Here is a 57,671-nt window from a genome sequence, read left to right as displayed (position 1 = left end):
AAGGCTGTTCCGAGGTTAAGAATCAACCATGGAAGCCGGCTTTTTACCGCCTCTTTCCAGTTTCCCGAAAGTTCCTCATCTTCAGAAACCCCCGAAATCTTTAACATATCCTCGGTATTCTCCTCCTGCAGCACGTCCATCACGTCGTCGAAAGTGATACGGCCTAAAAGATGCATTTCGTCATCCACAACCGGAATACTGGTAAGATTATATTGCGACAGAAGTTTAGCAACCTCCTCCTGGTCGGTATTAGCTTTCACAAATACAAAATCATCTTTTACGAGTTCCCTGATATGAACGGAATGCTTTGATTTTAGGATATCTTTTAACGAAACGATCCCGACAAGGTGATTATAGTTGTCGACTACGTTGATGGTATAAAACTCTTCAATTTCTTCAGAAAGGCGAATAATCTCTTCGAGGGCTTCCTTTTTTGTCAATCCGCTGTTTACCTTAAGCACCTGCGAGTTCATCAAACCACCCGCTGTGTCCTCGTCATAGGTTAACAGGTTCCGGATGGTGGAGGCATCTTCAGCATCAAGTTCTTCGAGAATCTCATCCTGACGTTCTTCAGAAAGGAGGCTGATGATATCTGCTGCATCATCATAATCCATTTCCTCTACAATCTCCGTACGTTTGTCTGGCGTCAGATTATTGAGAATTTTCTCGGGATGAATTTCAACATTCATCTCAGAAATTACTTCTGAGGCAATTTCTAAAGGCAGGATATTGATTATCCGTTCACGCGCTTCCTGAGAAAGGGTTTCGAAGAGAATTGCAATTTCTGAGGCATGATACTCCGACAGCAAAGCTATTAAAGCTTCATCATCCGCTTCAAGTGCCTGTTTGACACGCTGAATATCACTTTTATTAAGCTCAAAGGATTGCATCGCTCGCTAAAGTACAAAAATGAGACCTCTTAGCAAGGTTTTTGAAGCAATAAACGTGAATAACACAGGATAAAAATGAATTCGACCTGTGTAAAACCAAGTGTATGCAGCTATAAAAACTCTCCGCTTCGGGGACCCTGATTAAACAGTAAATCCACTATACTCAAATTAGGCATAAAGCCATTCCTATCTTCGAACACCTGAAAATATGGTGGGGTTTTAAAGTTGGAAGGTATTTTTGGGTGGATGTTATTCCTGAAGTCGGCAAGTTCAACATATTCAGACCGGTAAGATTCTGTAAATGAAAGAGAAACATCCATCTTCAAGAGCTTTAACAATACCGACAACAACTCTGAGTTATAATCAAATAAATACTCGAACCGGGTTTCATAAAACCTTGCAAACTCATCTTCATAAAACTCAAAAAAAGCAGAACTCCTGTACGATGTTTGCAGGCTAAGCCAATGAAGCCGCTGCCAGTCGAAGTCGTAACTAATCCTCACATCTTTAATTTGAGTGTGAACGTTAGCACCTTTTAGAACAGGGATGATCAGGTCCAGCTTACCATTGGCCGAATGAACTGAGGCGCGATTACGGTAAGTTTGTTTCGGAAAATGCTCATACCTTTCTATTAAAACATTTTGTGAGTTTTTTACCTGGTGGAAGTACTCTATTGGAGGAAGGTAAAATAAGGGAATTATTGCGCCTTTGTTCATTCTATGTACTATGTTTGTATCCGGTCCGCCGAAATTAAATAAAAACTAATTACAGAGGCGGCTTAAAAAACAAGCTTTCTTTTAATGCATAGCCAACCTAAAGTCTCGGTAGTAATTCTAAACTGGAACGGAAAACACTACCTTGAAAAATTTCTTCCTTCGGTGCTCCGGTCCGGCTACCAAAATCTTGAAATAATTGTTGGTGATAATGCCTCGACAGACAATTCTGTCAAATTCCTTAACGATAACTATTCTTCAGTACGAATTATAGCAAACAAAGAAAATCTGGGTTTTGCCGGCGGGTATAACGCTATCCTCTCTCAAGTCGAATCTGATTATTTTGTTCTTCTAAATTCTGATGTCGAAGTGACCAGCGGATGGATTGAGCCCATTATTCAATTGATGGAACAGGATCAAAGCATTGCAGTTACCCAGCCCAAACTAAAGGATTTTAACAACAAAAACTGCTTTGAATATGCAGGTGCTGCCGGTGGCTATATCGACAAGTTTGGCTATCCCTTTTGCAGGGGAAGAATATTTGATACGCTTGAGGATGATACCGGCCAGTATGAAACGTCGTCTGAAATATTTTGGGCAAGCGGCGCTGCTTTATTTATCAGAAAAAAATGCTGGGATGAAACATCAGGCTTCGATGCTGATTTCTTCGCACACATGGAAGAGATTGACCTTTGCTGGCGACTCAAAAACCGTGGTTATAAAATCATGTATTGCCCGCAATCGGTGGTCTATCATGTAGGTGGCGGTACACTCAATGCTGAAAGCCCTTATAAAACGTATCTGAACTTTAGGAACAACTTAGCGATGCTTCTCAAGAATTTGCCTTCCGGGAAAGTTTTTGGGGTTATTTTCATAAGGTTCTGGCTTGATTTTATCGCTTTATTAAAGTTTATGCTCAACGGAAAGCTTAAACACGCCTTAGCGATAAGCAAGGCACATACCGCATTTTTTAAAGACTTTTCAGAAAACAGGAAGAAACGGCAAGCAACGCTACTAAAATCAAATAAAGCTGGCTATTATAATGGAAGTATTGTTTGGGCATATTTCGTAAACAAGAAGAAATACTTTAAAGAGCTAGATGTATGAGGCCTGTAGTAAGAGCAAAACTACCTTCAAATTCACTCTTAAATAGCTCGCAATACCATTACTCAGACAGTTACCTAACCACGTTAAAAGACATTTATACCGGCATTACGCCCACTCAAATGGGAAAAGCTTTTTTCCGTTCAGCACCCCAATGGACGGAATCTTTATTCATGCTCAGGAACAGGATGGTGTCATTCATGGGGCTTAAAGCTTCAACTAAACCACAAAATCATTTAGAACTGCTGGCAAAATTCAAATGCGAGCCAGGCGAAGTTTTAGGACTTTTCAAAGTATTTTCAAAAACAGACAGAGAGGTGATCTTAGGAGAAGATGACAAACACTTAAATTTCAGAGTATCTTTGTTTTGCGAACCAAATCCTGAAGGGGCGGGCGAAAAGCGCTTAATAATCTCAACCACTGTAAAATTTAACAACTGGTTTGGACGGCTTTATTTTCTTCCCGTAAGGCCGATACACAGGCTAATAGTTCCTGCGATGTTAAAAGGAATGGTGAAGCAACTGGAAAATATTCATAAAGAGCAGCTTTAGGTGGCAATTCCGGCGACTTCTCCAATAATAATAATTGCCGGATGGGTAAGTTTCGCCGCTTCGGCCATTGTGGGCAGATCCTTAACTTTTCCGCGGGCAGATTTCTGTTTTGCCAGCGTTGCATGCTGAATGATGGCAGCCGGTGTTTGGCCCATACCTTCGGATATATATGTTTGAGCAATTTCCTGAATCTTTTTCATTCCCATATAAATTACCACAGTGGCGTTACTTTGCATAGCCAGGCGTAAATCAGAGGATAAACCTCCATCTTTCTTAGTTCCGGTAAGCACCCAAATCCCTTCGCTTATGTTGCGATGAGTAAGTGGTATGTTATCAAAACCGGCGGCCTGCATGCTTGTAATTCCGGGGATATAATAGGTGGAGATGCCATGTTCACGGGCAAAAAGAACCTCTTCGTATCCGCGTCCGAAAATGAATGGGTCTCCTCCTTTCAAACGCACCACCATCCCCTTCGCTAAGGCTTTTTCCTTGATCATTTCATGAATAGTCTCTTGTGGAGTGTATTCCCCATAAGGATGTTTTCCCACATAGATCTTTTCACAATCAGCAGACGTAAAATTCAGCAACTCGATATTGGCTAGATTATCGTACAGTAACACCTTACATTTTTGTAAAACTTTAAGCGCCTTTAAAGTAATCAGTTCCGGGTCACCTGGCCCCGCTCCAACCACATATAATTCGGGAACGATAGTCTCTTCTTGCATTTATTTTAGATAAGGCCCGAAAAATACGACAGATTTCTGATTTTTTAAGCTATAATGCAGGGATATCAGCTTAAAACTTTAATATTCGCGAACAAAATACTCACCCATGAACATTTTAATTGCTCCGGATAAGTTTAAATACTCACTGAGCAGTGCAGAGGCTTCTGATGCTATTAAAAAAGGCTTGTTAAAAGCGTCGAAAGATTTTAAAATCCAAATTCTCCCCATGGCCGACGGCGGCGAGGGATTATCGGACGTAATAAAAAGCTGTATCTCAGCAGTTGAACATCCTGTTACAGTTTCCGACCCCTTGTTCAGGTCAATAAAAAGTTCTTTCCTGATCTCTAAAGATGGAAAAACCGCTTTTATAGAAATGGCTAAAGCTTCAGGGTTACTCTTACTAAAACCGGAAGAACGTAATTGCATGCTTACCTCCACTCTTGGTACCGGCGAACTTATCAGGGCGGCGATTAATCCTGGAGTAGAAAAAATCATCCTGGGGATAGGTGGCAGTGCGACAAACGAAGCTGGAATAGGAATGGCCACTGCATTGGGTTACCGATTCTTAGATGCTTCGGGTAAGGAACTCAGGCCAATCGGACAAAACCTTGCAAAAATTGCGACCATTGACGATTCGAAATCTATAGATGTGAAGCACATAGATTTTAAGGTGGCCTGCGATGTTGATAATCCCTTATACGGAAAAAATGGCGCTTCATTAGTATACTCCAAACAAAAAGGAGCTTCCAAAGAAGAAACAGATCTTTTGGAAAAAGGCATGATCCACTTTGCGGGTATTTTGGAGAAACACTTTGGTCGGGATATGCAGCAAATCAAGGGATCGGGAGCTGCGGGCGGCCTGGGCGCCGCGTGTGTAGCATTTTTGGGCGCCGATCTGCTGAGCGGAATCGAGCTTGTTCTGAAAATAAACAAGGCAGAGGAATACATCAGGCAAGCAGATTTGGTCGTTACAGGTGAAGGTAAAATTGATGAACAAAGTTTAAACGGCAAAGCCATTTCCGGCTTGGCTAAGCTCTGCAAAAAACATCAAAAGCCATTAATAGCGTTTTGCGGAGCTTTGAGTTTATCGGATCAGGAATTGCAAAGCATAGGAGTACAAAAGGTTTATGTCATCACCCCTCCATCAATTAGTCGGGCAGATCCATATACAAACGCTGCTAAATTTCTGGCTGATGCGGCGTTTGCATCAGGTAAACAACTTTTACACGATAAAATCAAATAAGCCAAATACTATTCAATCTTCACTTTAACCTTTGCCGACAATTGGTGCGCCAGGCCGGTTACATAGTTCCTGAAATATTGTGGGTTAATAAAACCAGGATCGGCAAGTTCCCAACCGCCTACTGCATAGTAAGTAACCGGCTTATTTTCGGATATTTTAAGCTTTGCCAGATAGCTGGACGACAAATTTCCCGTCGTGGGGGCAGTAATACTCCCTTGATAGGCCTTTTTCGGGACGAGTAACGCCAGTCCCAGCCAAAACTCTTTATTATAGCTTTGTTTATCATGAGTATAAAGAAGTGTCCAGTCGCCAATATTTACTTCGGTCAACGGTCCGTCGTTCGAAACATCGGGCAAACCGACTAATAATGACTCATCGCCTTTCAAGCCGGAGACTCTTACGGTATTCTGATAGGCGTGCATCCCCGGCCAGATCATCGGCGTTTCATTTACCTGATAGACTCTGCCCTGTGTACTCCAATCCATGTAATGAAAATTAATTACTGACCTTACAGGTCCTTCAGAGTAGATATGAAAAGAAGTACTTTTTATATTGTTCCGGGTATCATTTACGGTAACTCCTAATCTCGCCAGAGAATCTTTTACGAGCAAAGCTACACCTCCAAGGCCTATGGAATTACCCACGGGCAATACATCTCTTCCCCAGTCTTTTAAGACATGATAATTATCCTCTACTGCGCCCTGTGCTGTCAAACCAACAGTTTCCGGCGACATCCAGGTCACTCTTTTACCGAATAAATCCTTGGCATTCCGTCCATCAAAATAGTGCCGGAAGCCTACCTTATCGTTTTCCCAGGATGGACCATCGGTTTGATAAGGTTGGTAGCCTATCTTTTTAGGCATTTCATCAATATAGGCGGTATCCGCGACTTTGGGTTGCACGGGCAATGTCGCTGAACTACGTTTACCGAACCTTACGCTGGTACGCATTGTAAATTCGGGCACAAAGTTTACCCAGTTTAGCGATAGCTTGAGTTTTTGTTTCGGTGCCAGATCTAGCACAAAGAATAGTTCGTCCCATTTTCTGTCACCGTTTATATCATCCAGTTGTGATGGGATAGTATCGCCCGAGGCGGTTAAAATAAGCGGGAACTTTCCCTCTTCTGCACCTGGAAGCCCTGCCCTTGTTACAGCTATTGCTTTATCTTTCAAAACGAGTGAAGACTTGTTTGAAACCGAAATCGACCGGGTTTGAGAGAACGCCTGAAGGCTACCACCGAGTACAAAAATCAGAACCGCTGTTTTGGTAAATAATGAAGACATAAATTAAGTTTATGGATGATGAGTACAAATTATCATTTTTTAACAAGACCAGAAAATCTGCTCTAAACATCGGCTACCTTGAAGGGCTTAATATCAACCTTCTCCCAAACCTTCAAAAGCAAATAAGGTTCTTCCGCCAGCCAGGCACTTAATTGCCGATCTGTTTCAAATTGAACAATCAATGAAGAGCCAATCATCTGCTTCCGGTCGTTTAAAATGGCGCCGCCTATGATGAAATTACCAGATGCTTTTAACTTTCTTACAGTTTCGAAGTGCATTGGCCTGGCATGCAAGCGTCTCTGGAGAGCATTTTCATCGGTAAAATCTAGTGCTGAAATAAGATATTGGTTCATTTTATTCGTTCCTGATTTTTCGGCCGGCACGGATCATCTGCCCATAATCCCAACGGTTAGCCATCGCATTAACGGTCTGAACCATACGATTTGTACGGGTCGTTTCCGTTTTTGCACTATCAATCCACTTGATAAAGTAATCACGATGAGATTTGGGCAAGCTAAAGTAATATTCCAGCGATCCGGGATCTTCGTTCAAACATTCCATCAGCTCGGGAGGTGGTTCTACAGTATAATCATGGTCGACCTCAAGCTGTACATGAAGCATTGCACCTTCCGATTTGCGAATGCCTTTTCGGATATCAGCGTTAAGTGCCATAATAAAATTACCTTCGCCCATCGGGAGAAGGGCGATGCCCGAAAACTTAAAGCTGTCGAGAACTCCCTTTACCCTAAATGATTTCTTGTTACCCGGCTGTAGCTGTTGGGCAACATCTGCAGGAACGTCAATGTAAGTCCAACCGGTTTTTTCTCCCTGCTCCGCAAATTTCAATATGACAGTAGTATAATCAACCATTTACAGACTACTCTTTCCAGACGATTACGTCAGCGGGCTTCAAGGTTTTGGTACCGATTAATATGTTCGCTTTTTCGGGAACGGGTACTTCGTACGCTTTTTCGCCGTAATTTACGCCCACCCAAAATCCGTCGCGCCACTCGAGCATTACGCCATTAGGTAAATCTCTGATGGCGATTCCAGCCTCCTGGTAAACACGTTTTAACATGGCCTTTTCCAGAGCGCCGTCGTCTGTATCCGGGCCGACATAAGTCACAGTACCTTTTCCCATCTTTTTATGAATTACAGCGGGTCTTCCCGAATAATATTGATTAGTATAAGTTGCCCAGATATCAATATTGGGATAAGGCTCCAGAACGTCGGCCCAATTGTTCCAGGTAAACGTTTCTGTACCTGCTTTTATAGTTCCGGTTCTGTTCTCGGGTAAATGATCATAGAATGAAACGAATCCACTCATCAATCCCTGTATCGGGCTCGCCCAGATGGTTTCCCAGATCTTACCTTCACGATCTTTATGACCTGTACGGGTTGTGAGCACTAAATGTCCACCCTGTTCTACATATTGCCTCCAGCGTTCAACAAGTTTAGCGTCTAATAACTGATAGGCGGGCGCGATTAAAACCGGATACTTCGTAAAATCTTTATCTTCGGTAATCACATCAACAGGGGCTCCGAACTGCTTTAAAGCGCTATAATACTTCATTACGTGCTTCAGGTAATCCCACTGAAAGGTTTGGGGCTGATTATCCTGTTCCCAGCGGTTATCCAGACTGTAAAGCACTGCGGCCTGACGGGCCTTATGCTCGGCTGGCATTTGTGCATTCGGATCGAAATTTCTTCGTAAAAACTTCATCTCCTCATTAACTTTGATATACTCCTGACCTCCCGTACTTGGGGTTATCCCATCCGGACCAATAACGCCATAATGATATTGCTCCCCTCCTGTTAAAGGCTGTCTGAATCTGTAATTACAAACAAACTTGTTTCCTCCTGCGAAAGCATGCCAAACCCACATTCTTACCGTTCCGGGCATGGTCTGAGAATTGAATCTTCCCCAGTTCACCTGTCCTGGTTGAAGTTCCATAACTCCGGTTACACCATTAATTGGCCTGAATAAATCATTTGAGAAAGCGATGCTGGTTGGAGATCCCATCCTAAAGCCCTGATCACCGATGCCCATATCGTAGCCGGCCACCAGATATTTAGTATAGGTAACAAAATCAAGTTTAGGCATGCGTGTGGGGTCAACCGGAGTATGTTCGGGCATAAGGTTGGTAGTTATCCATTGCCCGGCCGGGATATGTTGACGCAGAATAGCCGCTTGAAAATGCATAAAATCAGCTACTTCATCTGCAGAAAAGCGTCTGAAGTCGAGCACTGCGTGAGGGTTAGGCTGCGCGATCAGCTCCTTACCATTAGGAGTTCTGATCTGCTCGAAATTATCGTACTTAAGGCTCCAGAATGCGGTCCCCCAGGTTTTATTTAAAGAATCTATATGTTTATACTTATTCTTAAGCCATTTTTGAAAGCTTACTCGTGCTGCAGGACTATGATCCACCTGTCCGTAGTGCGAAGGTTCGTTATCCAATTGCCATCCCCAGATTCTTTTGTCGTTCGCATAATGTTTTGCAAGCGCTTCCACCATTCTGATTACGTATCTTCGATACACCGGGCTCGACCAGGAAATATGCTGTCTTGAACCATGCTGCATGGTTCTGCCATCTTCGTTTACCATCAAAATTTCAGGATGTTTTTGAGCAAGCCAGGCTGGTGGTGTTGGAGACGAAGTACACATGATCACTTTAACCCCGTTTTTATGAGCGATTTCGACCGCTTCATCTAACCATTTAAAATCAAATACCCCATCTTTAGGTTCTACAAATGCCCAGGCAAACTCCCCAAAATGAGTGAATTCAAAACCGGTTTCGGCAAGTCTTTTCAGATCACGCTCCCATTGAGATCTTGGCCACTGTTCCGGATAGTAGTAAGATCCCAATGGCATTAAATCGTTTCTCTTAAAAAAGCGCTCCGGGCTCTGAGCGTTTACAGGATTAAGTTGCAGCAATATAAATGCTGAAACGATCCCTAATGATACTTTCTTTAGCATAAGTTTAAAATTGGATATTAGATCCTTAAGAATATTCTCTTCGAAAATCATGATTTTTAAACTAAGTTTGGGCATTCTTTGCAGAAATATTTCAATTAATGAATAAATTTTTAGCATACCTTAGAACAGAGACCTTCAGAAGAAATTTGATTATCGCAATTATATCTGTGGTCTTATTCATCCTGCTTATTTTCTTTAGTCTGCGTTATTACACCCGACACGGGGAGGGAGTACCTGTTCCGAAATTACAGGGTTTACCTGTTGAGAAGGCAATAGAATTGCTGGAAGCACAGGGACTGGGATATCAGATCGATTCGGTTTATCAAATTGATAAAGCTCCGGGAATGGTAGTAGAACAAGATCCTGACCCAAATACAAACGTTAAACTAAACCGGACGATCTACCTGACAATTATTACCCGTACGGCGCCCGATGTAGGTTTCCCCGATATTTTTGAGAAGACTTTTTTAGAAGCAAGGGCGATACTGGGCAATTACGGAATTAAGATCGGCGATACTTCATATATATCTGATATTGCGCGCGACAGGGTTTTAAAAGTTCAATTTGGAGGAAAGCAAGTTAGCACTGGAGATATGATACCCAAAGGTTCGACTATTAGTCTTGTTTTGGGAGATGGAAGAGGCGCAAGTGAAGTGGATCTGCCTCCTGTGACCGGATTGACACTTAGTGAGGCTATCATGGCTTTAAGGGGGTCTCAACTTAACCTAGGCGTGGTTACTTATGAAAATGTAACGGACACAGCCTCCGCAACAGTGATTAAACAATTTCCTGCTCTGAGCGACTCGTTAACTAAAGTGAGTATTGGTACAAGCGTTGATTTGATTCTATCTAATGGAGAACCAGTCCAATAACGATATTTCGGCCGAAGAATTAAAAGAAAAATTATCAAAAGGCAAGTCACCTCACCTGATCGACGTCAGGGAAGAGCTGGAATACCACACCTTTAATATCGGTGGGCAAAACATCCCCCTCGGCACCTTATCCGCGGCTTTCGATGAGCTCGATTATCAAAAAGATGCTGAGATTGTAGTTATCTGCCAGCGAGGCATAAGAAGTGAAACCGCACGGCGTTTATTAGTATCTGCCGGATATAAAAATGTTAAAAACCTTACGGGGGGCTTACTTGCTTACAGGAGAGTAAGTTTATAATTTAAAGTAAATGACTGCTAAACATTCGACAAAGCTAAGTTTGAAAGCAAGGGTAATTATCGTCTTAGCAATAATTGCTGTTATTGCACTTGGAATAACTGCCTTTTCATACTATTTAAAATATTTTGGCCCCAATGTATCTAACAAGGAGGAATACCTCTACATTAAGACCGGGTCAGATTTCGAAACAGTGTATAGAACCATCAGGGACAAAGAAATTGTGAACGATTCTGTTGCCTTTCGCCAGACAGCTGAAACGATGAACTATCCTCAGATGGTAAAGCCCGGTAAATACCGCCTTAAAGGTGGAATGAGCAACAGAAAATTCATTGCCATGCTCCGGAGCGGCGACCAGGAGCCGGTACAACTGAAATTCAAGAACCACAGGTTGAAAGAGAATATGGCGGCCTATATTGCCACGCAAATAGAAGCCGACTCGAGCTCGATCGTAAGCCTGCTCGACTCAACGGAGTTTGTTGAAAAATATGGATTTAACACCGACAATGTGTATAGTGTGTTTATTCCGAACTCGTACGAGATCTATTGGAATACATCCGCAAAGCAATTCTTCGACCGGATGTACAAAGAATATCAAAAGTTCTGGACGCCTTCGCGCATAGCCAAAGCAGAGAAGATTGGTTTATCGAAAACCGAGGTAAGCACCCTGGCAGCTATTGTGGATGCCGAAGCTTTGAATGACAGCGAGATGCCCACCATTGCTGGCTTGTACATGAACCGGTACAAAGCCGGTATAAAACTTCAGGCCGACCCTACGGTTATTTTTGCCAATAAAGATTTCACTATCAGACGTGTATTAAACCGCCATCTAACCAAAGATTCTCCTTATAATACCTATGTTTACAAAGGACTGCCTCCGGGGCCTATCATGATGCCAAGCATTAACGCCATCGATGCCGTACTAAATCATGAAAAACATAAATACATATTCATGTGCGCTAAAGAGGATTTTTCCGGATATCACAATTTTGCTGTTACCCAGGCAGAACATCAGGCAAATGCCAGAAGATTTCAGCGGGCGCTTAATGAAAGAAACATAAAAAAATAATGTATACCCATCAAACAAAGGTACGAGTACGATACGGTGAAACGGATCAGATGGGCTATATGTATTATGGCAATTATGCCGAGCTTTATGAAGTTGGCAGGGTAGAAATGCTCAGAAGTATGGGCATGACTTACAAGTGGATGGAGCAAGAAGGCGTGATGATGCCTGTTCTGGAAATGCGTTGTAAATATATCAAACCTGCGCTTTACGATGAAGAACTGACCATAAATGTGATTCTTGAGAAAAAGCCGGGTGTCAAAATTCATTTTAAGTACGAATTTTATAACGAGGCAAATAATTTAATTCATGAAGGAGAAACGACACTTGCCTTTATCAACATGAAGAACAACCGGCCATGCCTGCCGCCTGAAGAATTTCAGAACCGCATTAAAGAATATTTCTACTAAATATGCTCTGGCTCCATAAGATTCTTTTAAAAACCAGGTTATATAACATGTTCATTGACTGGACAAAGGTGGTAGTGATACCTGGATTCAGTCCGCTGCCGCTTTATACAGTCGGCACGTTTTTTTTTCAGGAGATCAACAAAGACTCCCTGCTTAACAAAGCATCTTCACTTGCATATAACTTCATGCTGGCAATATTTCCGGGGATAATTTTTGTGTTTACACTGATTCCATACATCCCTATTGAGGGCTTTCAGGATCAACTTATCGGACTGCTGGCCCTCGTACTTCCTTACAACGCCTTTGAAGCTGTTAAAGGCACGCTGGAAGAGATTATCAAGCAACAAAACGGAGGCTTGTTGTCATTCGGTTTTTTCGCAGCTCTTTTTTTCGCTACCAATGGCGTCATTAATCTAATGCAGGCGTTCAACAAATCATCCTTAATTATTGAAACAAGGGGCTGGTTGAAACAGAGACTGGTAGCTATCACCCTCACTTTCGTGATGTTCCTGGCGTTAACGATCGGCTTAACGATCATGACGGTTGGAACTTTCGCTGTTAAATTTGCCGAGAGTCAGTTAGAGTTCAGAGATTCGTTTTGGTTGTATTTTGCCGATATGCTAAGATGGTTCATCTTAGTCTCCGTATATTTTATTACTCTTTCGATTTTATATCGTTACGGTCCAACACACACCAAAAAATGGAAGTTATTTAGTCCGGGTGCCTGGCTCGCCACAGTTTTAGCCATCCTTACATTTTGGGGGTTTGGTTTTTACATAAACAACTTTGGCAACTATAATGAAGTTTACGGATCTATCGGAACCTTGATCGTGATTATGATCTGGTTATATCTAAATTCTCTGATCATCCTGATTGGCTTCGAATTAAACGCCAGTATCGACCTTTCAAAGCGAAGTATTAAAATCGTTAAGCCAAAATTTAACACCTTCAAGGACGAACCCGTGCAAGAAAAGCTTAGCAAAAACGGATAAAAACGATTTTATTGCTCTGTAATTCAAAGCTCTATCCATTATCAGCAAAAAAAACATCTTTCACCCTTGTAGATTACGGCGGAGTTTGTACTTTTGCCCCCGGAGAGCTGGCAGAGTGGTCGATTGCGGCAGTCTTGAAAACTGTTGAACTGTAACAGGTTCCTGGGGTTCGAATCCCTAGCTCTCCGCAGAAATAAAAAGCCTTTTTACGTGATGTAAGAAGGCTTTTTTTATTGGATGATATTTCCTGCTCAAATTTCGGCGTATCTCTAACATCCACACCTGCCGAAAATAGATATTCAGATTATTTAGGAGTCCGGAATACGTTAAGATTTAAAAAGTCTGAGAAGAGACGATTTACAATTCACCGGAAATCTAATTAGCAATATGTTGTGCGATTCGGACGAGGTGAGTACCTCGCTTATTGAGACTATACGATGCCTGGCGTATCGTTTAAATTGCTTTTTTTGTCGCGAAATCTTTTGATGGTATAAAACGCAGCTGCACCAATCAGGAGCCCTACACCGCTATCGATTGGGGCATCGGGTCCTTCTTCACAAAGAGGATCAGGACTGAACGCACAGTCTTCCTCCTGCGCAAACAGGCTATGATTACCGAATAGCAGACCAAGAAGTAAGCAAGCAAAAAACTTTCTCATTTATTCTTTGATGAACTTCTCAGTTCCAACTTCTTTATTTTGACCATCAATAGCTTTCAATATGTATACTCCTGTAGGCAAGTCGCTCACATTATATTGCGACTGATCAGCGTTCAGAACGGAAAAGCTTTTAATTTTTTGCCCCCCCAAACTGTAAATCGCGAGTTGACCTTGTTTCACATCGTCTTTATAGATTACATTCAACGCATCATTCACCGGATTAGGAAATATCTTAAAATACGGCTCGCTTGAATCCGGTGCATAATCCAGAGACACTACATTGGTGTAAGAGTATTTTACCGTGTCTTGCAATTTGAGTCTGTAATAGTTTAACCCATTTTCGGGTTTCTTGTCAATAAACCTGTAGGTACCGATGTCGTCTTTACTTATGGCTCCGATTGTCTGAAATACATTTCCATCGGTGGAGCGTTCAATCACAAACAATTCATTATTATATTTTGAAGCTCCCGACCAAGTTATTTCAGAGCCACCGTATACTTTCTTTGCCGAAAAATTCGCGAGGTTAAGTTGTGGATGAAAGACAAGCTTGAATCTATTTCCTCCAAAGCTTTGGGGAATTTTTCTGTCGATGCTGAATTCGTATATTGAATTTGTAACTACTGGCTCAGTCTTTTTCAGGAACGAGTCCTCTAAAAAGACCTGAGTAGCCCCTAACTGCGATAGGTCGGTAAAATTTAGTTGATGTTTTCCAGAAATGGAGGTTGAAACATAAAGGTCAACTTCAGTTGGTTCTGTAGGTTCGGGAAGAGAGTTTATAGATAGATTCTTATTATCCTTCGATTTGCTTAATAAAACTACAGGATTTCCCGAAAAATAAAGTCCGTCTTCATTATTGTCATAATTGACCGTGGCATTGTCTCTAAAAATCAACAGAGCTTCTTCCTGGGCATCCATGTTTTTTACATTAAATCTCAGAACCTTTAAGCCCATACGATGAGGTGGTGCCACAAGGGTGCTGGTCGCCATAGTTAACCCCATTAACTCCTTACGGGGCGCCGACAAAAAACGCATAACTGTACCCGATACAGGATAAGGGTCCTTGCTGCCCTCTGCGAATGTCAGTTTCTGAGATGCCGCATTTGCTTTCACGTAAAACGCTTGTCCGGGCATAATATAGCGGGTACCCTCGTTTGCTCCTATCCCCGTTCCCAGCCCGGCGTCGGTGATGGTATACTCGGCAAAAGAGCCATCCTGCTTCACCACATAAATAACTGGCGAAATATCAGCACCAGCACTCACACTTGCGTTGTAAACAGCGTGCCAGTCTATAACCGACGGGTACGGGTTACCTACCAGATTTGTCCCGATAAATATGTCAGAGTCGTTGTTGTTTGTATATGATAGATTAACTTCAATCGGACCTTGATTTATGGGGCCGGTATAATCAACAAGAACACTTTCCGGAGTAGCAAAAGGAGCGACAACTTTAGAGCCCGTAGCTGAGCTACCGGAAGCATCGTAATTATCAGTGCGATTGCCTCTGTAGTATAGGAAAAACCCTAAGCCTTGAATTACGGGATCTGTAATGTTTGGAAGTACAGTAAATTGCGAAGTGCCTAATGCAGCTTGCTCATTATACGTCTTAATGGTTGCACCGTACGGTGAAGCCGAATTTCCTTTGTCGAAACCATTGGTTGTACCAAGGTTACCGGTTATAATCAATTTCGATTGTAATTGCTTATAAGTTTTGTTACCTAGAATCAGCCCATCGTTGATAGGCGACGATAGCCCCTTCCATACTCGATATCCATCGCTTCCGCCAGTAAGATATGATTGGACAATAACATTATTTGAAACCGAGGCGCCGTTTATCAAAGGTCCGATACTGGCGTGTTCGGAACTGGTTGCGAGTAACGTTAAATTACCATTAGCATCTAGTTGAGTATTATCACTCACCGTTACCAATCTCGAAACAGAAGTTAAAGGTGTATTTACAGTTTTAGTCCCCGAGCCCGAGGCTGTTAAATTGTAGAATGCTGTAGGATTTGTTCCGCCGATACTTTGAGCCGTTGCCCCGTTAAATTCTACAGTTGAACCGGTACCAGAAAAAACGCTATTTGCCGCATCGTTCACCCAATTACCGCCCAACGTAATTTTACCACCTGCTGCACTATTAACTATTAAGCCTCCGGCTTGATTTGTCAAATTCCCCGTGGCGCCGCTGATATGAATATTTGAGGTATTTGTAATAACTATTTGAGCACCGTTATTAATCAGGCCCTGTCCGCTGGAAAATTGAACAAAAAGCAATCCAGCAACCAAACAGAAGTGTTTTTTTGTGAAGCTAAATAAACCTTTTTGCATTAAACGGGGCGTTAAATGAACAAACATTAGGCCTCTATACGCTTTTTTAACAATTAGGTTACTTTTTGGTAACCGGAGGCAGAGTTGCCGGCCCGGGAATCGCTTTCGGTCAGATAGTGTTGGCACGATCTTTCTGGTATATATTATCTGTTAATTAATAACACCCTGCCATGAACCACGAAAATGAGAACATAGAATCTTCCGCAAACCCCAACGGGCAGCCGAATTCGGCTGACCCCGATTCGGATAAAGTAATTCGAGAAGACGATGATCAGCAGCTTCTTCCCGAAGAAGATGATGATGATAAAGTTGAAAAGGATAAAGACGATGATTTTGACGAAAACTATGGCACTTTAGAGGATGGCCACAACGACCTGGCAACGCCTGAATCTGACACGGGAGTAGATAACCTGGAGTAGTTGAGGGCTTTATCTACCTCGCCGCAATGGTTGAAACCTGGTTTAGAGCTTCAAGAGCATCCTGCACCTTCTTCCATTCCCTTGCTTTTTTCTTACTCATCCTCCCGGAGGGCTGCGCTCCGGCGTAGAACGCCAGAAGGTTGTCTTTGATTTCCGCGCTCAAATGCGCAAAATCTTTTTCCTGTAGCCTGAATAAGAGGGTTGCATAATTGTCATCAGCTATTACGTACTCTCCGAACACAGTCTTATGTCCAGTATCGAGGGTACGGTTAGGTAAATCGACTGATGACGAATTTAATCTAGTAATGGCCGCCTTGTAATGTACCAGTGTAGTGTCAAAGCTCTTAATAAACAGGGCTTCCGCTTCTGGCGTGGGCGCTTTAAATTTAAGTTTTGCGAGCGGACCAATTTTCGGCAAAAAAGGCATAATAAAAGAGATCACCGTTGGGAAAAAGCCCGCCTTCTGATGATCTCGCCCGAACTCGTGATAATAGGTACGGTTTTTCATCCTGTAGGAAAACTTCCGCGCTGTGAGGGTTGAATCTGTTTTTCTTAAATCATCTTTCTTGCTGGCCCAGGCTGTTCTTACAATATTCGGGAGAAGAGATTTAATCGTCCAGCGGAAAGTACTGATGGCAACCGACATACTGCCAAACACATCATTTACATCAATACCATAAACCCTGTAAAACGCCTTTTCAACAACAGGCCGAGCTACATTAAAACCAATAAAATCATGATAGTCCTTAGATGCGTAGTTGCCTCTCGCCGTTTGCAAAACATCAAATGCCAACTCCATCCTCGAATGAGAAACTTTATGATCAGCATAGGTAACCACGTTTCCAAATTCCTCTTTTACCTTCGGATAAACCAGGGGCACCGCCACATTTGTTCCCAGTTCGTGGCCATAATTGTCGGCCATATAATGGGCCAGCGAGCCGAGTGCGAAAGCATATTCGTTTAGCGTTTCGGCCTCTTCCAGTAAAGCCTCTACATAATCCCCGGTTCTTACATTATGCACAAAATCTGTATAAATCATGCTTCCGAACGGACTGTAACCAATGTCGGGCATTATTGCGCCACCATAGGCATACGAATGAGCTTCCAGCAGTTGTTCCGGACTGGATGCCGGATATTTAGCTAATAAAAGCGGCCGGATACCCTGCTCCCAACTTGCGTCGATAATCGCCTCGTGTGTAAGCAAAGAATAAGCTTTTACAGACCTAAGCCAGCAGACAGATAAAAGGAAGAAAACAATCAGGAATTTCGGCTTCATTCAAATTGGTTAGTAATTAACTAACATCGAAAATTAAATAAAGTTCGAGGGCACAAAGGGAGTAGTACAGATGTAGACACAAGAGTCCTCTGTAGCAGACATATTTCAACAATACCAGACAGCTACGCTGTAAGTTGCCGCTGTACTCTGCTCATTAGTGTTTGTTCGTCGAAAGGTTTGAGCACAACATCATTGGCTCCAACACCGGCTATCGTGTTATATATTTCTGAGGCGGCCCCAGACATTATAATAATTGGAATATGGTTGGTTTTAGGATTACTTTTTACGCATTGACATATCTCCCTTCCATCAAGTTCACCGAGGAAAATGTCGGTTAAGATCAAATCAGGCTTAAATTCTTCAATCCCCTCAAGCACGTCCTGACCGGTTGCCGATGTAATAACCTGGTAGCCTTTATATCTAAGCAGAAGTTCAACGGTATCTCTTACGATATCATCATCTTCTATTACAAAAATCCTTCGCTGCTTCATCGTTTCCACGTCATAGGTGTGTTTCAATGTAATTTCTCACAAACACGGTGCCACTTTTGTAACAAATGTTAACAACTTCGTCATATGTATGTAAAGCCCGGGTAGCATTTCCAGGTCCCTGCAGCCCTGCTTTTCATTGCAATTTCCACCATCCGAAACCGCCGCGGGCAATTATACTTCAATCAGGTAGACTGCAAAATAAAGCCTTTGTCCGCAACCGAACAAAGGCCCAGGCACAGCCGCCTCGGGCTTTGTACCTAAATACTACAGGGAAAGTGAACCAGACTGTATCCAGATTATTGAATATTCTTGAAAAATTGAGGAATGGTGCCGTACTGAGGTAATTTTCCATCCCATTTTTCCAGCATTTGCTGCTGAATAATAAGCGGGGTAAGAGATTGCTGTTTTAAGCGGTTAGCCTCTGCCTCTGCCCGCGCTCTAACCAGAAGAGCTGCGGCTTCACCTTCGGCTTTGGCCTTACTTACCGTTGCTTCGGCGATGGCCTGTTTAGCCTGATTTTCGGCTTTTAGCCTGGCTTGTATCGAAGCGTTCTTTTCGTCGATCATTTGCCTTAAAGAAGCGGGCGGGCTAATAGCAGAAGTGAGCTGATCGTAAATAAAGCCATCTTTACCAAGGTTTTTTGATAGGATGATCTGAATTTTATCTTCAAACTTTTCCCGGTTAGACATCACCGAATCGGATGTAAACGAGTTTGCAACTATGCGGTAGGCATCGTAAATGGTATTGCGCATAAACTGCTGTTCGATTTCGGAAAGCGATTTACGGTATTGGCGATAAATTTGAGGAACCATAGCAGAATTGATGTGGTAATTCAATTTCGGATCTACCTGAAACTCTGCAGCGTCTTTTGTGGTAACTACAAATGGCTCATAATCTACAGATTGCGTAAAGGTTGGGAATTCAACGATTTTTGTAGTCCAGGTATTATACCAAACCCTGCCGGTTACTATAGTGATATTATCCACTCCGCGGTCAGAACCATATAAATTTATTTTGATCCCCACGTTACCCGCGTCGATGTTCTCGTATGTAAAGGGTTGAACAATCCAGAAAACACACAGCAGCACTACAAGGACGACCGCCTTAATAATTTTTGAACGGGAAGGACTTCTTCCTTCCTCTGATAAATAATTCATATAAATTGTTTGATAAGTGACTTTAGGGGCGAGTAAAGAAGGATTATAGCAAGCAGTATTTCAAAAACACCAATTAATACACGAAGGTTAGAGGGCTGGCTGATTTGGCTGCATCCGGCAGTGATTAAAAAGATCGCCAGAAGCACTTTTAAAGCTACTATAAAGATTTTCATTACTGTGATTAGGTAATGTAAATGTATTAAAGTAGGCGGTTAAAACAAGTATAGTCCAGGCTATTTTTCACATTTACAATGTTCAATCTTCGGGCTTCTCTTTCGGGGCCGCCATTTTTACAATTCTGGGTTGGAATTCGGCGAGAATTTCTACCAGATCGGTTTGTGCGGCCATCACATCATGAATGTTTTTATAAACCATAGGCGCTTCATCCAGATCTGATCCCAACAAGGTAATCTTTTTATTGAGCAGTTCTGCTTCAACTAAATCACGCTGTAAAGTTTTAAACGCTGCGCTCCGGCTCATCAAACGCCCTGCTCCGTGAGAGGCAGAATTGATCGATCGGGCCTCACCTTTTCCTTTTACCACAAATCCGGGAGTACTCATAGAACCCGGAATAATTCCTAAAACGCCCTTTCCAGCAGGCGTGGCACCCTTCCGATGGACCATCACCTCTGTGCCGTCGGCAAGAGTTTCTTTCCAGGCGAAGTTGTGGTGATTCTCAATCCGCAAAACGGGCTGAAGCTCCATCGCCTTAGCAATTTTGTTATGTATTTCGTGATGATTAGCAGAAGCGTAATCCCCAGCCAGGTTCATGGCAATCCAATACTCCTGCCCTTCTTCAGTGCTCATATCCAGCCAGGCCAGATGTCTTGCTTCTTTAGGAAGGTGTGTCTTTTTCATCGCGATAGCAGAATAGTGGTTTGCGATGCTTCCTCCAAACCCGCGTGAGCCCGAGTGAGATAAGAGGGCAAGGTATTTGCCGGCGCTCAATCCGTCAAGAGCCCCCGGAGCGACGTTTAACTCGCCCCATTCTACAAAGTGATTTCCTGTTCCCGAAGTACCCAATTGGGTATAAGCCTTATTTTTTAGCGAGCGGATTACTGAAGTGGCATTCCATTCCGGACGATCAAACAAGGAAGTATCGTAATGCTTTTTTGTTACTCCGCCCATACCGAATACCGTATGGTCTATCAGTAACTTTCTCAGTTTATCTTTTGAAGTGTCTACTGTTTCTGCAGGAAGATCAAAAACACTTAAACACATGCGACAGGCAATATCTACCCCTACCGCAAAGGGGATAATGGTGTTAACTGTTGTTGCTAAAACGCCGCCTATCGGCAGCCCATATCCATGATGCGCATCGGGCATTAAAGCGCCGGCTACCGAGACAGGCAATTTCATAGCGGTGTTCATTTGATCGAGCGCTCCGGATTCTATATGCTCTTTTCCAAAAACCGGATATTCCGGAACATTATCCCTTAGCAGGGTATTGCGATCGTCTTTGACAATTCTTCCCTGGTTTTGAAGCTGGATAACTTTATCCGCAAGATTACTAAACTTACCATGTAGCTCCTGTGCATAAGGAACCGGGTTGTTTAGAAGGGATGCAAGGTTAGAAAGAATGATGTGTTTGGACATCACCCCGTGCTTGAGCAGTCCGTTAGCAACGCGACTAAACTCAACCAGGAGTTCGATATCAATTACGCCCAGAGCACTGATCTCTGAATTGCTGACCTTTTCTTTTTCCATCTTTACTTACAGACAATCCTCGTAATAAAGGCTTTTTTGTGAGCAACAAAAATAGGGCCCCGGGAGTTTCGCAAGTTGATCGTATAGATGCTTTTCCTGAGCGCAGCAACAATTGCGGGTACTTGTGAACTAAGTACGGGTGCTTGTGAAGGATCTGCAGGTGCTTGTGAACGATCTGCAGGTGCTTGTGAAGGATCTGCAGGTGCTTGTGAACAAGCTGCGGGTGCTTGTGAACGATCTGCGGGTGCTTGTGAACAATCTGCGGGTGCTTGTGAACGATCTGCGGGTGCTTGTGAACGATCTGCGGGTGCTTGTGAACTGGAGATTTTCCCCTAATGGGTAAGATTCCAATAACGGGTAAAAGTGATGCCCCCACCAACAAACGACTAACGTATTTATTAGTGGGACACCAACGCTGGGCACGAGAAGCCCTAGTTCTGGGCCAGCTTCCCTGGTTCCTCTTCTTTAATCCATTTAATGGCGTATTTCTTCTCAAGTCCCGGGCGAAGCTGATCCTTCATCTTCTCGGGAGCAGAGATGGTTTTAGGATCGCCATCGGAAACAAAGCGGGTTTTATGTTTTATCTGGATTTTCATAAAGGTTTCAGGATTTTCGGTGTGTTCTCCTGCCTGAACCCGTTGAATGGCCAGGGGTTTAAAATCTTTGGAATACGGCGATACAGAGCTTACAGATCCAACCAACAGAACGGCCTGATGATTATATTTAATACCTTCGAACTCTCCTTTCGACTCGAGAGCCCTATTTTTTGCATGCATTCCAAGTGGTAAAGCCATGGTTCTCACCTCGTAATCAAGAATAAAAGCCTTGATTTCTTTTACGAACATGGAAAGGTGCTTCTGAACTTCGGCATCAGTAAGTTTAGAAAGCATCGAATGATACCAGTTATGACTGCCTATTTCATATCCGTTTTTTACCAGCCATTCTAACTTTTGCTTCTGATATTCGGGCTGAGCAAAAAGGCGTAAAGTTGGCTTAATGGCCGGAAGTACATAAAAGGACGCTGTGATCGGGAAATCTTTATGTTTCTTTTTAAAATCTTCCATGATTCCCAAAGCACAGTTCGGGTCGATCACCAGTTGACCGTCTTTCTCAATATATCTAAACTGACCTGCACTCGAATCGTCCAATGTTATAGCAAAAGGAGTTTTACCTGCTGGCACATTTAGATTACCATGGGCGATATCCAGAACCGACACCGGATAGAAATCGTTATCGTAAAGCATTTGCAGATCTTTCCTGAAATTTTCGGGAGTTCTTCTCCATCTGTCTTCGGGATAACCGATGAGATGATATTCCAGAACCATCACCTTACCCAGCTCGTTAGGTGTGTAATCAGTATTTTTAGGTTGAACTACCACCGTCTCTGCCGGTTTGGAAGCGCTGGAATCTACAGAATCTGCAGACGATAGCGTTTTGCTGCCACTTTGAGAACAGGAAATTGAAAAAAGACTTGAAATGGCTAAGGATACAATAAGAGCTTGTCGTCCGAATGAGAGCATAGTTGGAATTATTAAATGATTGGGGCTGATTAATTCGTTGTCAAAAATATGTATTGTAACGTGAATGCCAATTAAATTGTATGAGGATGCGAAATTATTTAACCCCGGGGAATTCTCTCCAGGATCCTCTTCCGTGGCCTGTGTCTCCACAGGCCAAAATTAACAGGTAAAATGGTCGGTGGGGAAGACACGAGAATTCGCTCCCGATTCTCCGTGCACCACGACAAAAATCACAGAAATGAAAAATTATTATCGTTTCGGGCAATTCGTCCATAAAAACCCCATTTTTGCGCTCCATAGCGATTCATGATGATAAAAACGAGACACCCATTAACCCTTGTGGGATTTATTATTGCATTTGTTGGCGCAATATTATTTTCGACCAAGGCCATTATGGTAAAGCTGGCTTTTGCCGAAGTAAAGGTCGATGCTCTTTCACTTCTCACACTTCGAATGATATTTTCTCTTCCCTTTTATCTTATCGCGGCTTTCCTCATCAGCAATAAAGAAGGGAATTTAAAGATGTCGGGTAAACAATGGATCTACCTGATCTTTTTGGGCTTGTTTGGGTATTATTTAAGCAGCCTGTTCGATTTTATCGGACTGCAATATATCTCGGCTGGTCTCGAACGGCTTATTTTGTTTTTGTATCCGACATTTGTGGTGCTGATTAATGCAGTTATTTACAAGCAAAAAATTAACACTAATCAGAAAATAGCCCTCCTGCTTACGTATACCGGCATTGGTTTAGCATATTTCGGCGAACTGAAGATCGATGCAGTTAACCCTAACTTTTTCGCAGGTAGTCTTTTGATCTTCTTGTGTGCCATTACCTATGCCATTTATATTGTAGGCAGCGGCAGACTGATTCCGCAAATTGGAGCGTCAAAATTCACAGCGTACGCCATGCTCTCGGCAACAGCAGGCATTTTTATTCACTTTCTGCTGGATGGTAAATCGACGGCGGTTTTTGAAACCGAAGGTTTGCTGTGGTATGGTGTACTGCTCGCTATAATCGCTACAGTAATTCCCACGTTTATGCTGTCGAGCGCATTAAAACAGATTGGATCGAACAATGTGGCCATTATATCGAGTGTGGGGCCGGTATCTACCATCATTCAGGCTCATTATTTTTTAGGGGAGGCTATTTTTGCTGAGCAAATTGCCGGGACGGCACTGGTGGTTGCTGGGGTGTTGATTCTGAGTATTAAGACTGATAAAAAACAAACCGAAAATTTAGTGCCTATACAGAAGGTAAGTTCAGATTCATAATCCGAGAAAGCGGTTTAAAGTAGAAATGACCTGTGGGGACACAGGCCATGGAAGGAAAGACGGTAAGTTCAGATTCATAATCTGCGAAAGAGTTTAATGAGAAATGGCCTGTGGGGACACAGGCCATGGGAAAGAAAGCAAGTCATGGCTTATCAACCCCGCGAAAGCGATTTCTGTTAAAATAAGGTTGCCATTTTCGACGATATAAGTTCGTTCGCTTTCAAATCCTGAATTAATTTGTGAACCTCCTCCCTCAATTTTTTAGGATCATGTTCAAATTTATCCAGCATGGCATCGAGTTTCGCCTTTACTTTTTGGCTGTAAACGCCGTGATAGGTAACATCGTGAAACGCACCTTTATTCTGCAGATCGGTTAAGCTAACCTGGTGTACCGGCAGGTGCTCGGCGCCCTTTATTCCCCGCTGGGTGGGCAGCGCCAAACTGTTGGCCAAATCGTTGTGATCCCATCCGCCATGACTACGCAGCACATCAAACGTTCCATGATTTAAAAACCCCCAGGGAATAACGTGATGTGCGTTCCAGTCCCGGCCACCGCTGGCCCAGGCGGGAGCGGTCATACGGCTTCGTAACTGAGTTCTCTGGGTTTGCCGGACGGGTTTATTGTTCCTATACACTCCTGTTTCCGGCAAAGGTATATTATCCTTCACCCCGTACCCGCCCATTTCGCTGAACTCGTCGTCGAGATTATTGGCTTTGGCATCCAGTTCGTCGATAAATTCTTTGTCGAGGGTTCTGGTTTTACACTCTGCTGAAGAGCGGCACCACACTCCAGTTTTTTTGTTCCGCTTCCAGGTATGAGAATTGGGGAGCACTACCATGGCATCGAAATCCGAATCGGGCTCTGCCGGCTTACTGGGCCGGGTTTTCAGCGCTGTTTCCATTTCGGCTTCGAGGTGGTCGGCATCCAGCTTTGCTACATCATCCTGAGTTGCTGATTCTGCCAGCAAATTCATCCGTTGAGCCTCCGACATTTTGTTCTTCCGGTCGCTGCCTTCCTTAATTTTTTTAGCTGCGGCCTTTGGCAGCTTATCCATCAGTATTGAGCCCAGTTTCTGAATGAGTAGCTGAAACGTGGTTTCGTAAGCCTGAGCAAGTTTTGCCGACGAGCGCTGCATACCCGTTACTTTAGTGGTTTCGCGCGCCTCATCGAGAAGCTTAATAAACGAACTAATTAGTAGTGCTAATTCAATTTTATCTTTGGTATCCTCAAACAGCTCCCATAAATTATAGATCAACGAGATTGCCCGCCCCCAGGGCCCTGCCATCCCGATGCCGGTCATGATGGCTTTTCGCTTGGCCTTGTCTTTTATCGTATCCTTGAGGATCTCCATCAGAATTGTATCGAGATTTGCCAGAAGCGCGGTAATGCCCTGTGCCGCAAACCCTTTTTCAATCGACCAGGTTATCGCCTCCACTAAACGCTCATTTTTACCGAGGCCGGCAATGCGGTAATCGGCATTCGTCAACGATGTATTAAAATCGTTAAATGCGCTTGTTCCGAAGGTTATAAAGTGCTTTTCGCCGTTCTCGCGTGCTTTTTGAGCCAGCAGGCTGAGCTCCAGATATGGGCTTCGTCCGCCTGCATAAATATCCTGAAGCCAGGCTGCTCCAATTATACCCAAGCCGGAGAAGGCCCCCTTGTGGGCAAACTGGTAAAAGTCGTCGACCTTGGTAAAACCGCTGGGATATTGTTTTCTGAAAAGGTGAATACTCATGGCGTTAAAGCTTTGCCATTTGAATATCCCGGCTTTTATCCATTCCTGGTATACGGCAGAGCGGAAAGAAAAATCGGCATAGGCTACCAGAGCGTGGACGTACTTCTTCATCGTTTCCGAATGCAGATCAACCTCTTCGGGCGAGAAAAAGTGATCGTACATCCATGCCTTCTGCGGCATTTTGATCAGGGAAGGAGCAGCTTTTGATTTGACAAGCGAATAATAACTCAGACTAAGCGAGGGGATAAAAGATACAGGCAGACCGTTGTACGACATGTCGACACTCAGCGAATTCATACTTGCATAATAGTCCTTTTGACTCGAGCTAAAACCGAACGTAATATTTTGTCCGATGTAATCTGCCGGCGTAATCAAAGGCCTTACAATCTCCCAGGAGAATTGCGGAAAAGCATCGGCCGCGTTCTTTCCGATGATGTACCAGTTATCAATAAAGTTTTCAGGCGTTAAACCGAGGCCGATGTTCACATTCAGGCGGTTCATGGTTTCGGCTTCGCCGGATGACTGCGTATCGATATTCGCCTTGACTGCATCGAGATAAACCGGTCCTCCGCCCTCCTCTGCGTAATAGGTATCGATCACGCTCTGACGGTAGCCGCCGTCGTCGAGCCTCATCAACTCCGTTTCGATCAAAAGCCGTTTCCTGAAAGCCTGAGCCCCGCTTCCCAGCCAGTCCTTGGCTTCGTTAAGTTCGTACTCTAACTGTTTGTCCTCCTCTGTAGGATCTGCTCCGGAAGCATCGCCGGTATTTTCATCCTGAGTTCCGGTAGCGTTCTGTGCCGCCACTGCATCCAGTTTCGACATAAATTCAACTAAAACAAATTCAGGATCCTTGTCGTTGAAAACCTTTTCCCCGCTTTCGGTCCCCGCATCTCCCGAGGATTCGACGGCTTTATCCTCCTCTTCTCGTTGAACCGCGGGCAATTCTTTCTCATCGTCCTGTTTTTGCAAGCTGCCTGACTGGGAATTGCCTTGCTGAACAACGTGTGTCAATTCATGAGCCAGCAGGCTCTTCCCCTCGGAAGTTTCTGGCGCGTACTGGCCTTCGTCGAAATAAATATCTTGCTGATGGGTGAAGGCTTTGGCATGAATCTGTCGGCTCATAATTGATGCCGGGGTTCCCGAATGTATGCGGACATTGGAAAAATTACGATGAAAGGTATTTTCCATGAAACCTTTCGTTGGCCCAGGCAAAGCCGAGCCCTGCCCCTTCGAGTCGTTTAGGGATGATTCGAATCTCTTTCTTTGAAGCGCTTCTTTATCATCAGACTCCTCGCAATCTGCACAGCTTCTATGAACCTGAGGCCGGGCACCAAAAAAATTACTGGATCTATCAAAAAAGCCAGGCCCGTCAGCTTCCTTTCTAAAAAAAGGCAGTTCGGAGTCTTTTCCGGGGGATGGAGTTTTTTGTCGGGCGGTTAAAGGCCGTGTTCTTCGTCTGGTAGCTTTCATTGAGGCAGTATAAACGATTAAAGCTACAGAAGCAGGTTCCGTGCAGCTAAACAACTTTCTTCGGACGTGCAGGCCAGGTAGCCAAACCAGGCTGCAACCAATATCTAATATACTGAATATCAGTAAAACATAACAACTTGAAGCCAGAATGGTTCAGCGTATATTTCAAAAGAAAAAGGCTTGCAAAAAGCTGTTCGAAGCGAGCGCTTCTATACCTTCACGGTCTTCCATCCCCCCCTGTTAAACAGCCATAGCGTGAACAAACCGACAGAAGTTTCTGAAATGAATACGGCCCAAAACACGCCGGATTGCTGCCACCCAAGCATAATTGCCAGATAATAAGAAAGCGGGATCTGGATTAACCAGAAAAATACAAGGTTAATATATGTCGGTGTTTTGGTATCGCCTGCCCCGTTAAAAGCCTGGGTAGACACCATCCACCATCCATAAACAAAATAAGAGAAAGAAAGTATGCGGAGCCATTCGGCCCCCACCGCAATTACCTCGGGGTCGTCGGTAAAAATCTGCATCAAACCATCATTAAAAAAGAAATAAACAATAGAAACCCCCACCAGGAAAACCATATTATAGCGGCCCGTTTTCCATACGGCAGATTCGGCCCGATCGGGATTACCGGCTCCAAGGTTCTGACCCACCAGTGTGGCAGCGGCATTTGAGAGCCCCCAGGCCGGCATCATGGTAAACATCATAATGCGAATGGCAATGGTTGAACCAGCAACGGCTTCACTTCCTACTTCGGCAAGTATTCGCATGAGAAAGATCCAGGAAGTCATGGCTACAATCATCTGGCCAATGCCGCCGAGTGATGTCCGCAGAATTGTAAGCATACTTTTCACATTTAGCCTGATTTGCGAATAAGCTACCTTAATATGTTTCCCGCCTTTAAAGAGAATCCAGAGCTGGGTGAGCACTCCGGTTCCGCGACCGATATTGGTTGCTATAGCTGCTCCCTCAATACCTAATGCAGGGATGGGACCAAAGCCAAAGATCAGGACAGGACATAGAATAATGTTTATACCGTTTGCGATCCAAAGGATACGCATGGCAACGGCCGCGTCGCCGGCTCCCCGAAAAATGGCATTGATTACAAATAAGAGCATAATCACAACGTTCCCTCCAAGCATCCATTTGGTATAATGGTAACCATGCTCTATGGCCCATTGATCTGCACCCATCAGCGCAAGCATATCTTTGGCAAAGAAAATACCGGCAACCGCAAAGGGCAAAGAGGCCAGGAAAGCCAGCATAATAGATTGAACAGCGGAAATACCGGCATCCTGCATATTCTTTTCTCCCACCCTTCGTGCAATGATAGCGGTAACCGACATGGCCAATCCCATGCCAATGGAATAAAGCAGAAACAGGTAGGTTTCGGTAAGGCCAACGGTAGCCACAGCGGAGGGGCCCAGCTTGCTTACAAAATAAATATCAACTACAGCGAAGGTCGACTCCATCACCAATTCGAGGATCATAGGCACGGCCAGGAGGAAAATGGCTTTTTTCATAGGAATCGCCGTGTAATCCTCTTCGGTGCCCCGGATGGCGTTTTTCAGATGCTGCCATATGGAATCCTTTTTTGATGGCAGGTTTTGATCAATTACTGCAGTATTGTTGCTGGTCTCTTTCATTGTACAGGTTTTCATCGGGTATGCAAATTTGCATTTTTTGTTTGGCCGATTCAATAAAAGTAGAAAACAGCCGTTTAGGATTAAGGTGTGTAATTTGACAAAAAACGGGGGTATTGCGACAGTCACCATAGATTTGACATCGCTTTTTTACCATCGATCTGTCACTTTTTCAGAAAACCTGTGTTAACATATAATTCACGTATAAAACTTTCAAATGAAGATCAATTTTAATATACTGGTTTCGTTTTCAGCGATTCTTTTTAACACGGCTGTGCTGGCTCAATCCAGTACTTCCGTAGCCGGGAAAACAAAATTCATTGATCCATCTCATATGGATACCAGTGTTAAACCAGGTGATGATTTTTACACCTATGCCAGCGGTACCTGGATAAAAAACAATCCGGTACCGGCTAAAGAAACCCGCTGGGGAAGCTTCAACGTGCTTCGCGACTTTAACATTAATGCCGTAAAAAGCTTGCTAACGGATGCGGCGAAAAACACTAAGGCTGCTCCGGGTTCGGTGGAGAGACGTGTTGGCGATTTCTATACATCGGGCATGGACAGTGTGGCTATAGAAAAGCTTGGATTCAGCCCGATCAAGTCAGACTTGCAAAGAGCTGGTTCGGTTAAAGATATCAATGCGGTTTTGAATGAGGTTGCAGGGATGCGGACTTACGGCGCCGGTTCTCCGTTGTTTGGCTTTTATGTTGCTCAAGATCGTAAAAATGTAACAAATATGATCTCTCAATTAAGTCAGGGCGGGACGACCTTACCTGATCGCGACTATTATTTAAAAAATGATGCCCGCAGTTTGAAGATCAGAGAGGCTTACAAAAATTATATCAGCACGTTATTCACTCTTACCGGAAGTTCAGCGGAAGCGGCAAAAATAAACGCGGAAACTATTATCCGGCTGGAGACGAAACTGGCAGAAGCGCAATTAAGCCGGGTTGAATTACGCGACCCTCAAAAAACCTACAATAAATTTGCGCTGACCGATCTTAGTAAACTTACTCCCAACATAAATTGGACACAGTTGCTTCCAAAAATGAGGGTAAGCGGACAAGATTCTATTTTGGTAAATAACCCGAAATTCTTTAGCGAACTCAATAATCTGGTGGCCGCTACCCCCGTTCGCGATTGGCAGCCTTACCTGCAATGGAACGTACTAAAAAGCGCCGCACCGTATCTCAGTTCTGCGTTTGCAAATGCAAACTTCGAGTTTAACAAGGTGCTTACCGGCCAGAAAGTGCAAACGCCACGCTGGCAACGCATGTCGTCGTTAACCGACAATACTTTAGGAGAGCTATTGGGCCAGCTGTATGTTGCAAAATATTTTAAGCCCGAAGCGAAAGCCCGGATGCAAACGCTGGTTAACAACCTGGTTAAAGCTTACGAAATACGCATAAAAGGGCTCGACTGGATGAGCGACGTTACCAAACGAAAAGCATTGGACAAGCTCCATGCCTTTACACCCAAAATAGCTTACCCCGAAAAATGGAAAACCTATGATGGCCTGCTGATAAACAAAAACACCTTCTTCGCGAATCTCAAAAATGCTGAGATCTGGAGCTATAACGATATGGTTCAGCGATTAGGTAAGCCTGTTGATAAAACAAGGTGGAGCATGACTGCGCCAACCGTAAACGCCTATTACAATCCAGTAAACAACGAAATAGTATTTCCCGCAGGGATACTACAATTTCCGTTTTTTGACCCTAATGCCGACGATGCGGTAAATTATGGCGGCATTGGTGCTGTTATCGGCCACGAAATTTCGCACGGCTTTGACGACTCGGGCAGTCAGTATGATAAAGATGGTACCCTGCGTAACTGGTGGACTGATGAAGACCGCGCAAAGTTCAAAGCAAAGGCAGAAGCGCTTCAGAAACAGTTTGACGACTATACGGTACTCGACACACTGCATGTAAATGGGAAACTTACTTTGGGTGAGAACATTGGAGACCTGGGCGGATTAAATGCAGCTTATGAAGCATTCAAAATGACCGAACAGGGCCAGTCGGACCAGAAGATTGACGGTTTTACCCCCGATCAGAGATTCTTTCTTTCCTGGGCGCAGGTATGGAGAGGTAATATTTTGCCAGAGACGGCGGCCCAGATGATTATTGTCGACAGCCATTCGCCCGGCCAGTACCGTACCATTGGCGCTCCGGTTAATATGGATGCCTGGTACAAAGCATTTAATGTGCAGCCGGGAGATAAACTTTACAAAAAGCCGGAAGACCGGATCAAAATTTGGTAAAAACCGAAGAGTGTAGAATACAAATGTAAAGCGCTCTCAGATATACGAATATCGGGGAGCGCTTTATTTATGAAAGACAAAAAATCCGGCGGTCCGGGAAATAGGCTTAAACCTCGCTAAAACCCGAATTATTAAATTGATGGGATGAATTATTTTGTTCGGTGCGGTTATCAGACTTGTTCGACCATAAGCGGCCTGCCAGTTGTTTAAACTCAGAATTGTCGATTTGAATGGCTACCGGCTTTTTATTTAAAAGCACGGTTTTATAAAATGAAAAGTATTCTCTATCGTTTCTTACCGAAATAACCTGCCACAAATTAATGGCTAAAGATTTATTTACCATTCGCTCTTTTACTCTATAAGCAGCCCGGAGGTTTCATTGTTCTGATAAGAAAAAGAAAATCAAATTATTGGCAGGCTAAAATAAAAGGTAGATCCATGGCCCACTTCGCTTTCGACCCAGACACGTCCGTTATGCAGATGAATGATCTCTGCACAAAGATATAACCCTATCCCGAAACCCGAGATGTACCTGGTGTTTGTTCTTTCGACACGGTAATAGCGGTCGAAGAGTTTATCGAGATGATTGGAATCAATTCCAATACCGTCATCTTTAATGGTTACAATAACAAAATCCTTGTTTAACTCGGTACTGATTTCAATAAAACCGCCATCCTGAGAATATTTTACGGCATTACTCAAAAGGTTCGAAATCACATGGATGATCTTTTCGATATCTACCTGAGTGTGAATAGCTCCGGAAGGTCTGAAAGCGAAGGTATGTCCGGGAACGGTGAGTTTCATATCATCAATCACCTCCTGGATAAGTGCGTTTAAATTTACATCGGCCAGATCAAGGTAAAGCTTTCCCGATTCGAGCCGGGACAGATTAAGGAAACCGCTTATCATATTGGTCATTTTTTTAATCTGCTTTTCTGCCTGACGTAGCGCCTTAAGAGCTGACGGATCCTGGTGCCCTATTGCGGCTCTGTGAAGCAATTGGATATACGCTTTTAGTGACGTAAGAGGGGTTTTAAGCTCGTGGCTTACCATACCTATGAAGTCATTCTTACGCTGTTCATCACGCTTTTGATCAGTTATATCCAGTACAGAACCTATAAACCGAACTGGTTCGCCTCTCTCGTTAAAGAATACCTTACCTTTCGCCCGCACCCAACGCAACCTACCGTCTTCCATTCCGACGGTTCGATATTCTACATCATACTCGCCGTTACTAATCTCTTTATCGAACAGGGACTCTATTAATGCAGTAACTCTTTCTCTGTCCGCCTCGTGCAATCCGGGTACAAAATCGTGTTCATAACTAACCGGCTTTTGATGTGAAATTCCAAAAAGCTCCCGGCAACGGGCATCCCATTCCATGGTGCCTTTGATCAGGTCCATATCAAAGGTTCCCAGTTCGGCGGCCTTTTTGGAAAGACTGGCCTGCTCATACACCCGTTCAAGTTCTTTCTTAGCATTTACCTGATCGGTGATATCAATGCCCACAATCATAATTGCACCAGTCTCGCCAAGGTCATTTTTAACTGGCTGGAAAATGAAGTTGTAATAACCTTCCAGCAGTTCACCATCATGATCGAGTAAAGCCTTCTCTTCATTCCCGTAATAGGCCTCTCCTGTTTTGAAAATATCATCGAGGACGTTCAGAAAATGTTGCCCCCGGAGTTCTGGCAGAGCGTTATGCAGGGCCTTACCGATAATATTCTGCTTCTTGCCCCAAATGCGCAGTACCTGGTCGTTCGCGGTTTCGATTACCAATTCGCGGCCGCGTAAAATACTGATTGCAACCGGCGCCTGCTGCACCAGGTGCCGGAAACGTAATTCACTTTCGGAAAGATCTCTGTTAGTATTTAACAAGGCTTCCTGCGACTGGATAAGTTCCTCATTAGAGGCTGCCAGTTCTTCGTTCGCAGCCGCTAACTCTTCGTTTGCATCTTCGAGTTCTTCATTAAGAACTTTCTGTTGTCTGTTACTTTCTTCGAGCAGGTGCCGCGATCTTACCACCTCTGTGATATCGTTAGCACTAACAATGATTCCCACAACCTTTTGATGATCATCAAACAGTGGATCGTAGTGAAAACTGACAAACTTCTCAACCGGCCCCTCGGCGCTCTTTAAATAAAACGACTCTTCTTCCTGTCCGTAGGCTTCGCCGGAACTATATACCTTGCTTAACAATTCCGGAAATGGCTGATCGGCCAGTTCCGGAAGAATATCAAGGAGTCGCCGGCCGGTAATCTGAGAAAGCGGTGTGGCCCAGAGATCGGCTATTTGCTGATTTGCGATTTCGACCACCCATTCCCTGCCCCTAAGGATCATTAAAGGATAACGGGCCCTCATTATCAAATCATGAAGATTTCGTTCACTTTCTTCGGTTCGTTTTTTTGCAAGTACTTGTCCGGTTACTTCGGTGGCGACTACCATAACGCCCTCAATGTTTCCTGCGGCCGCCCTTATGGGATAGTTTATGAAATTGAAATATCCCGTTTCCCTGATGTTATTTCTTATCAGGTCCACTTCGGCTTCTTTGCCTTCATAGGGAATACCGGTTTCAAAAACCTGTTTTAAAATTTGCGGATAGACCTGGCCCTCCATTTCAGGCAGCGCCTCCAGGATAGGCTTTCCCATCACCTGATGTTCATCTTTACCCCAAATTGTAAGTATCTTAGGATTTGCCGCGCCGACCACCAGGCCTTCGCCGCTTAAGAGCGCAATTGCAACGGGAGCCTGTTCAACCAGGTTTCTAAACGTTGTTTCGCTTGCTCTTAATTCTTCCGTGCGATGTTTAAATTGATCTTCGAGCGTTTGATTGAGATTGAATAACTTTTCCTGAGAACTGCGGAGCTCATCGACCAGCCTGTTCAGCGCCGCCTTTTCGGCCGTCAACTCTTCGTTAAGAATCCGTTCCCTTTCAAGACCTTCGTCTATAGCCTGTTGCTTTAAAGCGATCCCGGCCATATCTTGCATGGCTATAAGAAGATATTCTGGTTTTTGCCGGTTTCCTCCAAGAGGTATAATTTCAGATTGGCAAACCGCGGGCTGACGGGCCGGCGACTCGGAAAGCGAGATAAGCACCGCTTTATTTGAATGCTGCGCTTCTGTTAATGCTTTAATTAGTAGTGTGCTCGAGGTGGGGCCAAAAACATCCTCCAAAGACCTGCCGCTAAGGTCATGTCCATCAAGGTTGCTTGCCAGTTTATAAGCTTCATTGCTCTGCACAAATGTGAACTTTGGAGCATTAGCTTTGACGATAATTTTTGGCAAAGCTGATGTAAAAAGCGCTTGAAAAAGCGGATCGGATAATATCATAAGGTAAATAGACGCCCTAAAATACAATATCTGACCCTAAATATCCAACAAAGCAAAATTTAAAGAGGTTGTAAATGCGAAAGGTCGTTTCGACTCGCGCTTCTTTTCTTACTTTCAGCTAACGGTATCTACTCTTACATTTTAAAGAACAGGCTCTCTTCTGAGCGCTGCTAAAAGCACGTAATTATCGTTCCTGGTCACCAATCTCGATCCATACCGGAGCATGATCGCTTGTTTTCTCCCATCCCCGTACATCCCGGTCGACGCCCGCCGCAAGCAGTCGCTTTTCCAGAACCGGGTTGAGCAGAAAATGGTCTATTCGTAAACCTGCATCTCTGGCATAAGCGTTTCGGAAATAATCCCAAAAGGTGTAGATCTTTTCTCCGGGCTGAAGTTTACGGATAGCATCGGTCCAGCCCTGCTCTATAAGTTCTTTAAAATGTTGACGCACCTCGGGTCTGAACAGTGCATCGTCCAGCCATCGCTCAGGTTTGTAAACATCCAGGTCAGTAGGCATCACATTATAATCGCCCGTGATAACCACCGGACCGTCCAGTTTGAGAAGTTCGCGGGCATGGATCTTCAATCGTTCAAACCAACCCAATTTATAGTCAAATTTGGGTCCCGGAGCAGGATTTCCATTGGGCAAATACAAGCAGACGACCCTGATACCACTAACATTCGCTTCGATAAAGCGACTCTGTGTATCATCATCGTCGCCGGGAAGCACTTTATTGATCTCTTCAGGAGCACCAATTCTTGAGAGTATGGCAACACCGTTCCAGCTCTTTTGACCATGCCAGATGGCCTGGTATCCAGCTTCGCTGATCGCCGTTTCCGGGAATTTTTCCTGAGGGGCCTTCAACTCCTGCAAACACACAATGTCTGGGGCAGATTCCTTGAGCCAGCGCAGAAGCACAGGCAAGCGACCGTTGATTCCGTTAACGTTATAGGTGGCGATTTTCATATCAAATCTGGATTTTTCAGTAAAAGCAAACATCCTGATTTTCGAATTAAAACAGCTAAAAAATGTCAGTTTCTTTTTTCGGGCGCATAATTCAAGATTTCAGCGCCATACATCATTCGAATTTCTATTTTTGCCCCCTTCAATATGAAGCAGCGGATTACACGACAGGTAAGAAAAACCAGATATGTACTATACAAAGAAACACTCATTGATCTTAAGGAACATATCTGGACCTTTCTGGGCGCCTTTACGGGCATTGCCTTAATTGGATTGATGCAAAGCAGGTTTTTCAGCAGCAATGATAACATGTTTCTAATCGGCTCATTCGGAGCATCGTCTGTATTAATTTACGGAATTGTGAATAGCCCGCTTGCGCAACCACGGAATTTAATCGGAGGACACCTGATCAGTGCTTTCGTCGGCGTTTCAGTGCATTTACTTGTCGCTGATAACCTCTGGCTGGCCGCAGCCTTATCCGTTTCAGTATCGATTGTATTAATGCAAATGACAAAGACGCTCCATCCGCCTGGCGGAGCCACGGCTCTTATTGCCAATATTGGGTCACCAAAAATCCACGCATTGGGGTATTACTATGTTCTTAGTCCGGTACTAACCGGTGTATTACTTATGCTCGCCGTAGCTCTGGTATGCAATAACGCCACTCCTAACCGCAATTATCCGGCAAATAAATACTGGTATAAGGTCTGGAAACGAAGTTACCGGAAACAGCCTGCCCAAACGCGAAAGCCTGGTGAGCACCAGTAAACCAGTTTTGAGTGCAGCATTTAATCTATCCTCATAAAAGAAAAAAACTGTGTAACCGATTGGAAGATTAGCCGTCTTATCTATCGTAATATGGTTTTGATTCTGCAATATCTGCCTAACTAATAAATGTCATGAAGAATATCCTGCTTCCGGCGTTGTGCGTAATTATTATGCTGGCCTCCGCAAACAACACTCAAGCCCAGAACAAAAGTATCAGTGGAAAGGTAACCGATGAGAAACGGGCAGCCGCAGAGTTTGTAACAGTCGCTCTACTTAAAGCCCGCGACTCGGCTTTACTGAAAACCTCTCTGACAGATGCCCTTGGAATCTATAAATTTGATATTAGCGACACTGTCGATCTGCTTATTTCTGTGACCGCCGTGGGATATGAGAAGGCGTTTAGCAAACCTATTTCTAAAAGCTCCGGAAATACTGTTGAGGTTCCGGTGATTGCACTGCAAAGAGCCAGCAAAAGCTTGAAAGAAGTTACGGTAACCATAAAAAAGCCTTTCGTTGAACGGCGAGCCGATAAACTTATTGTAAATGTTGAGGGAAGTGCAGTTGCGGAAGGCAACACCGCTCTGGAAGTTTTGAGAAAAGCACCGGGCGTATCGCTGGACAAAGACGACAATATCTCTATGAACGGCAAGAACAGTGTATTGGTGATGATTGACGGGAAGCCGACCTATATGAGCAATGCCGATCTTGCCAACATGCTCCGGGCTATGCAAAGTACCCAGATTGAAACGATTGAGCTGATTACAAACCCCTCTGCCAAGTATGATGCTGCCGGAAATGGCGGAATTATTAACATTAAAACTAAGCGGGATAAAAGCATGGGGGTTAACGGAAGTATCAATTTAGGCTCGGGCTATGGCAGAACTTCTAAATACAATGGCAGCACCAATCTAAATTTCAGAAAAGGCAAGATCAATCTGTTCGGGAATTATAACTACAGCAACAGGGGAAGTAAAAGCGATTTTGAACTTAACAGGAAGGTTACGGCTGCTGGTATTATAACAAACTTTGAACAGAATAACGTTTGGAATGCCCGGAGAAATAACAACGGCTACAAGGCTGGGATAGACTTATTTTTAAATAAAAACACCACTATTGGTGTGTTAGTAAACGGCTATAATAATTCGGCAGATGAAAAAACGGCCAGCGGAACATCAATATTCAACCAGGTAAGTGCGGTAGACAGCGCCATCAATGTTGCCGGCCGAAACAAACAGCACTATGCTAACAACGCATATAATCTGAATTTTAAAACCACCCTCGATACCTCGGGCCGCGAACTCACCATTGACGCCGACTATTCTAAATACAATGGCGAGCTGAACGAATTTCGCGATAGCTATTATCTTAATTTCAGTAATAGTCCTCCGGTAGAATTTATTAACAACCTTGCCCCTGCCGAGATTGAAATACTTTCGGGCAAACTGGATTATACCCATCCGCTATCTAAATCTTTAAAACTTGAAGCCGGCTGGAAAAGCAGCTGGGTAACTACTGATAATAACCTCAGGTTCTCTACGTTAACCGGATCTACATGGAACCCCGACAAGAACAGGTCAAACCATTTTATTTACAAAGAGAATATCAATGCAGCTTATCTGAACCTGAATAAAACTTACAAAAACACCAGTTTACAGATGGGACTACGCGCCGAGCACACTAATTCCAACGGCAATTCTGTCACTATCAGCAAAGAGGTGAAAAGAGATTATATTGAGTTTTTTCCAAGCATTTCGTTAAGTCAGAAACTCGGCAAAGATCATCAGCTGGGGGCGTCGTATAGCAGAAGGATAGACCGGCCGGGTTATGATAAATTAAATCCCTTTATCTTTCTGTTAGATAAATATACGTTTGAGCAAGGCAACCCTTTATTGAACCCGCAATTTACCAACTCATCTCAAATATCTTATACCTATAAGGGATCAACCACTGCTACACTGAGTTACAGTAAAACGCGTAATGTAATGACACAAGTTACCGAACAAAACGATGCGACCAAGGAAACTTTTGTAATGGAAAGAAACCTGGACAATCAAACAGTTTATTCATTAAATATATATGCCCCCATAAAACTGGCAAAATGGTGGAATCTTAACAGCAATACGCAGGTATTTAATATGGGTTTTACAGCCGATGTACTCGGTGAGCGCCTGAAAGCCAGTCAGACAGTATTTCAGGTTAACGTAGACAACCAGATTACGATAACTAAAACCCTTGGCGCAGAACTTTCCTCCTGGTATATGTCGCCCCTGCAATATGGGATCTTCAAAATCAGAAACTCTCCTTATGTTAATGCTGGCCTGAAAAAATCATTCGAGAATAATAAGCTGAGTTTAAAGTTAAATCTGAACGATATTTTTAACAGTATGCGGAACCGTGGCTCGACTAATTTTGCCAACATGGACTTTAACTTTAACAATAAATGGGAAAGCCGTGTATTAAACTTCAGTTTAAGCTACCGGTTTGGAAGCAAAGATATTAAGCCGGAAAGACGCCGGTCTACCGGATTGGAATCCGAAGCGAACAGGATGAAGAATTAGATAATTCGCTTAAACGGGGATGGAAAACCAGAAGGTGCTGCCTTTTCCGGGCTCACTCTGAACGCCAATCTCGCCATTGTGCCTGCGGATTATTTCCGACGAAATATACAGACCTAAACCAAGCCCCGAGAATTGCACCCCCGAATTGTCGACCCGGTAAAAACGGTCAAATATATGGCTGGCTTTTTCTTTTGCAATCCCAATCCCAAAATCTTGAACCGATACTTTTATGTGGCCGGGTATAGTTTCTACATGCACAATTATCTTGTTCTTATTAGGAGAATACTTTACAGCGTTGTTGACCAGATTAACAAGCACCTGATCAATCTTTTGTTTATCTGCATGCATCTCGGCATTCCAATCACCTGAAGTGACAATCTCATGCGTACCGGCAAAACGTACGTGATCGCAGCATTCTCTTATCAAGTCGACAACATTAAACGTGGTTTTACTGAGTACCAGCTGGCCTTTTTCTATTTTTGTGACGTTTAAAAGGTCGTTCACCAAGGCCCCTAACTTGTCGAGATTCTGGTTTGCCGACTGGAAGATTCTGGATAATCCCTCAGGCAAATCCGGTCTTTTATCGAAGTAACGATGCAAAATCTGGAAACCCGCCTTTACGCTTGTTAAGGGTGTTTTGAGCTCGTGACTAGCCACGCTTATAAACTCATCTTTCTGCTGTGCAAGCTTCACACGACTGGTAACGTCCATAAATGAGCCAATTCCGGCAACAATTTCTCCATCTTCATTTCTTATCGGAGCAGCGTTTATGGAAATAAAAATCAGCTCTTTATCCGGTGGTTGAACGGCAATTACATGATCGAACACCAACTGTCCTGTAGTCATGGCAATACTCATTGGATGCTCGCTTTCGGGCAAGGCAGAGCCGTCTAATCTAAGATTCTCCCAGTTTGTACTGAAATAGGTGCGTGTCAGTATTTCATCCCGCTGTAGTCCGAGGATTTTTTCGGCCATTGGGTTTGCATAGGTAATATTTCCCTCCACATCAATGATACCCACCCCTTCTGCCATTGTCTCGAGGATTTGAGTCAGTCTCTCACGCTCTTCACGGAGGCTTTTGGCTATTCTCTCCTTTTCTTCTGCAAAAGCTTTCAGTTGAAGTTTTGCTTTAACCTGATCCGACACATCGTAAGCCACTGCAAGAACATCAGTAACCTGCCCTTCTCCGTTTCGGATGGCGGTGTAGGTAAAGTTGATATAGACGGTTTCTACTTTTCCGTCCCTTGGCAAAGGCACTGCTTGCTCTCTGGCTTCAAAGCCTTCGCCAGTGTTGTACACTTTCTGGAGAATTTGCTCAAAGCCCTCATCCTTTACTTCGGGCAAACCTTCCATAACGGGTTTATTTAACACTTGGTCTTCGGTTTTACCTATCAGCTCGAGCATTCTTTTATTGGCAACTGATAGTATAAACCGCGGGCCGTTATAAATGCAGCTAGCAACCGGCGACTGGAGGATCATATTTTTGAAGTTCCGCTCGCTTTCCTGTAATGCCCGTTTAGACATAACATGATCGGTAACGTCTGTAGCGGTGTGAACTATTCCCCACACCGTTCCGTCGGGGTATTTTAAAGGCCTATAACTAAAATTGTAGTAAAACGATTGGAAGGTGCCGTTAACCAGCAGATCGGCTCTCTCTTCAACACTTTCATAAGCCGTTCCTGTTTTGTATACCGTCTCAAAATAATCAAAAAAAGGTTGTCCCTCCAGTTCAGGAACAGCCTGACGTATGGGTTGATCTATAATAGACAGATCTTTCCCCCAGGCCCTGAGCATAAGATCATTGACGAACTTAATCCGAATTTCAGGACCCGTATATATCGCGGTCATAAAGGAAGATTGCTCGAGGGCAATCCTATATATCTCCTCAAGGCCGTATTGACTCTGACTCATCACTGTTCAAAGAACAAAAACCTGGCGAAAAAGTTTACACTAAGCCGCCTGATGACAAGGCAAATATCGGGATGCAATCGGGCTTTACTAATCGTTTCGTCGTAGCGCTGTATTAGACTTAAAGACATTCGCCAAAAGTTCGTAAGAATGTATCCTGGCTTTATGGTCGAAGATATGCGAGGTTGCCATTACTTCGTCGATCCTGTTTTCGTCGACAAAAGTCTGCATTTCGCTTTTAATGGTATCCGGTCCACCGATAAAGGAATATCTAAGCATTTGCTTAACGGCAGCTTCTTCATAAATGGTCCAGATATCGTCCATGCGTTCTACCGGCGGAGGCAGCAAATCGCGCTTGCCCGTAACTACCCCCATAAAGAACTGCTGTACCGAAGTAGCGAGGTAATTTGCTTCGTCGTCTGTATCGGCGGCTACGACATTTACACAGGCTAATACATAGGGTTGCTGCAGATAGATTGAAGGACGAAAATTCTGGCGATACAAGTTAATTGCGCTGCTGAAATATGCCGGAGCAAAATGGCTGGCGAATGCATAAGGCAAACCCATTTCGGCAGCAAGCCTTGCGCTGTCGGTACTCGATCCCAGTATCCAGATCGGGATATCAAGTCCCTCGCCCGGAATTGCCCGCACCTCGTTACTGCTATTCTCGGCAGAAAAAAGCGTTTGCAACATTTTTACATCTCTGGGGAAACTGTGAACTGTTTCAAAATTCTCGCCTCTTATCGCTTTGGCAGTTAACTGATCTGTTCCCGGCGCGCGTCCCAGGCCCAAGTCGATCCGTTCCGGATAGATGGACGCCAGAGTTCCGAATTGCTCGGCAACAATGAGCGGCGAATGATTGGGCAGCATTATTCCGCCGGAGCCAACGCGGATGCGGGATGTCCCGGCAGCGACATATCCAATCAATACCGCCGTAGCCGAGCTGGCAACGCTGATCATGTTATGATGTTCTGCAAACCAATAGCGGTTGTATCCCAGACGTTCGGCATGTTTAGCCAGGTCAAGACTATTTTTAAAAGTATCTGAAGGTGTTTTTCCGCGGACAACTGTGGCCAGGTCGAGTACGGAAAAGGGAATATTATCTAGTGAAATAACGCTCATCTCTCATTATTCTAAATCGTTTACGGAGCAAAAATAAAGCTATGAGAGATAAGATAATGAGACTACGTATTTTATGACCGTGAGTAAACCGTTGGAGTGGGACATACAAGGATTTTGATAGATTGCTATAGCCCCTTCACCGTCCCCCGATATTCATCCACATTTTTATAAATCTTGTAGGGGAAATTATAGGGAAACTTACAAGGCGCCTCTGTAAGATCTTTTTTATAGCTGTCCGTCAGGGTATAGACAGAATCCAGCACGTCGAACTTATCATTATAAAACCTTTGCAGATTTTCTAAAGCAGCACCTTTCGTGCATTCACTGTTAAAAAAGTTATTCTGGCGCTGGAACGCAAACAGATTGCCGTTCTCATCAAAATAGCTTTTACAGGCAATAAACCAATCGTCGTTTGGGCTTTTTGGCATTTCAGAAATGTATACTATTCTGCCATTTTTATCTTTCAAAATATTATAAACCACTTCAACCTGCGCCGGATCTTTAGGCATTGCGCCGATAGCATCCTGCCCTCTGACTTTAGCCATTACTATAAGTTTCCGATCCTTATTAATCAAACTGTCAATAGTATACTTCTTATCTTTCAATGCGGTTGCGGGTTCGGGATCAGATGCTGTAGAGCAAGACATTAGAAAAAGCAGATACAACCAAGTGGGTATTAAAAATCGCTTCATTTAACAGGGCTTTTATCCAAATATAGCAACAGCAGGTATTCCGGCCAAACACCGCGAATGCCACTCTTGTTATAGCTCTATCTCCGGATTGAGATCCGAAACCTTATTTCTTCTTAATCCGGGCCTTCAAATCAGCAATCTGCGCTGTAATCATGCGACCAATGGGTTTACCATCCCGGTAGGTGATAACTTTTAAGGTAACCGCATCTTTAGGAACTACCAAAGGGGCGGTATACTTCGGATAAAATTTGTCCGGAAAGGAGTTGTCGAAGGTATAATGAACATCCAGTCCAGGAATTTCTGTACTTAGCTCCACCCGCAAGGTGTTATCAGAACCAGTTGAAGGCAAAAAGACGGGATCATACATGCTCGGAGCGTATTTTACTTCGGCAAGATCCAGTCTCTTAAAATGGTTCTCCACTTTGGTATAGAAGTTTGTCCAGTTCTTTTTGCCGGCTGGCGACCAAACCGATTCGGCGATTGCCATTGCGCGGGGCCATGTCATATATTCAGCATGGCGCATGTTGTAGATCTGCTCGGTCCACAAGTTGCCCTGACCACCTTTTATGAATCTGATATCCGCAATTCCTTCCCCTGGATCGAACTGATAAGCCTTACTTAAACGTAATGATGCGTAATTCTTTGGTTCAATGGCAATATCACCTTGCATATAATCCAGATAGGCATAAGTACTGGGGCTTATTACTACTTCGTGGCCCAAACCGGCGGCTTTTATGCCACCTTCAACACCACGCCAGCTCATTACAGCGGTAGACTTCGAGGGCGCACCTTCTAATATTTCATCCCATCCAATAAACTTCTTTCCTTTAGATTGTACAATGGCTTCTACGCGGCGGGTAAAATAGCCCTGCACTTGTTCCATGGTTTTTAATCCTTCTTTTTGCATCAAGGCCTGGATAGCAGGATTTTTTTGCCAAAAATTATGCGGAGCTTCGTCGCCTCCCATATGAATATATTCGAAGGGAAACAGAGCGGCCACCTCTGTAATCACCTTATCTAAAAATTCGTAAACCTTCTCGTTTGCAGGACACAGAGTATTATCTATCAAAGCGATTGGTGGCGCTCCTCTCGACCAGTCCATAATGGGCTCTCCGGCGCGTACAGAATATTTTTCAACTCCGGGAGTGCAAGACAGTTCGGGGTAAGAGGCTATTGCGGCGAGGCTATGTCCCGGCACATCGATTTCGGGCAAAATATTTACAAATCGATCAGACGCATAGCGAATGATTTCTTTAATATCTTCCTGCGTATAAAAACCCCCATAATCTTTAGGTTCGCCGGGCTGGGGATGAGAAAAAGATCCGAAGTATCCTGTTTTATTGACCCTCCAGGCACCCACTTCGGTAAGCCGGGGCAGACTTTTTATTTGTATTCTCCAGCCTTCGTCGTCTGTTAGATGAAGATGCAGCAGATTATATTTATACTTCACCATATTGTCGATATATTTCTTCACTTCCTCTTTGGTAAAAAAGTGTCTCGACACATCGAACATTAATCCTCTCCATGCGAAGCGCGGATAATCGGCAATGTTTACCGATGGGATGCGCCATTTGTTAGTTTTAACGATTTTCTTCCCTTCAATCTCTTTGGGGAAAAGCTGTAAAAGCGTTTGAACTCCGTAAAATAAACCAGCGGGCTGGTTGGCCCTTATTACAATCTGCTTAGGGTTAACATGCAACCGGTAGCCTTCCTTACCAAGGGTGATATCTTCGCTGGGGTTTATCTGTAAGACGATGGCTGCCTGATCATCTTTGGAAGCAATAGTTACCCGGGTTCCGGCAGTAGTAACTATCTTTTCCTTTAAAAGGGCTACGGTATTTTGCAACTCGTCTGATAAGGTCACTCTAATCGTTATCTCATCCGGCAGGATAAAATAACCTTCCGTCCTGGCCAGTTCAACAGGTTCGGGAATAATAGAGATTTTATTGTCGGGTTCTTGGGCCGAGGCCGAAAAGTGCGATAGAGAGAGGCAACAGCTCAGAAAAAGAAAAATGCGTGTAAATATCATATACCTGTATTATCAGACCAAAGTATGCATTATGTTAATTTGATAACTGTTGATGTTGTAATTTATTACTTTTTTTCGCGTGCATATGCCATCAACATCCGATGCCTGCAACCTGTTATTTATCGGCTGATACCATCAGAGTTAGCTCTGCCAACGATTTTCTTAAGTCAGAACAACTTATTTTAACAGATTTTGCATAAACTGAATCAGCTCTTCATTGCTAAAATCGGCCCCACCGGCATGCTCAAAAACAATCTGGCCCACTTTATTTACCATGATGGTTGTAGGAATTGAACCATCAAAAATACTTGAGGGAATAACGCTTGCGGGAGTGTGTACCGGCAAAGAATAATTTTTCTGCTCCATAAATTCTAGTGATCGCTGCAAACTATTGTCTACATCAACCATCAAAAAAACCATGTCTTTGTTATGTTCAAATTGCTGATAAAGCTTGTTTATTGAAGGCATTTCTGCAATACAGGGAGGGCACCAGGTGGCCCAGAAATTAATAAAAAGCACTTTTCCCTTTAAGGTGGATAAGTCTACGGTATTTCCTACCTGATCTAAAAACACAATACCTTCGGGCAACATTTTGACGGGTTGTCCTGGTTCTTTGGCCTTAACATCAGGTTGAAACAACCCAACTTTCATCAAGCCACTAAGCATCCAGGCTTTCGCAGATGGATTAAAAACCATTAGCAACAAAAAAGCCATCGCTGCTATAAAACCTATATTCCCCTTTATTAAATTTTTAAATTTCATTCTTTATCCTTTAAAGAGTTTATCGACCACCACAATCCCGAAAAATGGTTGATTACCATTCAGCTCAGCGGCTATAAAACTCCAAAGCCTATGTCGTATAAGCCCTTCTGATTGTAACTCGTGAAAGAAGCTAAGATAAACAGATAAACCATCTGGCATACTATTTCTTTTGTTACACTTTCTTCTATAATGAAAACATCGTTATCTTTCCTTAATTTAAATTGATGAAAGCGATTAAAATAGCCTGCTTCCTCTGTCTTTTTCCGTTCGTTATTGCATTCATGAATCCTGAAGATCTATTATTGCAACTAGAACAGCGGCTATCGTTATATCATAAAGAGAACCCATCTACTCACTTGTTTCTTCATCTTGATAAAAGTGTTTACTCGCAAAACGAAGATGTTTGGTTTAAAGCTTATGTGCTAGACGGCAATGTGATCGACAATGAGGTATTATATGTACGATTAACCAACGAAAAGAAACAAGTAATGTTATCGGAACAGTTTCCGATGTATGATATCAGAAGTCATGGCGAAATTCTTTTGCCCGATACGCTAAAAGATGGAAACTACTATTTATACGCTTACACCGACCGGATGATTAATTTTAAGGAGTCGGACATCTTTGTTCAAAACATAAAAGTACAACGAAACGTAGCCAAGCGCCTTGAGGCAAGTGCCTCGGTGACAGACACCGCTAACATTAGACGAGGGAAGCAGATCCAGGTAGTAGTAAAATTAAAAGAAGGAATCTACCTGCAAAAAGGAATTAAGGGAACATACGAACTTCTGGATGGCAAAAAGGTATTAAAAAGCGCACGGATCACTACTAACACTTTTGGCGAAGCGTTTATCAATTTTACATATCCCCCGCTGGATAACGAAAAGAGTTTAAGGGTGAGGGTAGTTTTTAACAGAAACTCCGATTATGCCGAACTGGAGCTTAACCTCCGCCACGAAGGTAATCCGGTTAAAATTAAACTTTTTCCAGAAGGAGGACATTTGCTCAAAGGATTTAATTCTAAGGTAATGGTTGAAGCCCTGGATATAAATAAGTACCCTGTGAGTGCCAATTTGAGTTTGATGGAAAACAACAGGGAAATTAAGAAGTTCCGAACAAATATCTATGGTATTGCTTCTATCACATTTAAGCCATTACCTGGCTCAAGTTATACTATTAAACATACTGATAACAATAATAGCGCGACCCAATATCCTGTTGATGTTGAAGACAAAGGCTATGCTTTATCGGTAACACAGCGTGGTAATAAATCGATAGCCGCAATAAAAAATCGGAGCGAGTCTGGAAATGCGCTGCTTGTTTTTAGAACTCTGGATAAGATCTTACTGGCTAAACCACTAAGCGTAGCAGCAGGCGATTCTATTGCCGTACCCTTTATTTTTCGCGAAATTCCTAAAGAAGTGGTCAGCATTTTTGTACTTGATGAATCCCTGAATGTTAAAAGCGAACGACTAATTCTAAATAAGCCAGGCCAGGAAGACTATAAAGTGAGCTTAACTACTCAACAGTCGGTTTATGGAACCCGGAAGAAAGTAGAGGTGAACCTGGAAGTTAAAAACGGGGAGGGAAAGCCAGTTGCCGCTAACTTATCGATTGCGGTAGTAGAGAAATCACGCATCAATTCTGAAACTTATCGCAATATTCTAAATGCCTATTATTATCGTTTTCTGGACGGAACAAATTGCAACCGCTATATCTCAGAAACAATAGAGAGGGATATTGATGATTTATTGATCACTAAAAACTGGCTAAATAGTAATACACAACAGGTTATTAAATATATAGAACAGGGTCCGGTTAAATTGTTTGCAAATACCGGAGGCGTTAGCGGAACTGTGCAATACAATTTCAAAAAAGCACCCGAACTTAAAAAATTTGTGATCCTCTCTAAAGAAAAGGGTGTTATTATTAATGTAAACCCAGATAAAACATTTTCTATAAGACCTCATAGCCTGCTGTCAAGCCGGAGCAACAAATGGAATCTTAAACAAAGTATTGAGTTTTCACAACTTTACACAATTGCGTATAATAATTATGATTTAAACTTCGACAAGCGTATTACTCAAGGCAATGCTCTATTTATTCCGGAAGTATTCAATGCTTTTGATAATAATAAACCCTCTGAAGTTACCAAAGCCGGCAACCTGTTAAAAACGGTTGAAATTAAACGAAAATCGCAACAATTGGTAACCACACAGAATATAGGCACTACCGGATGTTCAGCGTATGTTTGCCGAAATAATATCTTAAACTGTAAAAATCACCCGGGAGATATGGGCGTACCAGAAGAAGGCAGAGTTTATGCCTCGCCGCAGGGGCCGGTGGTGTACCGTTGCCGCACCACAGGTGAGGAATGGCTCATTAAAAACATTATAATACCCAAAGAATTTCAGGTAACCGACTTTGAAAGAGAAAAGATTGAAGAGCCAACATTTGAGACCACTCTTTACTGGAATCCTAATTTTGGAACGCCTGAAAGCGGGCAAAATACATTTACTTTCTTTAGCAATGATGTTAAAGCAGATTTTGTCATTATTGCACAGGGTATTGACGTAAATACGTTAAAACCCATGTTTGGAAAAACAACGTTTAGTGTGAAGTAGGCACTTATAGATATTTGGTCGCCCGATAAATTCCGAGGCCACGGCACGATCCATGTAGCGTGCTCAATTTCGCATTACAAATACACATACGTAATTCCATCCCCGCCCCTATCAGCATGCTCATCCTCTACCCGGTTTACCTGTGAGTATTTCCTTAAGTAATCCCTTATTAGCTTCCTTAAAATGCCGTCTCCCTTACCGTGAATGATCTTTAGATTCGAAAATCCCATCATCAGCGCCCGGTCAAGGTATTTCTCGATTTCGAATAAAGCTTCTTCCCCCCGTAAACCCCTTACATCAATTTCCGGGTTAAACTGTGCAATGGCGTCCGTAACCTGCGAGGAATAAGAGCGGCGTATCTCTTTTGGAACTTCTTTGCTCGTTATCTTCTGAACGCGTTTCCGCTTCACAACCGATCGCAGATCACCTATTGCAAGGATCACATTATCCTTGGTAATATCCATAATCTGGCCTACCGTTTCAGAATCTTCAAGTTTAACCCAATCGCCGGCCTTTAATTCGGAAGTATTTGCCGGGGCGAAAGCCGGTTTTTCTTTGACGCTATTTTTCTGAAGTTCCTGCTGAAGATTTTGTCGAAGTTTTTGAGTTTTTTCTTTATCTGCTTTACTTTCGCGTATTTCTGATATGGTATTTTCGACCAGCTTATTTGCATTCAGAATGATACTTTGAGCTTCCTTTTTCGCGTCTTTTAGTATCAGCTTCTTGTTTTCGTCCAGATAAGTTTTTAACCTTTCGTTCTCTTCAAGCAATACATTTACTCGCCGCTGCTGTTTTTCAACTGCAATTTTCTTTTCAAGAATTTCTTTTTTATCGCGTTCCAGATCAATTAAAAGCGTATCTACCTTTTTTTGATGCACTCCAATCTTATTCTTTGCGGCATTGATCACATTCTGCGGCAAGCCGATCTTTTGGGCAATCTCAAACGCGTACGAGCTTCCGGGTTTTCCCATCTCAAGAATATATAAGGGCTGCATTTTGAGATTATCAAAAATCATTGAAGCGTTTTCGAGGCCTTCTGCAGCATTTGCAAAAACCTTTAGATTAGAATAGTGAGTGGTAACTACGCCGCGGATATGTTTACGGTTTAAAGCTTCGAGCACCGCTTCCGCAATGGGGCCGCCAAACTGAGGATCGGTACCGGTTCCGAACTCATCTATTAAAACAAGCGTTTTCCCTCCGGCGTTTTCTACAAAATACTTCATCTTAGAAAGATGGGCACTGTATGTACTTAAATCGCTTTCGATCGACTGATCATCGCCTATATCAGCGAAAATCTGCTTAAAAAGTCCGATAGTTGAACTCTCATCCACAGGTACAAGCAATCCGGCCTGAACCATGATCTGCAATAAACCAACAGTTTTCATGGCAACCGATTTACCCCCGGCATTCGGGCCAGACAACACCACTACCCGCTGCTGCTCGTCAATTTTTATATTTAAAGGAACTACGGTGCTTCCCTCCTTTTTAAGGTTTAAAAACAGTAAAGGGTGCCTGGCGTTAACTAAATTGAGTTGGGGATCTTGAACTAATACCGGCATCTCTGCTTCAATTTGCAATGCAAAAAGAGCTTTTGCGCGCACAAAATCAAGCTTGGTGAGCAAGCCATGATACGAAAGTAGCAACGGTACATACGGTCGTAATTCAGAACTCAGGGCGGTTAAAATTCGAATAATCTCTCTCCGCTTATCGAATTCCAGATCCCTTACAAGGTTGTTTAACTGAAAAACCTCCTCAGGTTCCATAAAAACCGTTTGCCCTGAGGCCGACTCATCATGAATAAAGCCTTTTAACTTGCGTTTATTTTCCGACAGTATCGGGATACATAAGCGTCCGTCTCTTATCGTCAGGTTACCATCTGCTGTCCAGCCACTATTTTGAGCGTTTTTGAAGATCTGGTCAACTTTTTTCCTGGCTTCAGATTCTGCCTTCGCAATTCCGGCAGTGATGGTTTGCAATTCGGGTGAGGCATTTGCCCGGATCTTGCCTTTCTCATCTATAACTGCCTCAATGCTTTTAATTATTTTCTTCTCTATCGGGAGATGTTCGAACAGGCCTTCTAAATTAGGATACCGACCCTCGCGTTCGTTAAAATAGTTGATAACCGAGAAGACGGTCTGCAGTGAAAGTAAAACCTGATGGAGTTCCGCTTCCGTAAGAAAAGTCCCTTCAACCCTGATCTTTTCGGCCAGCGACTTTATATCGAAAAAATGACTAATATGTAATGTGGCATCGTTTTCCAGGATATCTTTAAACTCCTTCGTCTGGCGTAAGAATTTATTTATCTGGTCGAAACTCGTCATCATCTGAATGCGATCGACCATTTGTCGTCCCATATCACTCAAACAATGAGATTGTATCAGCAATTTAATCTCGGTAAATCCGAGTTTATCAGCGGCATTGCGAGGGTAAATCATCTTCTACTTTCCTTCTTCAACAACAATTTCCGCTTAAGCGAGTCGGTTTTCAGAGAATCTTTTTTAATTACCGGCTTTGGCGCCTTTACAGGCCTCTTCCAGCGCTTCAAATAAGCATCTGCCGGAGTTTTATACGACTTTCCAAAAGCGTACTTGCCTTTGCTAAATCTCGAACGAAATTCGGCAAACTTAATTTTACGTTGCTTTTTAGCTTCCTCAAGCTTCAACTTTCTCAGCTCCTCTTTTTGCTGAAGGGCAAGACGTCTTTGTTCTTCTTTTTGAAGCTGTAAGATCCGTTTTTCAACGTCAACATAAATCAACTGCAATTCATCAGGATGTTTGGTATAGTACTCCAGACTTTTCCGCACACCGATCGAATCTGTAGAATACTTCTTATATAAAGATTTATATGCAGATGCCACTTTAATCTCGTTCTCGGGGCCATACATAGACGAAGCATACCCATCGGCTATGTGCAGGTCGGTAAGCAGAGGCGTCATAGTCTCTTTTGGAAGCACATTTTTCGGGAGGCTATCGCCGCATGAGCCCAACAACACGAAAATAAAAAACAATAGCAGTAAGCGCCCCATTTGTTAATTTAGCGGAAATTTTCGCTAAAAATACATATAAATGAGCATTGCAGCCAACCTGAGTGAATTAAACAAAGAATTAGGTTCTTATAACGTGAAACTCATCGCCGTTTCAAAAACAAAATCTAATGAAGAGATAATGGAGGCTTATAACGCCGGACAAAAGGTCTTTGGTGAAAACCAGGTCCAGGAATTGGTTGACAAATATGAAAAGCTCCCTAAAGATATTGAATGGCACTTAATTGGCCATCTTCAAACGAATAAAGTAAAATACATTGCACCGTTTATTTCCTTGATTCACTCGGTAGACAGCCTTAAACTGCTAATCGAGATAAACAAGCAGGCGGCTAAGCAGAACCGCATTATTGATTGCCTTTTACAAATCTATATTGCTGATGAGGACACAAAGTATGGGCTGGGCTACGATGAAGCTATAGAATTGCTCCGCTCGGAAGAATATGCTGAGATGAAAAACATCCGGATCACCGGAGTGATGGGCATTGCTACAAACACCGGGGTTGAGAAGCAATTAAGGGATGAGTTTTACGAGTTAAAGGTACTGTTCGATGGACTGAAACAAAGCTTTTTCAGAAAAGACGATTATTTTAAAGAGATTTCGATGGGGATGTCGGCCGACTATAAAATAGCGATTGAACAAGGCAGCACCATGATCCGCGTTGGCAGCACCATTTTTGGAAGCCGGATTACTCCACATTGGAAGAATAATTAAGATGAACATCCGTATCCGTGAGGCTGTTCAAGAAGATTGCGGCCGAATATTAGAGCTTGTTCAGGAGCTGGCTGAATATGAAAAGGCTCCAAATGAAGTAACTGTAAGTCGGCAGGAATTTGAAGCTGCAGGATTTGGCGACTGTCCCGTCTGGAAGGGCTTTGTTGCCGAAGTTGATGGAAAGATTGAAGGGTTCGCATTATATTATATCCGCTTTTCAACCTGGAAAGGACCAAGACTGTATCTGGAGGACTTTTACGTTACCGAACACATGAGAGGAAATGGGATTGGTAAAATGCTGTTCGAAACCGTCATCAGCGAAGCAAAAGAAAAAAGCTTTAACGGAATGAGCTGGCAGGTACTCGACTGGAACGAACCGGCTTTAAAATTTTACAATAAATATCAATCCGCAACCGAAGCGGGATGGTTAAATGCTTCGCTGTCTAAAGAACAATTGGAGCGCTTTTGAGGTTGCTAACAAAGCCTTATAAATTCGAAAAATGGTAAACGTATTTAAGTTTGGTGGTGCATCTGTTAAAGATGCTGAAGGAATAAAAAATCTTGCCCGGATAGTTGAGCTTAACCCTGAGAAAAATCTGTTAGTGGTGGTTTCTGCCATGGGCAAAACTACAAATGCACTTGAAGAGCTTACCAAAGCATATACCGGTAAGCAGGCAGATGTACAAGACATCCTCAACTCCATTAAAAACTATCACGAAAGTATTATTAAAGAACTTTTCGAAGACAGAAACCACCCTGTTTATAATGAGGTGGCTAATACCTTCGTTGAAATAGAATGGATTCTGGAAGAAGAGCCGCACGACGATTTTGATTACACCTATGATCAGATTGTGTCGATGGGCGAACTGATCTCAACCCGAATTGTGAGCGCGTATCTCAACTATTCGGGCATAGCCGCCAAATGGCTGGATGCCAGAAGTTATATTCATACCGATAACACCTACCGGGAAGGAAAAGTGGACTGGGCCAGGACACAAAAATCCATACAACAAAATATACCGGCAATACTGTCGGATCAGGTCGCTGTAACGCAAGGATTCATTGGAGGAACATCAGAGAACTTTACCACAACACTCGGACGTGAAGGTTCTGACTATACGGCTGCTATTTTTGCTTCCTGCCTGAACGCTGAAGCGGTAACCATCTGGAAAGACGTGCCCGGAGTATTGAATGCCGATCCGAAATTATTCCCGAATACGGTAAAGTATGAGGAATTATCCTATCGGGATGCTCTGGAAATGACTTTTTATGGAGCTACTGTGATTCATCCTAAAACGATAAAGCCCCTACAAAACTCAAAGATCCCTTTGATGGTGAAGCCTTTTCTATCACCATTAGAACCAGGAACTTGTATAAAAGAGAGCAACGTTCAAATTACCCAGCCGGCCATTATATTAAAAAACAATCAGGTACTAATCAGTATTTCGACGCAGGATTTATCGTTTATTACCGAAGATCATTTATGTGACCTTTACGGGATTTTCGCCGCTGAACATATCAAGGTAAACATGATGCAACTGTCGGCAATTAGCTATTCGGCATGCGTCGATGCAGATGACAGAAGACTTCCAAAGCTAATGTCGGTTCTGGAAAAGAGTTTCAAGGTAAAATACAATACCGGCTTACAACTGCTAACCATCAGACATTTCAATAAAGAAGTGATTAGCCAACTTACCGCCAGTAAAACGGTGATACTAGAGCAAATCAGCAGGCATACTGCACAAATGGTGCTGAGAGATGCACAGGCATAATGAATTCAAATATAATTAAACCGGAGGTACAACGCTTCCTTGAAAAATACCTTAAGGACGATGTAAATCGGATTGCGCTTTCTAAAAGCCCCTTCGTTGAAGTTTCTGCGAGGGAACTGGCCGAGCAGCTCGATGGCAAGCAGCGCTCGCAAAAAAAGCTTCCATTATGGTTTTCTACACCCGAAATCGTCTTCCCGGCAAAGCTTTCAATAGAGCAAAGTTCATCGGAAGTAACCGCCGGATATAAAAGTAATCTGCTTAAGGGCGATAAGGTTATAGATTTAACCGGCGGCTTCGGAGTAGACTGCTTTTACTTTTCAAAAAAAGCAAAGGAAGTGATCCATTGTGAAAAGAATACCGAACTTTCGCAGATTGCGCAGCATAATCTGAGCGTACTGGGTGCAACAAATATCCGCTTTGTAAATCATGATAGCCTGCTCTACCTTCAATCCACCGAAGAGATTTTTGATACCATTTACATTGACCCTTCAAGGCGTATCGAAAACAAAAAGGTATTTCTTTTGAAAGATACAGAGCCAGATGTGGTGTCGCATCTGCAGTTATTTCTATCCAAAGCCACACGCATTATTATTAAAACCTCACCCCTCTTCGACATCCAGTCTGGGTTAAAAGAACTAAGCAATGTGAGCGAAGTGCATGTAGTAAGTGTCAAAAATGACTGCAAAGAGCTTTTATGGATAATAGACCGGGATTTTACCGCTGAGCCTGAGATAAGCTGTGTTGCACTTAGCGACGCAGATCAGCGATTATTTAACTTTAAGCTTAGCGAAGAAAAGAATGCGGACTCCGGACCGTTCTCTGAGCCACTTGGTTACCTGTATGAACCTAATGTGGCGCTGCTCAAAGCCGGATGCTTTAAAAGCATTGCAGCTCGATTTCCGATTTTAAAATTACAGACAAATACACACCTCTACACGTCGGAGGTGCTAGTTCCGGATTTTATTGGCAGGGTATTTAAAGTGAAGGCAGTGTATGATTATAAGACCTTTATAAAACAAAACACCATAAGAAAGGCCAATGTGATAACGAGAAACTTCCCACACGCGCCCGAAGAGCTAAAGAAAAAACATAAAATCAACGATGGTGGCGATGAATTCCTGATTTTTACAACGGTATATCCTGATAAGCTGAAGGTTATCTCTGCAACAATAAATCAGTAAAGAAATCATTGAAAATTATTTTTTGAACGCATACTTGAATTACTATATTTGCACTCCCTGAAAAGGGGTTTAGTTCTTTAAATTTTAGTAAAGGAGAGATGCCTGAGAGGCCGAAAGGAACAGTTTGCTAAACTGTCGTACTGGCAACGGTACCGAGGGTTCGAATCCCTCTCTCTCCGCAAAAATATATTTCGAAAATATATTTGATTAAGCTGCAAGAAATTCTATCTTTGCAGTCCCAAACCGGGAGCTTGTTTAAACAATCAAACGGTAAAAAGTTCGGGGTGTAGCGTAGCCCGGTATCGCGCCACATTTGGGATGTGGAGGTCGTAGGTTCGAATCCTGCCACCCCGACGAATGGCACTCACAAAGTGTCTCGAAAGCCTGTAAATCATCTGATTTACAGGCTTTTTTGCTTTAAGTCAATCCCAATCTGTCCCAAAGAATCTTAAAGTGTCTGGTACCTATTCGACTACCTGTTTTTGATTTTTACATTTGAGGTATTCAAAAGAGGTGCAACTAGTTGTAATACAGTATGTTGCGTTAGTAAAATTTGGTATTTTTTGCCCTGTTTTACCCTGTTTTGATACCGTAAATGATCATTTGGAATACCAAATAATCACAAAGTATATCAAAAGGAGGAATATGAAAACTACAAACAGCTATGGAATCTACTTCACCATCAGGCCGGATAAGATGAAGGATGGTAAGGCACCGGTTTATGTATGCATCACGGTAAACGGTAAAAAAATCTTTATGGCCCTGAAGCATTGGGTCAACATAAAGCAATGGGACAAGCGAAAAGGATGCGGCAAAACCTCGACAGTCGAAGGGAAAGATTTGAACAACTACCTTGAAGATGTTCGAAATGAGCTAGGTGATTGTTATCGCCAGCTACAGGTGAACAGAAAGATAATAACAGCTGAGGCCATTAAGCAAGCCTTTCAACGGACTGGAGAAGATGAACATACTCTTAGAAAGCTGATAGAGTACCATAATACGACCCAACAGAATACGCTTGCTTGGGGAACTCTTAAGAACTACTACACCACTCAAAAGTACCTGGAGCTATTTCTAAAGGATAAGATAAAAGCTAAGGACGTACATCTATCCGAACTCAATTACAAGTTCATTCAGGACTTCGAACACTACCTAAGAAACTATCAGCCACTCGACCACCATGCCGGCATGAGTAATAACGGAGTTATGAAACACCTCGAAAGGCTTCGCAAAATGCTCAATCTTGCTGTTAGGCTAGAATGGCTCTCCAGAGACCCGTTTGAAAAGTACAAAATGAAGTTCCTCAAAGTCGATAAAGAATTCCTCACGGCTCAAGAGCTAAAGATCATTGAAACCAAGGAAATGAAAGTTGAACGAATTGCAATGGTGCGGGATCTGTTTGTGTTTTGCTGCTATACTGGCCTTGCCTATATAGATGTCATTAACCTAAAGCCCGAAAACGTCATACAAGCATTTGACGGGAAGGATTGGATAAAAACGCACCGCCAAAAAAGCAATGTTCCTGTGAACACCCCCATCCTCCCAAAGGGCTTGCAGATACTTGAAAAGTACAGAGATAATATTCGGGCAAGTTCCAGAGGTACAATATTCCCCATGATATCGAATCAAAAGGTGAATAGTTATTTAAAGGAAATCGCAGACCTGTGCGGGATTAAGAAGAATATAACCTTTCACCTCGCGAGGCACACTTTCGCAACGACAGTGACACTTTCTAATGGTGTTCCTATTGAAACTGTGAGCAAGATGCTTGGACACACGAAGATTGCGACAACGCAGGTCTACGCCCGAGTACTCGAGAGAAAGATTAGTGAGGATATGGCGAAACTACACTTGAAATTAGGTTAATCTACACCTCTATGAAAACGAACGAATCCTATCTGCAACTAATTAGAGAATTAAAGCAGAATATCATACATAGCCGTTATGAAGCTTCCCGTCTCGCAAACCGTGAGCTATTAAAACTATATCTCAGCACTGGCATAAAGCTGTCCCGAAAAGCCGCTTCAGAAAAATGGGGCGCTAAAGTAATAGGTCAACTGGCATTGGATCTCCAAAATGAGTTAACGGGTCTTAAGGGTTTTTCTCGTAGAAACTTAATGAATATGAAGCAGTTCGCCGAGGCTTATGAGAATACAGAATTTGTTCAGTCGGCAACTGCACAAATTTCAAGTGTTTCAATTGTGCAGTCAGCGACTGCACAATTAGAAAATGATATTGAACTATTCTATTCAATCAGCTTTACACATCATCTAATTCTATTAAATAAGTGTAAAAACACAGAGGAACGCCTTTTCTATATTCGGAATACCGCCCTTCAATCTTGGCCTGTATCTATCCTCGAGCTGAAAATAGCTGAGAAGCTATATAAACATCAGGGAAAATTACCTAATAATTTCAATAGCACAGTCCGGGAGGACGTCAAAGAAACAGCATTGCAGTTGTTTCAGGACGAATACTTATGGGATTTCATGAACCTAGATGGTACAGAAGACGAAAGAGTTATTGAAACGGAAATTGTAAATAACATCAGGAAATTTATTCTGGGCTTAGGTAAAGGCTTTGCTTTCATGGGTAATCAGTACCGGCTTGAAGTGGATGGACAAGAGTTTTTTATAGACTTACTGTTTTACAATCGACATCTGCAATGTCTTGTTGCTTTTGAATTAAAGAAAGGTGAATTTAAACCGTCATATGCAGGACAGCTTAATTTTTATCTCAATGTTTTAGATGATAAGGTAAAGCTACCTAATGAGAGCTCCAGCATAGGAATAATACTTTGTAAGGAGAAGTCTAATACCATTGTGGAGTACGCATTTAGATCACTTGGTACTGCCATGGGTGCTGCGACATTTAAAACTACGAGACATATCCCGGATGCCCTGAGAGGCGTTTTGCCAGATGAAAGGAAATTATCGGAGCTACTGAATGCCTAAATGAGAATATATCGGTAGGTGATAATCTGTTAAGCCACCAGAAGCGAAGTCGAAAAACCGGTCAAGAGAATGTGGAATAAATAGCGTAGAGGCTTTATGTGTAATAGCCACAACTTGATCTGACAGTTAATAGGTTTTAAAAAGTGTCAGATGTTCTCTTCGAATATATAAAAGTTTCTTCGAACTCA

General features: G+C 43.1%; 48 protein-coding genes and 3 tRNA genes (1 of these 51 running past the window's edge). 24 read left to right on the top strand and 27 right to left on the bottom strand.

Annotated elements, in window-relative coordinates:
• Window positions 1-890, bottom strand: the 5' portion of a protein-coding gene (gene mgtE / locus J3P43_RS15695) for a magnesium transporter (RefSeq protein WP_255904163.1). Its footprint begins 460 nt before the window's first position; 890 of the gene's 1,350 nt are visible here — the first part of the coding sequence; the start codon lies at window positions 888-890; the stop codon falls past the left edge of the window.
• 110 nt (window positions 891-1,000) lie between these two features.
• Complete coding sequence (locus J3P43_RS15690) at window positions 1,001-1,606, bottom strand: WbqC family protein (RefSeq protein ID WP_255904160.1); 606 nt, start codon at window positions 1,604-1,606, stop codon at window positions 1,001-1,003.
• Window positions 1,607-1,690: 84 nt separating this feature from the next.
• Between J3P43_RS15690 and J3P43_RS15685 the strand changes: the two genes are divergently transcribed.
• On the top strand, window positions 1,691-2,710 hold the full coding sequence (locus J3P43_RS15685) for a glycosyltransferase family 2 protein (protein WP_255904158.1): 1,020 nt from the start codon (window positions 1,691-1,693) through the stop codon (window positions 2,708-2,710).
• Entirely contained in the window at window positions 2,707-3,258 is a 552-nt protein-coding gene (locus tag J3P43_RS15680; protein WP_255904156.1) for a DUF2867 domain-containing protein, read from the top strand. Before J3P43_RS15685 ends, J3P43_RS15680 begins: the two co-directional genes overlap by 4 nt.
• Here the strand turns inward: J3P43_RS15680 and cobA are convergent.
• Window positions 3,255-3,983, bottom strand: coding sequence for a uroporphyrinogen-III C-methyltransferase (gene cobA / locus J3P43_RS15675; protein ID WP_255904154.1), 729 nt, complete (start codon window positions 3,981-3,983; stop codon window positions 3,255-3,257). The genes J3P43_RS15680 and cobA overlap by 4 nt on opposite strands.
• Before the next feature lie 106 nt (window positions 3,984-4,089).
• On the opposite strand from cobA, the gene J3P43_RS15670 reads away from it, so the two are divergent.
• Complete coding sequence (locus J3P43_RS15670; protein WP_255904152.1) at window positions 4,090-5,226, top strand: glycerate kinase; 1,137 nt, start codon at window positions 4,090-4,092, stop codon at window positions 5,224-5,226.
• Between the two features lie 8 nt (window positions 5,227-5,234).
• Here the strand turns inward: J3P43_RS15670 and J3P43_RS15665 are convergent, their stop codons facing one another.
• The 4 genes from J3P43_RS15665 to J3P43_RS15650 form a co-directional block, all read right to left on the bottom strand.
• Window positions 5,235-6,509, bottom strand: a complete 1,275-nt coding sequence (locus J3P43_RS15665) for a DUF4861 domain-containing protein (RefSeq protein ID WP_255904150.1) — start codon at window positions 6,507-6,509, stop codon at window positions 5,235-5,237.
• A 62-nt stretch (window positions 6,510-6,571) separates the two neighbouring features.
• The gene (locus J3P43_RS15660) at window positions 6,572-6,862 is read right to left on the bottom strand and encodes a YciI family protein (protein ID WP_255904148.1); all 291 of its coding nucleotides are present in this window, start codon (window positions 6,860-6,862) and stop codon (window positions 6,572-6,574) included.
• 1 nt (window position 6,863) lies between these two features.
• Window positions 6,864-7,379 carry a YdeI/OmpD-associated family protein gene (locus J3P43_RS15655; protein WP_255904146.1) on the bottom strand — a complete coding sequence of 172 codons (516 nt, stop codon included), beginning with the start codon at window positions 7,377-7,379 and terminating at the stop codon, window positions 6,864-6,866.
• A gap of 7 nt (window positions 7,380-7,386) precedes the next feature.
• Complete coding sequence (locus tag J3P43_RS15650) at window positions 7,387-9,486, bottom strand: beta-galactosidase (protein ID WP_255904144.1); 2,100 nt, start codon at window positions 9,484-9,486, stop codon at window positions 7,387-7,389.
• Between the two features lie 98 nt (window positions 9,487-9,584).
• On the opposite strand from J3P43_RS15650, the gene J3P43_RS15645 reads away from it, so the two are divergent.
• From J3P43_RS15645 to J3P43_RS15620, 6 genes are all read left to right on the top strand, one after another.
• On the top strand, window positions 9,585-10,358 hold the full coding sequence (locus J3P43_RS15645) for a PASTA domain-containing protein (RefSeq protein ID WP_255904141.1): 774 nt from the start codon (window positions 9,585-9,587) through the stop codon (window positions 10,356-10,358).
• Window positions 10,339-10,656, top strand: coding sequence for a rhodanese-like domain-containing protein (locus J3P43_RS15640; protein WP_255904138.1), 318 nt, complete (start codon window positions 10,339-10,341; stop codon window positions 10,654-10,656). The genes J3P43_RS15645 and J3P43_RS15640 overlap by 20 nt, the downstream gene beginning before the upstream one ends.
• Window positions 10,657-10,666: 10 nt before the next feature.
• A complete protein-coding gene (gene mltG / locus J3P43_RS15635; protein ID WP_255904136.1) occupies window positions 10,667-11,722 on the top strand; it encodes an endolytic transglycosylase MltG in 1,056 nt (351 codons plus the stop codon).
• Window positions 11,722-12,129 (top strand): acyl-CoA thioesterase, encoded by a 408-nt coding sequence (locus J3P43_RS15630; protein WP_255904134.1) that lies wholly within the window; start codon window positions 11,722-11,724, stop codon window positions 12,127-12,129. The genes mltG and J3P43_RS15630 overlap by 1 nt, the downstream gene beginning before the upstream one ends.
• A gap of 2 nt (window positions 12,130-12,131) precedes the next feature.
• Window positions 12,132-13,121: a YihY/virulence factor BrkB family protein gene (locus J3P43_RS15625; RefSeq protein ID WP_255904132.1), complete on the top strand. Its 990-nt coding sequence runs from the start codon at window positions 12,132-12,134 to the stop codon at window positions 13,119-13,121.
• Window positions 13,122-13,222: 101 nt separating this feature from the next.
• A tRNA-Ser gene (locus tag J3P43_RS15620) sits at window positions 13,223-13,309 on the top strand.
• A 242-nt stretch (window positions 13,310-13,551) separates the two neighbouring features.
• On the opposite strand, the gene J3P43_RS15615 is transcribed toward J3P43_RS15620, so the two are convergent.
• Window positions 13,552-13,779: a PID-CTERM protein-sorting domain-containing protein gene (locus J3P43_RS15615; protein WP_255904130.1), complete on the bottom strand. Its 228-nt coding sequence runs from the start codon at window positions 13,777-13,779 to the stop codon at window positions 13,552-13,554.
• Entirely contained in the window at window positions 13,780-16,104 is a 2,325-nt protein-coding gene (locus J3P43_RS15610) for a T9SS type A sorting domain-containing protein (protein WP_255904128.1), read from the bottom strand.
• Between the two features lie 170 nt (window positions 16,105-16,274).
• On the opposite strand from J3P43_RS15610, the gene J3P43_RS15605 reads away from it, so the two are divergent.
• On the top strand, window positions 16,275-16,523 hold the full coding sequence (locus tag J3P43_RS15605; RefSeq protein WP_255904126.1) for a hypothetical protein: 249 nt from the start codon (window positions 16,275-16,277) through the stop codon (window positions 16,521-16,523).
• Window positions 16,524-16,536: 13 nt separating this feature from the next.
• Here J3P43_RS15605 and J3P43_RS15600 read toward each other — a convergent pair whose 3' ends face one another.
• From J3P43_RS15600 to J3P43_RS15580, 5 genes are all read right to left on the bottom strand, one after another.
• Entirely contained in the window at window positions 16,537-17,799 is a 1,263-nt protein-coding gene (locus J3P43_RS15600; protein ID WP_255904124.1) for a zinc dependent phospholipase C family protein, read from the bottom strand.
• Window positions 17,800-17,921: 122 nt separating this feature from the next.
• The gene (locus J3P43_RS15595; protein ID WP_255904122.1) at window positions 17,922-18,317 is read right to left on the bottom strand and encodes a response regulator; all 396 of its coding nucleotides are present in this window, start codon (window positions 18,315-18,317) and stop codon (window positions 17,922-17,924) included.
• 269 nt (window positions 18,318-18,586) lie between these two features.
• The gene (locus tag J3P43_RS15590; protein ID WP_255904120.1) at window positions 18,587-19,447 is read right to left on the bottom strand and encodes an SPFH domain-containing protein; all 861 of its coding nucleotides are present in this window, start codon (window positions 19,445-19,447) and stop codon (window positions 18,587-18,589) included.
• On the bottom strand, window positions 19,444-19,620 hold the full coding sequence (locus J3P43_RS15585) for a hypothetical protein (RefSeq protein ID WP_255904118.1): 177 nt from the start codon (window positions 19,618-19,620) through the stop codon (window positions 19,444-19,446). The genes J3P43_RS15590 and J3P43_RS15585 overlap by 4 nt, the downstream gene beginning before the upstream one ends.
• 82 nt (window positions 19,621-19,702) lie before the next feature.
• Entirely contained in the window at window positions 19,703-21,154 is a 1,452-nt protein-coding gene (locus tag J3P43_RS15580) for an RtcB family protein (protein WP_255904116.1), read from the bottom strand.
• A gap of 145 nt (window positions 21,155-21,299) precedes the next feature.
• On the opposite strand from J3P43_RS15580, the gene J3P43_RS19595 reads away from it, so the two are divergent.
• A complete protein-coding gene (locus J3P43_RS19595) occupies window positions 21,300-21,497 on the top strand; it encodes a hypothetical protein (protein ID WP_305121789.1) in 198 nt (65 codons plus the stop codon).
• An 88-nt stretch (window positions 21,498-21,585) separates the two neighbouring features.
• Here J3P43_RS19595 and J3P43_RS15570 read toward each other — a convergent pair whose 3' ends face one another.
• Window positions 21,586-22,824: a polysaccharide deacetylase family protein gene (locus tag J3P43_RS15570; protein WP_255904114.1), complete on the bottom strand. Its 1,239-nt coding sequence runs from the start codon at window positions 22,822-22,824 to the stop codon at window positions 21,586-21,588.
• A 156-nt stretch (window positions 22,825-22,980) separates the two neighbouring features.
• Here J3P43_RS15570 and J3P43_RS15565 point away from each other — a divergent pair, with 156 nt between their 5' ends.
• Window positions 22,981-23,946 (top strand): DMT family transporter, encoded by a 966-nt coding sequence (locus J3P43_RS15565; protein WP_255904112.1) that lies wholly within the window; start codon window positions 22,981-22,983, stop codon window positions 23,944-23,946.
• A 176-nt stretch (window positions 23,947-24,122) separates the two neighbouring features.
• Here J3P43_RS15565 and J3P43_RS15560 read toward each other — a convergent pair whose 3' ends face one another.
• Together J3P43_RS15560 and J3P43_RS15555 are read right to left on the bottom strand one after the other, a co-directional pair.
• Complete coding sequence (locus tag J3P43_RS15560; RefSeq protein ID WP_255904110.1) at window positions 24,123-27,152, bottom strand: eCIS core domain-containing protein; 3,030 nt, start codon at window positions 27,150-27,152, stop codon at window positions 24,123-24,125.
• Window positions 27,153-27,361: 209 nt separating this feature from the next.
• A complete protein-coding gene (locus J3P43_RS15555) occupies window positions 27,362-28,816 on the bottom strand; it encodes an MATE family efflux transporter (RefSeq protein ID WP_255904108.1) in 1,455 nt (484 codons plus the stop codon).
• A gap of 199 nt (window positions 28,817-29,015) precedes the next feature.
• On the opposite strand from J3P43_RS15555, the gene J3P43_RS15550 reads away from it, so the two are divergent.
• A complete protein-coding gene (locus J3P43_RS15550; RefSeq protein ID WP_255904106.1) occupies window positions 29,016-31,064 on the top strand; it encodes a M13 family metallopeptidase in 2,049 nt (682 codons plus the stop codon).
• 106 nt (window positions 31,065-31,170) lie between these two features.
• Here the strand turns inward: J3P43_RS15550 and J3P43_RS15545 are convergent, their stop codons facing one another.
• The 3 genes from J3P43_RS15545 to xth form a co-directional block, all read right to left on the bottom strand.
• Window positions 31,171-31,407, bottom strand: coding sequence for a hypothetical protein (locus J3P43_RS15545; protein WP_255904104.1), 237 nt, complete (start codon window positions 31,405-31,407; stop codon window positions 31,171-31,173).
• 59 nt (window positions 31,408-31,466) lie between these two features.
• The gene (locus J3P43_RS15540) at window positions 31,467-34,394 is read right to left on the bottom strand and encodes a PAS domain-containing sensor histidine kinase (RefSeq protein ID WP_255904102.1); all 2,928 of its coding nucleotides are present in this window, start codon (window positions 34,392-34,394) and stop codon (window positions 31,467-31,469) included.
• Between the two features lie 184 nt (window positions 34,395-34,578).
• Window positions 34,579-35,361: an exodeoxyribonuclease III gene (gene xth, locus J3P43_RS15535; protein WP_255904100.1), complete on the bottom strand. Its 783-nt coding sequence runs from the start codon at window positions 35,359-35,361 to the stop codon at window positions 34,579-34,581.
• 144 nt (window positions 35,362-35,505) lie between these two features.
• Between xth and J3P43_RS15530 the strand changes: the two genes are divergently transcribed.
• On the top strand, window positions 35,506-36,126 hold the full coding sequence (locus J3P43_RS15530) for an HPP family protein (protein WP_255904098.1): 621 nt from the start codon (window positions 35,506-35,508) through the stop codon (window positions 36,124-36,126).
• A gap of 131 nt (window positions 36,127-36,257) precedes the next feature.
• Entirely contained in the window at window positions 36,258-38,684 is a 2,427-nt protein-coding gene (locus tag J3P43_RS15525) for a TonB dependent receptor (RefSeq protein ID WP_255904096.1), read from the top strand.
• A 9-nt stretch (window positions 38,685-38,693) separates the two neighbouring features.
• Here the strand turns inward: J3P43_RS15525 and J3P43_RS15520 are convergent, their stop codons facing one another.
• The 5 genes from J3P43_RS15520 to J3P43_RS15500 all read right to left on the bottom strand — a co-directional run bounded on the left by J3P43_RS15520 (window position 38,694) and on the right by J3P43_RS15500 (window position 45,197).
• Complete coding sequence (locus J3P43_RS15520; RefSeq protein ID WP_255904094.1) at window positions 38,694-40,595, bottom strand: PAS domain-containing protein; 1,902 nt, start codon at window positions 40,593-40,595, stop codon at window positions 38,694-38,696.
• An 87-nt stretch (window positions 40,596-40,682) separates the two neighbouring features.
• Window positions 40,683-41,714, bottom strand: coding sequence for an LLM class flavin-dependent oxidoreductase (locus J3P43_RS15515; RefSeq protein WP_255904092.1), 1,032 nt, complete (start codon window positions 41,712-41,714; stop codon window positions 40,683-40,685).
• A gap of 125 nt (window positions 41,715-41,839) precedes the next feature.
• Window positions 41,840-42,406: a hypothetical protein gene (locus J3P43_RS15510; RefSeq protein ID WP_255904090.1), complete on the bottom strand. Its 567-nt coding sequence runs from the start codon at window positions 42,404-42,406 to the stop codon at window positions 41,840-41,842.
• 103 nt (window positions 42,407-42,509) lie between these two features.
• Window positions 42,510-44,435 (bottom strand): beta-N-acetylhexosaminidase, encoded by a 1,926-nt coding sequence (locus J3P43_RS15505; protein WP_255904088.1) that lies wholly within the window; start codon window positions 44,433-44,435, stop codon window positions 42,510-42,512.
• 177 nt (window positions 44,436-44,612) lie between these two features.
• Window positions 44,613-45,197 carry a TlpA family protein disulfide reductase gene (locus J3P43_RS15500; protein WP_255904086.1) on the bottom strand — a complete coding sequence of 195 codons (585 nt, stop codon included), beginning with the start codon at window positions 45,195-45,197 and terminating at the stop codon, window positions 44,613-44,615.
• A gap of 224 nt (window positions 45,198-45,421) precedes the next feature.
• On the opposite strand from J3P43_RS15500, the gene J3P43_RS15495 reads away from it, so the two are divergent.
• Entirely contained in the window at window positions 45,422-47,821 is a 2,400-nt protein-coding gene (locus J3P43_RS15495; protein WP_255904084.1) for a hypothetical protein, read from the top strand.
• A gap of 74 nt (window positions 47,822-47,895) precedes the next feature.
• Here the strand turns inward: J3P43_RS15495 and J3P43_RS15490 are convergent, their stop codons facing one another.
• Window positions 47,896-50,256, bottom strand: coding sequence for an endonuclease MutS2 (locus tag J3P43_RS15490; RefSeq protein ID WP_255904082.1), 2,361 nt, complete (start codon window positions 50,254-50,256; stop codon window positions 47,896-47,898).
• Window positions 50,253-50,846 (bottom strand): DUF4296 domain-containing protein, encoded by a 594-nt coding sequence (locus J3P43_RS15485; RefSeq protein ID WP_255904080.1) that lies wholly within the window; start codon window positions 50,844-50,846, stop codon window positions 50,253-50,255. Before J3P43_RS15485 ends, J3P43_RS15490 begins: the two co-directional genes overlap by 4 nt.
• A gap of 40 nt (window positions 50,847-50,886) precedes the next feature.
• Between J3P43_RS15485 and J3P43_RS15480 the strand changes: the two genes are divergently transcribed.
• The 8 genes from J3P43_RS15480 to J3P43_RS15445 all read left to right on the top strand — a co-directional run bounded on the left by J3P43_RS15480 (window position 50,887) and on the right by J3P43_RS15445 (window position 57,483).
• A complete protein-coding gene (locus J3P43_RS15480; RefSeq protein WP_255904078.1) occupies window positions 50,887-51,576 on the top strand; it encodes a YggS family pyridoxal phosphate-dependent enzyme in 690 nt (229 codons plus the stop codon).
• Between the two features lies 1 nt (window position 51,577).
• Window positions 51,578-52,045 (top strand): GNAT family N-acetyltransferase, encoded by a 468-nt coding sequence (locus J3P43_RS15475; protein WP_255904076.1) that lies wholly within the window; start codon window positions 51,578-51,580, stop codon window positions 52,043-52,045.
• 31 nt (window positions 52,046-52,076) lie between these two features.
• Complete coding sequence (locus J3P43_RS15470) at window positions 52,077-53,348, top strand: aspartate kinase (RefSeq protein WP_255904074.1); 1,272 nt, start codon at window positions 52,077-52,079, stop codon at window positions 53,346-53,348.
• Window positions 53,348-54,529: a class I SAM-dependent methyltransferase gene (locus tag J3P43_RS15465; protein ID WP_255904072.1), complete on the top strand. Its 1,182-nt coding sequence runs from the start codon at window positions 53,348-53,350 to the stop codon at window positions 54,527-54,529. Before J3P43_RS15470 ends, J3P43_RS15465 begins: the two co-directional genes overlap by 1 nt.
• A 92-nt stretch (window positions 54,530-54,621) precedes the next feature.
• Window positions 54,622-54,708 (top strand) — tRNA-Ser (locus tag J3P43_RS15460).
• A 101-nt stretch (window positions 54,709-54,809) separates the two neighbouring features.
• Window positions 54,810-54,883 (top strand) — tRNA-Pro (locus J3P43_RS15455).
• Between the two features lie 291 nt (window positions 54,884-55,174).
• Window positions 55,175-56,395 (top strand): site-specific integrase, encoded by a 1,221-nt coding sequence (locus J3P43_RS15450; RefSeq protein WP_255904070.1) that lies wholly within the window; start codon window positions 55,175-55,177, stop codon window positions 56,393-56,395.
• 11 nt (window positions 56,396-56,406) lie between these two features.
• A complete protein-coding gene (locus J3P43_RS15445) occupies window positions 56,407-57,483 on the top strand; it encodes a PDDEXK nuclease domain-containing protein (RefSeq protein ID WP_255904068.1) in 1,077 nt (358 codons plus the stop codon).
• The last annotated feature ends 188 nt before the right edge of the window (window positions 57,484-57,671 follow it).

The organism is Paradesertivirga mongoliensis (genome assembly GCF_024436395.1).
GTDB classification, from domain to species: Bacteria; Bacteroidota; Bacteroidia; order Sphingobacteriales; family Sphingobacteriaceae; genus Paradesertivirga; species Paradesertivirga mongoliensis.
Note: the sequence above shows the minus strand (reverse complement) of the source record. Positions and strands in the feature narration are given on the sequence as shown.

Excerpts from the sequence above, each read along its gene's own strand:
- mltG (WP_255904136.1), top strand. The coding sequence starts at position 10,667 with ATGACTGCTAAACATTCGACAAAGCTAAGTTTGAAAGCAAGGGTAATT.
- J3P43_RS15605 (WP_255904126.1), top strand. The coding sequence starts at position 16,275 with ATGAACCACGAAAATGAGAACATAGAATCTTCCGCAAACCCCAACGGG.
- J3P43_RS15650 (WP_255904144.1), bottom strand. The coding sequence starts at position 9,486 with ATGCTAAAGAAAGTATCATTAGGGATCGTTTCAGCATTTATATTGCTG.
- J3P43_RS15610 (WP_255904128.1), bottom strand. The coding sequence starts at position 16,104 with ATGCAAAAAGGTTTATTTAGCTTCACAAAAAAACACTTCTGTTTGGTT.
- cobA (WP_255904154.1), bottom strand. The coding sequence starts at position 3,983 with ATGCAAGAAGAGACTATCGTTCCCGAATTATATGTGGTTGGAGCGGGG.
- J3P43_RS15485 (WP_255904080.1), bottom strand. The coding sequence starts at position 50,846 with ATGGGGCGCTTACTGCTATTGTTTTTTATTTTCGTGTTGTTGGGCTCA.
- xth (WP_255904100.1), bottom strand. The coding sequence starts at position 35,361 with ATGAAAATCGCCACCTATAACGTTAACGGAATCAACGGTCGCTTGCCT.
- J3P43_RS15640 (WP_255904138.1), top strand. The coding sequence starts at position 10,339 with ATGGAGAACCAGTCCAATAACGATATTTCGGCCGAAGAATTAAAAGAA.
- J3P43_RS15445 (WP_255904068.1), top strand. The coding sequence starts at position 56,407 with ATGAAAACGAACGAATCCTATCTGCAACTAATTAGAGAATTAAAGCAG.
- J3P43_RS15500 (WP_255904086.1), bottom strand. The coding sequence starts at position 45,197 with ATGAAATTTAAAAATTTAATAAAGGGGAATATAGGTTTTATAGCAGCG.
- J3P43_RS15630 (WP_255904134.1), top strand. The coding sequence starts at position 11,722 with ATGTATACCCATCAAACAAAGGTACGAGTACGATACGGTGAAACGGAT.
- J3P43_RS15565 (WP_255904112.1), top strand. The coding sequence starts at position 22,981 with ATGATGATAAAAACGAGACACCCATTAACCCTTGTGGGATTTATTATT.
- J3P43_RS15545 (WP_255904104.1), bottom strand. The coding sequence starts at position 31,407 with ATGGTAAATAAATCTTTAGCCATTAATTTGTGGCAGGTTATTTCGGTA.
- J3P43_RS15525 (WP_255904096.1), top strand. The coding sequence starts at position 36,258 with ATGAAGAATATCCTGCTTCCGGCGTTGTGCGTAATTATTATGCTGGCC.
- J3P43_RS15580 (WP_255904116.1), bottom strand. The coding sequence starts at position 21,154 with ATGGAAAAAGAAAAGGTCAGCAATTCAGAGATCAGTGCTCTGGGCGTA.
- J3P43_RS15475 (WP_255904076.1), top strand. The coding sequence starts at position 51,578 with ATGAACATCCGTATCCGTGAGGCTGTTCAAGAAGATTGCGGCCGAATA.
- J3P43_RS15600 (WP_255904124.1), bottom strand. The coding sequence starts at position 17,799 with ATGAAGCCGAAATTCCTGATTGTTTTCTTCCTTTTATCTGTCTGCTGG.
- J3P43_RS15470 (WP_255904074.1), top strand. The coding sequence starts at position 52,077 with ATGGTAAACGTATTTAAGTTTGGTGGTGCATCTGTTAAAGATGCTGAA.
- J3P43_RS15670 (WP_255904152.1), top strand. The coding sequence starts at position 4,090 with ATGAACATTTTAATTGCTCCGGATAAGTTTAAATACTCACTGAGCAGT.
- J3P43_RS15655 (WP_255904146.1), bottom strand. The coding sequence starts at position 7,379 with ATGGTTGATTATACTACTGTCATATTGAAATTTGCGGAGCAGGGAGAA.
- J3P43_RS15685 (WP_255904158.1), top strand. The coding sequence starts at position 1,691 with ATGCATAGCCAACCTAAAGTCTCGGTAGTAATTCTAAACTGGAACGGA.
- J3P43_RS15550 (WP_255904106.1), top strand. The coding sequence starts at position 29,016 with ATGAAGATCAATTTTAATATACTGGTTTCGTTTTCAGCGATTCTTTTT.
- J3P43_RS15625 (WP_255904132.1), top strand. The coding sequence starts at position 12,132 with ATGCTCTGGCTCCATAAGATTCTTTTAAAAACCAGGTTATATAACATG.
- J3P43_RS15520 (WP_255904094.1), bottom strand. The coding sequence starts at position 40,595 with ATGAGTCAGAGTCAATACGGCCTTGAGGAGATATATAGGATTGCCCTC.
- J3P43_RS15480 (WP_255904078.1), top strand. The coding sequence starts at position 50,887 with ATGAGCATTGCAGCCAACCTGAGTGAATTAAACAAAGAATTAGGTTCT.
- J3P43_RS15680 (WP_255904156.1), top strand. The coding sequence starts at position 2,707 with ATGAGGCCTGTAGTAAGAGCAAAACTACCTTCAAATTCACTCTTAAAT.
- J3P43_RS15660 (WP_255904148.1), bottom strand. The coding sequence starts at position 6,862 with ATGAACCAATATCTTATTTCAGCACTAGATTTTACCGATGAAAATGCT.
- J3P43_RS15510 (WP_255904090.1), bottom strand. The coding sequence starts at position 42,406 with ATGAAGCGATTTTTAATACCCACTTGGTTGTATCTGCTTTTTCTAATG.
- J3P43_RS15590 (WP_255904120.1), bottom strand. The coding sequence starts at position 19,447 with ATGAATTATTTATCAGAGGAAGGAAGAAGTCCTTCCCGTTCAAAAATT.
- J3P43_RS15540 (WP_255904102.1), bottom strand. The coding sequence starts at position 34,394 with ATGATATTATCCGATCCGCTTTTTCAAGCGCTTTTTACATCAGCTTTG.
- J3P43_RS15690 (WP_255904160.1), bottom strand. The coding sequence starts at position 1,606 with ATGAACAAAGGCGCAATAATTCCCTTATTTTACCTTCCTCCAATAGAG.
- J3P43_RS15490 (WP_255904082.1), bottom strand. The coding sequence starts at position 50,256 with ATGATTTACCCTCGCAATGCCGCTGATAAACTCGGATTTACCGAGATT.
- J3P43_RS15665 (WP_255904150.1), bottom strand. The coding sequence starts at position 6,509 with ATGTCTTCATTATTTACCAAAACAGCGGTTCTGATTTTTGTACTCGGT.
- J3P43_RS15530 (WP_255904098.1), top strand. The coding sequence starts at position 35,506 with ATGAAGCAGCGGATTACACGACAGGTAAGAAAAACCAGATATGTACTA.
- J3P43_RS15585 (WP_255904118.1), bottom strand. The coding sequence starts at position 19,620 with ATGAAAATCTTTATAGTAGCTTTAAAAGTGCTTCTGGCGATCTTTTTA.
- J3P43_RS15615 (WP_255904130.1), bottom strand. The coding sequence starts at position 13,779 with ATGAGAAAGTTTTTTGCTTGCTTACTTCTTGGTCTGCTATTCGGTAAT.
- J3P43_RS15560 (WP_255904110.1), bottom strand. The coding sequence starts at position 27,152 with ATGAAAGCTACCAGACGAAGAACACGGCCTTTAACCGCCCGACAAAAA.
- J3P43_RS15495 (WP_255904084.1), top strand. The coding sequence starts at position 45,422 with ATGAAAGCGATTAAAATAGCCTGCTTCCTCTGTCTTTTTCCGTTCGTT.
- J3P43_RS15505 (WP_255904088.1), bottom strand. The coding sequence starts at position 44,435 with ATGATATTTACACGCATTTTTCTTTTTCTGAGCTGTTGCCTCTCTCTA.
- J3P43_RS15645 (WP_255904141.1), top strand. The coding sequence starts at position 9,585 with ATGAATAAATTTTTAGCATACCTTAGAACAGAGACCTTCAGAAGAAAT.
- J3P43_RS15515 (WP_255904092.1), bottom strand. The coding sequence starts at position 41,714 with ATGAGCGTTATTTCACTAGATAATATTCCCTTTTCCGTACTCGACCTG.
- J3P43_RS15555 (WP_255904108.1), bottom strand. The coding sequence starts at position 28,816 with ATGAAAACCTGTACAATGAAAGAGACCAGCAACAATACTGCAGTAATT.
- J3P43_RS15465 (WP_255904072.1), top strand. The coding sequence starts at position 53,348 with ATGAATTCAAATATAATTAAACCGGAGGTACAACGCTTCCTTGAAAAA.
- J3P43_RS15450 (WP_255904070.1), top strand. The coding sequence starts at position 55,175 with ATGAAAACTACAAACAGCTATGGAATCTACTTCACCATCAGGCCGGAT.